We start from the raw sequence: 57,040 nt of genomic DNA on the forward strand, positions 1-57,040 counted from the left end.
GGTCGGTTCCCGTCAAATCGGGGTAACCTGTCACCCAGGTGACCCCGTCCGCCGTTTCGACCCCTGCGCCGAACCGGCGCAGCAGGGTCAGCGCGGGTTCCAGTTCCGGCAGCGCATCCACGCCGGTGCGCCCGGGGCTGTTCAGTCCCGCCAGCAGGATCGGCAGGGCCGCAGCACCGTCCAGACCCGCATGGTGGGCCGGCAAGGGCCAGGCGGCACCGGTGATCGAACCGGGCAGTTGGTCACCCCGCCCCAGCACCAGCCGCGCCCCCACCCGCTCCAGCGGGGCACGCAATGCCGCCAGCGACAGGGGAGCTTGGCCCGAGTCGGCGGCCAGGACGCAAGGAAAGGGCAGGGTGGCCAGCATTCCCGCCAGCAATGCCGCCGCCCCTGGCACCAGACCCAGTTCCAGCACCCGCCCCGGTTCCCGCCAGCCGCCGGTGCCCGTGCCCCGCACGGTCCAGCAGCCCTGGCCATCATCGTCCAGGCGGGCCCCCAGGGCCGTCAGCGCCGTGGCCAGTTGCCTTGCGCCATCCCCCTTGCCACCGGAAAGCCGCGTTGTGCCACGGGCGGCGGCGGCCAGGATCAGGGCCAGGGAAGAGAGGTCCGTTTGCGCCATCGGTCTGCCTTGCGTGACATCGGGTGCCCGCCGGGCATAGCATGGAAGCCGGGGGCCGGGAAGCCGGCCGCCGGTGCCCGCATGGCCGTAACACGCACGAACCGTCACACTTCCGTTTGACAGGGGGCGCCAGCCATGGCAGATGCGGCCACAACCGCGGCGCATTTCCAGGCGCGCGTGATTTACGGAGGTATTGCCGTGGCCAAACCCGAGTGGGGTATCAAGCGTATCTGCCCGAATTGCGGCGGACGTTACTACGACATGAAGAAGGACCCGCCGACATGCCCGTCGTGCGGCACCGTCTTCGATCCCGAGGCGCTGCTGAAGTCGCGCCGCGCCCGTCCCCTGCCGGTGGAGGACACCAAGAAGGTGGTCGCCCCGCGTGACGAGGAGGCGCTGGATACGGAGGTCGAGGAAGGACTGGACGAGGTCGCAGAGGACATTGTCGATGACGATGTCGACGTCGCCGACGAGTTGGAGGCCGACGAGGTCGATGACGGCGTGGGCGAGGACGAGGACGTCCTGCTGGAGGATGCCGACGAGCTGGATGACGGCGACGACATGGGTGAAGTCGTCGATGTCGAAGGCGAGGAAGAGGTCTGATCGGACCGTCGGGCCTGCGGCAGGAGAAATCCACCGCCGGCCCGAATTTTCCACTTGCATCCGCGGGCGAGTTTCTAGATAAACCCGCGCACGGCGCTGACGACCCAGACGGCGCCAAAAGGTTTCGGGGCCATAGCTCAGCTGGGAGAGCGCTACAATGGCATTGTAGAGGTCAGCGGTTCGATCCCGCTTGGCTCCACCAAAACAAAGGCTCCGCCGGCAACGGCGGGGCCTTTTGTCTTTTCCGCCGTTGCCGGTGGTGCCACTGGCATCCCGGCCGGGGGAGCCACCCGACCGCCCTCGCGCCTTTTTCGGCCCCCGGCGACACCGCAAACTGTGCGCCCTGCCCGGTTTCGTTACAGTTTTGCAATAAAATGGCACTTCTTAAGCGTGATTGGCTCCATGCCCGTGGGTCTTCCTGGCATTTGCGCTTTTCATGGGGGAAATTTATAAGAAAAGAAGGGGCGTTTACTTGGTTGTGTTTCAACTGTTTCATATTTTCTCGTCATGGGTGGCGTTATTTCATGGATCGGCCTTCGGCTGGACATGGATCGGCCATGATCGGCGACAGAATGAACCAGCAGGGGCGGCAACCATCCTTTGCGGATTGAAAAGAACATGTCTGGCACCTTGCGGGCGGGAACGCCCAATGACGACACCCTGCTTTCCCAGTCCCCGCGCGACACGCTGTCGGGCGGGGCCGGCGACGACATCTATGACATCGCCCATTATGGCGTGGTGATCCGGGAAGAAGCGGGCGGCGGCCACGATGTGGTCGTCACCCATATCGACTATGTCCTGCCCGACTTCGTGGAGGATATGAGCCTGGACTATGCCTGGCGCGGCCATGTGCCCAACCCGGCCAATGCCGGCGCCCTGATCGGCATCGGCAACCGCCTGGACAATGCCATTGCCGGCAACGGCCTGGACAATATCATCAAGGGTATGGCCGGCAACGACACGCTGCTGGGCAATGCCGGGGATGACAGCCTGGATGGCGGCGACGGTAACGACCTGCTGACCGGCGGTTCGGGCAATGACACGCTGATCGGCGGGGCCGGCAATGACGATCTGGCCGGCGGGCCGGGCGACGATCTCTTCATCGGTGGCGCCGGTGACGACCGCATCTTCGGCAATGACGGGCTGGATATCGTCCGGTACGACGGGCGACTGGGCTTTGTCGGCGGCGATCATACGCTGGTCCGCGATCCCGACGGCACCATGACCATCACCAACCTGAACGGCGACGGCACCGACATCCTGAAAGGGATCGAGATCGTCACGTTCGGACTGGAGGTCGTGCTGAACAGCCGGCCGGCGGCGGACGCGGCGCGCAACGGCTTTGACGAGGCGCTGTACCTGTCCCGCAACAGCGATGTGGCCAACGCCGTGCGCAACGGCACGCTGACCAGCGGTTGGGACCATTTCCGGTTCTATGGGGAGAAGGAGGGGCGCGACGCCAACGCCCTGTTCGACACGGATTATTACCTGGCCCATAACCGCGACGTGGCCACCGCCGTGGCGCGGGGCGAGGTCACGGCGTGGGGCCATTATAACAGCTTCGGCTGGAAGGAGGGGCGGGACCCGTCCGCCTACTTCAATACCCGCGCCTATATGGACACCAATGCCGACGTCGCGGGGAGCGGCCTGAACCCGCTGCTGCATTTCCTGCATATCGGTGCCTCCGACGGACGGACGGCCCAATTGTCGAACACGACCCTGGACTGGATCGGGTGACGAGCGATGCACCGTCCGCGTCCATTTGTCCGATGACAAGGGACGCGGACGGGCGTAGCTGTGGGGAACGGTCGCGCCGCTGGATGGGCGTCCGTTTCCCCTTTTGCGCAGCCGCTTCTATCGAAGGTGCGTCATGTATGTTGTCTATATGCTGCTGGGCATGCTGATCGGGCTGCCCTTTGCCGGTGTCTTCTATTTCGCCTTCTGGACCTTCCTGACGGGCGGCGACCCCGGCGGTGGCGACGGCAGCCCCTTCTGATCCGGCCGCCATGCGCCGGCTGATCCCCGCCATCCTGGCCCTGTCATTGTCGGCCGCGCCTGCGTCCGCACAGGCGGTGCGCGCGCCCGGTGTGTCGCAAGAAGACAGCCGTCAGATCGTCGATATCTCGACGCCACCCTGGAACAGCGTGGCGCGGGTGCAGACCAATATCGGCGGCAAATGCACCGGGACCGTCATCGGCCCCCGGCTGGTGCTGACCGCCGCCCATTGCCTGTACAATCCCCGGACCCGCCGCCTGCTGGAGGCCGGTTCCCTGCATGTGCTGCTGGGTTATGAGCGGGGGGAGTACAAGACCCACCTGACGGTCGAGCGGATGCATGTGCCTTCCAGCTATGACGGCACGCGGCCGGGTTTCAGCGGGCGTTTCGACTGGGCCCTGCTGCGCCTGTCGGATGTCGCCCCCGTCCCCGCCCTGGCGCCCGCCCCCCGGGCCGCCGCGCAAGGGGATGTCGTGGCCCTGGCCGGGTTCAGCCAGGATCGTGTCCATCTGCTGATGGCCGACCGGGACTGTGCCGTCGTCGGCCAGGCGACGCATCCCGATGCCGGGATGGTGCTGGTCTATCACAATTGCTCCGCCAGCCGGGGCACCAGCGGTGGGCCGCTGCTGGTGCGCATGGGCACTGAATGGCGGGTGGGCGGCGTGAACATCGCCATCGTCCAGCAATCCGTCAACCTGGCCCTGTGGCCCGACGGTCTGGACGCTGCCATCCGGACGCTTTCAAGCCCCTGACGGCGGGGACTCTTTTCCTGCGCCGCGGAAATCCCTATAGTCGCGGCAGTCACATTTCCCCCTGGCGCGGAAAGAACCGATCCCTATGCCCGACCCGATGTCCGGCGACGATATCGACCGTTCCTCCATCCTGTCCGTGCCGGTGCAGGTTTCGGTGCGCCTGGGCCGGCGGCGCCTGCGCATCAGCCAGCTTCTGCGCATGGGGCCGGGCGACATCGTGGATCTGGAACGGGTGGTGGGCGATCCCGTCGACGTCTATGTCAATGACCGCATGGTGGCGCGCGGCGAGCTGGTGGTGGTCGATGGCCGCCTGGGCCTGACCATCGTGGAACTGATGCCGCAGGCCACGCGCGGCCGTGAGCCCCTGGGCCCCGGCCCCGGCGAGTGACCGGGGGCGTCATGGACACCGCGCCCAAGCGCATCCTGCTGATCGAACCGGACGAAACCCTGCGCCAGACGCTGGCCGAGCAATTGGCGGCGCAGCAAAGCCTGTGCCCGTTTCCCGCCGCCACGGGGGAAGAGGCCCTTGCCAATCTGGCGCTGCACGGGGCGGATGGCGCCCTGCTGGATGCCACGCTGGCCGTGGACGGGCTGATCCCGGCCTTGCGCGCGGGCGGTCTGGCGGGACCGCTGCTGCTGCTGCTGCCAGCGGGCATGGGCCTGCCGGCCGGGGCCGACGACCATCTGGCAAAACCGATCCGCCTGGGCACGCTGCTGGCCCGGCTGAAGGCGCTGCTGCGCCGGGCCGACGCCCTGTCGGCCGCGACGGCGGGGGAGGTCCTGTCCATCGGACCCTACCGCTTCCTGCCGGCGGCCAAGCGGCTTGAGGCGGCCGACGGCACACGCATCCGCCTGACGGAGAAGGAGACGCAGATCCTGGACCATCTCTGCCGCCGGGGGGGAACCGCCCCGCGTGAGGATCTTCTGGGTGCGGTCTGGGGCTATGGCGCCGGGATCGACACCCATACGCTGGAAACCCACATCTATCGTCTGCGCCGCAAGCTGGCGGTGGGCCAGCCGCTGCTGATGCGGGTCGATGGCGGCTACCGGCTGGCGATGGAACCGGTGCTTGCATGATCCCGACGCCTCGCCGTGCCCTTCTGGCGGCCCTGCTGCTGTTCCCCCTGGCTGCCTGTTCCACCCGCCCGCCCGTGGCCGAGGAGGAGGAGGGGCCGCCCCCCGACCTGCCACCGCTGCCCGCCGTCCGCCGCATCGTGCTGGCCCATGTGAAAAGCGGGGAGATGGTGGATGTCATCTATTTCCACAATGATACCTATGATCCTCGCGCCATGCAGCAGATCGATCATCTGCTGCGCGACCGGCGCACGGGGCAGGTGGGGCGCATCGACCCGCTGCTGATGGATTTCATGTTCGACCTGTTGCAACGCACGGGCCTGCCGCCCACGACCGTGGTGCAGGTGACGGACGGGTTCCGTTCCCCCGGCACCAACACGGATCTGATGCGCAACAATCCCAATGCCGCCCGCGAAAGCTACCACCTGCAGGGCCGGGCCATGGATTTCAAGGTACCGCTGCTGCCCGGCGCCGCCCTGGGCGAGATCGCCAAAACCATGCAGCGGGGCGGTGCCGCCTTTTATCCCACCACCGGCCATACCCATATTGATACGGGACCCAACCGCACCTGGAAAACACGATGAGGCGCCGGACCCTTCCCCTGCTGCTGCTGCTGGCCCTGGCGCTGGCCGGGTGCAAGCCCGTGCTGACATCACGGGTGCCCGTGCTGCCCACGGGGGAGGAGGTGCCGGCGGGCGCCATGCCGCGCGACCTGCCCACCGGCACGGGCGACACGCTGACCGTGATGGAGGAGAAGATGCGCGTCGGCGTGCGCTATGTGGTCAGCGCGCCCGGCGGCCGTGTCGGTTCCATTGCGTTCCTGCCCATGCCCGGCGTGCCGCTGTCGGCCATCCAGGTGCCGGGCGGGGAGGCGCGGGCCCTGTATCTGGCCCAGGGCCGGGTGACGCAGACGGGGCTGGAGCGCCTGCTGCACGGCACCCGCCATGCCAAGGATCTGGCCCGCACCCTGACCGATGACGGGGGCAATGCCGAGGAACGCTATCTGTTCGGCTTTTTTGCGCTGATGCGCCAGGGAACGGATGCGCCGCGTCTGGCGCTGGTTCAGTGCGGACCCAGCCATGCCGGCCAGGAACCCATCGCCGCCGCCCTGCGCGCCCAGGCGGCGCGGCAGGGGCTGAAACTGGATGCCGACGGAGACCTTGCCCGCCTGCCCAACCGCGACCTGGCCCTGTCCGTCCTGGCGGCCGCCCTGCGGGATGCGGTGGCCAAGGGGGATTGCCGCGCAGACCTGCCGCTGCAACTGCCGGACCTGTAGAATTATACCGTGCCGGCCCCGTCCGCATGGCAATGAATCGCGCTCACGCTTGCGCTTGCCATGAGCTTGCCCCATATCCAGCAGCGGCTTCAACGCCACCCTCATTGGATGTAAATCGCAGAGCAAGGTGAGAGAGATGAGCGAGGAACGGCTCAGTTTCCAGGCCGAGGTCAGCCGCCTGCTGGATATCGTGGCGCACAGCCTCTACTCGGAGAAGGAAGTCTTCCTGCGGGAACTGATCTCCAACGCGTCGGACGCGTGCGACCGGCTGCGTTACGCGGCGCTGACCGACGGGTCGCTGCTGGGGGACGACCGCGACTTCAAGATCCGGCTGATCGCCGACAAGGACGCCAAGACCCTGACCCTGGTCGATAATGGCATCGGCATGAACCGCCAGGATCTGGTGGATAATCTGGGCACCATCGCCCGGTCGGGCACGTCGGCCTTCGTCAAGAACCTGTCAGGCGACAGCAAGAAGGATGTCAGCCTGATCGGCCAGTTCGGCGTCGGCTTCTATTCCGCCTTCATGGTGGCGGAAAAGGTCGAAGTGTTCAGCCGCAAGGCGGGCGAAGCCGCCGGCTGGCGCTGGGTCAGCGACGGGCAGGGCAGCTTCACGGTGGCCGAGGATGACAATGCCCCGGCGCGCGGCACCCGCATCGTCATGCATATCCGCGAGGCCGAGACGGAGTTCCTGGAGGAACACCGCCTGCGCCATGTCATCAAGACCTATTCCGACCATATCGCGGTGCCCATCCTGCTGGGGGCCGACACCACCGACAGCGTGAACGCCGCTAACGCCCTGTGGAGCCGGTCCAAGTCGGAGATCACGGAAGAGCAGTACAAGGAATTCTATCACCATGTCGGCCACGCCTATGACGAGCCGTGGCTGACCCTGCATTGGCGGGCCGAAGGGGTGATCGAATATACGGGCCTGCTGTTCGTGCCGCAGCAGCGGCCCTTCGACCTGTTCGATCCGCGCCGCGCGCATCATGTGAAGCTCTATGTCCGCCGCGTCTTCATCACGGACGAGGCGGAAGGGCTGGTCCCGCCCTATCTGCGCTTCCTGAAGGGCGTGGTGGACAGCGAAGACCTGCCGCTGAATGTCAGCCGCGAGATGCTGCAGAACAATCCGGTTCTGGCCAAGCTGAAGGCCGGGATCGTGAAGCGTGTCCTGGGTGATCTGAACAAGAAGGCCGCCGATCCGGAGCAGGCCGCTGATTATGCCCGTTTCTGGGACGCGTTCGGCGCCGTGCTGAAGGAAGGGCTGTATGAGGATTATACCCACCGCGACGACCTGTTGAAGCTGCTGCGTTTCCGGACCACGGAGAGCAAGGGCGAGCTGGTCAGCCTGGCCACCTACATTTCCCGCATGAAGGAAGGCCAGGACGCCATCTACTACATCACGGGCGATGAGAAATCGGCCGTGGATCGCAGCCCGCAGGTCGAAGGTTTCCGCGCCAAGGGCGTGGAGGTGCTGCTGCTGACCGATCCGGTGGATGAATTCTGGGTCGGGTCGGTGCGCGAAACCGACGGCAAACAGTTCAAGTCGGTCACGCGCGGCGGCGCCGATCTGTCCAAGATCAAGGGCGAGGAGAAGCCGGAAGAGGCACAGAAGGAAAAGGCGTCCGACGGCGACCTGTCCTCCCTGACGGCCCTGCTGAAGCTGACCCTGGGCGAAGAGGTGAAGGACGTCCGGCGTTCAGAGCGGCTGACCGACAGCGCCGTCTGTCTGGTGGCCGATGATGGCGACATGGACATCCATCTGCAGCGCCTGTTGAAGCAGCATGGGCAATTGGGGGCCGATGCCGCGTCCAAGCGTGTGCTGGAGATCAATCCCGGCCACCCGCTGATCCGCCGTCTGGCGGAAAAGGCCACGCAGGACGGGGCGGCCACCTCGCTGGAGGATGCGGCCTGGCTGCTGCTGGACCAGGCGCGCATCCTGGAGGGCGAGACGCTGCCCGACCCGCTGTCCTTCGCGCGGCGCATGGCGGCGTTTGTGGAGAAGGGTCTGGGCTGACGGCAGCCCGGTAACGGACCCGCGTGAAAACCCCGTGGACCGGTCGCTGCCGGTCCACGGGTCTGGGCTCCATGGGTCGGGGCCTGGATTCAGGCTGTGGCGGCGATTTCCATCAGGAACTCCCGCTCGAACCGCTCGGCGGGCATCGGTTTCGCCAGGAGGAAGCCCTGGGCCAGGGTGCAACCTTCGGCCCGCAGCCATTCAAGCTGACTGACGGTTTCCACTCCTTCGGCGATGGTGGTCAGCCCCAGGCGTTTGCCCAACGCCACCACCGTCGCGGCAATGGCCGGATCACCGGGCAGGTCGTTCACGAAGCTGCGATCGATCTTCAGCATGGTGACAGGAAGCTGACGCAGGTAGGAGAGCGACGAATAGCCTGTGCCGAAATCATCGACGGCAACGCCGAACCCGAACCCGCGCAGCGCTTGCAGGACCGCCAGTTGCCGGGTCACGTCACGCATGACCACCGTCTCGGTGATTTCCAGGACGAATTGCCGGGGAAGCAGCCCCGCTTCGGAGACAAGGCGGACAGCCCGTTCCGGGAAATCGGGCTCGGCCAATTGCCGGGCGGATACATTGACCGCCACGGTCACCGACCCGCGCAGATGGCGCCAGCGCGCGGCATCCCGGCTCGCCCGGCGCAGGACCCATTCGCCAAGCTCCACGATCAGGCCGGTTTCCTCCGCCACGGGAATGAACTCTGCCGGGGATATCATGCGGTCGCCATGGGGCCAGCGCACCAGCGCCTCCACCCCCGCCAGACGGCCGGTGGCCAGATCGATCTTTGGCTGGTAGTAGAGCTGAAGCTGATCGCCGGCCAGAGCGTCGCGCAGACTCGCCTCCGTGCGCAGCATCACCAGCGCCCGTTCGGTCATGGCCTTGTCGAAAAATTTGAAGGCGCCGCCGCCCGTTGCCTTGGCTGCATACATGGCGACATCCGCATGGCGCATCAGCGTGACCGCATCATCGCCGTCCTGCGGATGCATGGCGATGCCGATGCTGGCCCCCGCATGCACAACCTGCCCGGCCACCCCGAACGGCCGTGACAGCGCGGTGAGCAGCCGGGAGGCGGCCTGGGCCACTTCCTCCACCGTGCCCGTATTTTCCAGCAGCACCAGAAACTCGTCGCCCCCCAGACGGCCGATGACATTGCTCTGCCTCAGGACACCGCGCAGGCGTCCGCCGATTTCCCGCAGCAGTTCGTCGCCGGCGCCATGGCCCAGACTGTCATTGACATGCTTGAAACGGTCCAGGTCCAGGAACAGCACGGCCAGATGCGTCGCCTCCCGCCCCGCCCGCTCCAGCGCCACATTCAACGTTTCCGTCATCAGGACGCGGTTGGGAAGATCGGTCAGCGGGTCCCGTGTTGCCAGCCGCCGCAGTTCCACCTGGGACCGGTGCAACTGGGCCAGCAGTTCGTTGATGCGGGAGGCCACATAGCCCAGTTCGTCGCTGCGATGGCCGCTGGGCACGCGGATCGGATTGGCCAGGGGTTCGGTCGGCCGCACCCTGATCAGGTCTCGTCCCAGGGCGATGAGGGGACGTGTCAGGAACAGGTGGAAAATAACCGACAGCAACGCCCCCAGCAGCAGGTTGCGCAACAGGCCGCCGACCAGCGTGCTGATGATGTAGGTTCTCAGATCCTCGCCCAGCGCCACGGGATCGATATGCAGGATCAGGGTGCCGATCTCCTGACCCGCACCATCATTGCCGATGATGGAAAGCGGCCGGCTGACCCGCAGCAGATCCCCGAAGATCAGCCGCGACCAGGCGTCGGCGCCACCCACCCTTCCATCCGCGGCAAATTCCGTGCCCGTCAGGTCACGTATTTCGATCCGGTCGACGATGTCCAGCGCAAGGACCGGCGCGAAAAGATTGCGGGCCAGGCCATCGTCGAAATTCCAGAGCGCAGTGGCGGCCGATCCGGCGATCAGATTCATGATCTGGTCGATGCGCCGCGCGGCCTTTTCCCGCTCCCGCGCCACGGCGAAACCGCCTTCCGCCAGGGTGATCAACAGGCCGATGACCAGCGCACCGGTGATGGTCACCAACACCTGCCGCCAGGTCAGACTTCTGAGCGTGCCGCGCGCCACGTATCACCCGCATCGTCACAGGGGGCCGGTGCATCGTATGCCGATGATGCCGGGCCGCCGACTATGGCATTGCAACCATGACCGGCTGATGACGGTCCGGCGCATGCGGGTGACAGTATGGTGTCAGGCGCGCTTCAATTCTCCGTCGGCAGCCAGGGAATGCTGGCCACGGGCACGCCCTCCTCGCGCAGGGCTTCGGCCTGCTCCACCGAGGTTTCGCCATAGATGGCGCGGCCTTCCGCCTCGCCATAATGGATTTTGCGGGCTTCGTCGGCGAAGCGCTCACCCACATAATCAGCATTCTTTTCCACATGGCTGCGCAGTTCGCGCAGGTGGCGCAGGATTTCCGCCTGGGCTGCCTTTTCCGTGTCGGACGCGGGGGGCGGTGGGGACGGCGGGGCCGCCACATCCTTTTCCCGGACACGGGCCCCCTTGGTGATGGCAGGCGCCATGGGCGCCTTGTCGACATGGACATCGCCGCACAGGGGGCAGGTGATGGCGCGCGCGGCGGCTTGCGCCTCATAGGCGGCGCCGTTGCGGAACCAGCCTTCGAACCGGTGGCCCTGGCTGCATTTAAGGTCGAAGAGGATCATGTGACGGATAAAGGTTCCTGTGATGACAGATAGATGGACTTTCGCGGCGCCGCGGGCAAGCCCCATGCGAATCCGGCACGTCCCGACGGGATGGCGCTTGCGTCCGCCGGGACCCTGAACGATCATGGAACATCCTGAACCCGTGCCGCCCGTGACGCCATTTTGCCCCGCCGCCTGAACCCGCCCGCCGCGACGAAGCCGGCCCCGACCGACGCCCCCGAACCGGGGGCGTTGCTGTTGGCCGCTGTCGCATCGCTGTCGGCCCAGCAGCGCCGGCACGGGGCCGCGCTGGTGCAGCAGGTGGTGCGAAGCTGGTGGCAGGCGCTGGACACCGGGCTGGATCTGGCGCTGCCGCCCGCCGCGCTGCGTGGGCAGTCGGGACTGGAAACCGATGTGGCCGCCGTGGCGCGGGCCTATGGTGAAAGCTTGGCCCCCCTGCCCGTGGCACAGGTGGCCGACCGGATCGGCGCCCTGCGTGCCGGACTGATGCCGGGGGAGGAGCGGGCCCGCCACGGTGTCTATTACACGCCGCCGGCCCTGGCCGCCCGGCTGGTCGATCTGGCCGAACAGGGCCGGGTCGACTGGGCCACGGCCCGGGTGCTGGACCCCGCCGCCGGCTGCGGCGCCTTCCTGGTGCCCGTGGCGCTGCGCATGGCCAAGGCGCTGAAGGGCACGGAACCGGCCCTGGCGCTGCGCTCCATCGCCAACCGCCTGCGCGGGCTGGAACTGGACCCCGTCGCCGCCTGGATATCGGGCGTGATGGTGGAAGCGGCCCTGCTGCCCCTGGTCCGCGCCGGGGGGCAGCGCCTGTCCCCCTGCCGAGCCGGCGATGCGCTGTCGGCCCCTGTGGCGTCGGACTATGATCTGGTGATCGGCAACCCGCCCTATGGCCGCCTGACCCTGGCGCCCGAAATACGGGCGCGGTTCGCGCGCAGCCTCTATGGCCATGCCAATCTTTATGCGCTGTTCATGGATCTGGCCGTGCGCTGGGCCGTGCCGGGCGGGCTGGTGGCGTTTCTCACCCCGTCCTCCTTCCTGGCCGGTGATTATTTCAAGCATCTGCGCCGCACCCTGTCGGACCTGGCCCCGCCGCTGACCCTGGATTTTGTCGATGAACGCAAGGGCGTGTTCGACAATGTGCTGCAGGAAACCGTGCTGGCCACCTATCGCCGCACCGGCCCGCGCAAGAAGCGGCCGGAACGGGCCCTGGTCAACATGATCCGCGCGGCCGGGGAGGGGGCGGGCCTGACCATCCTGGGTTCCGGTTATTTCACCCTGCCCGACGAACCCACGGCCCCCTGGATCCTGCCCCGCCATGCCAGCGAGACGGGGCTGGCCGCCCGGCTGCGGACCCTGGACAGCCGTCTGGCCGACTGGGGCTATCGCGTCGCCACCGGCCCCCTGGTCTGGAACCGCTACAAGCCGCAGATCGCGGACAAGGCGGGACGGGGGGCCGTGCCCCTGGTCTGGGCCGAAAGCGTGACGCCCGATGGCCGCTTCGCCTATCGGTGCGAGAAGACCAACCACAAGCCCTGGTTCCACCCGGCCGCGAAGGGCGATGAATGGCTGCTGACGCGCCGGCCCTGTGTGCTACTGCAGCGGACGACGGCCAAGGAACAGGCGCGCCGCCTGATCGCCGCCGAAATGCCCCTGTCGTTCCTGGCCCGGCATCCGCGCGGCGTGACGGTGGAAAACCATCTGAACATGCTGCTGCCGCTGGATGACGGCCCGCCGCCGGTGCCGCCCGCCGTGCTGGCCGCCTTCCTGAACAGCCGGGCCGCCGACCGCGCCTTTCGCTGCATTTCCGGCTCTGTCGCCGTATCGGCCTATGAGCTGGAGGCCATGCCCCTGCCCAACCCGGCGGCGCTGAAGGAACTGACGGCGCTGGTGGTGGCGGGCGCCGCGCGCGACCGGCTGGATCAGGCGGCTGACCGGCTGTACGGGATCGCCTGATGCCCGTCCTTCCCCCGCTGCTGGACCGGGCGGAGGTGGCCCGCCGCCTGCGCCTGATCTTTCCCGAAGGCACACCGGAGCGGGACAAATGCGTGCGCGACGCCGCCGCCGCGACCGTGGCCGCCTTTCTTTACATCGGGGCGGTGGAGGGGGCGGATATCTGGCTGAACCCGGTGCATGTGGTGCGGCTGGGCGATACACGCATGCTGTTCAGCGCGGATGAGGCCGCGCGTGCCGACTATGCCAAGGCGCCGCGCGCCACCGGCGAACGCTGGTATCAGGATAACAGCCGCGAGCAGGTGCGCGACGAGGTGATCCGCCAGGGATTGATCCCCAACGGCGCCGTTATCGAGCGCACGGGCGTGCCCACCACATCGTCGAAGCCGCGCTATGCCCTGGCCGCCCCCTTCGCCGCCCTGTTCGATCCGGCCTTGCAGGGCGCGGCCCTGTTGACGGCGGCGAAGACCTGGGCCGATGTGACGCTGAACCCCATGGCGCTGGCCCGCATCGTCAGCTTGCGCGGGTCCACCGACCGTGACGGGGCCGATATCCTGGTTCGTTTTCCCAATGGGGAGACGCGGCTGCTGGCGCCCGGTCCCAGCAGCCGCATAGCCCAGGCCGTGGTCGAACTGTTCGCGCCGCGCTTCCTGACCGATCCCGTGGTCCTGTGGCTGTCGGAAAGCGCGGCCAAGGTGGCGGCCCGGGATGAGGGCTGGATCAAGCGCCTGCGCCTGCGCATCACGCCCGACCGCACCCTGCCCGACATCATCCTGCTGGACCGGGGACGCAGCGCCGCCGATTTGAAGCTGGTCTTCGTGGAGGTGGTGGCGACCGATGGCCCCGTGACCGAACAGCGGGCCAGGGCCTTTCTGGACATCGCGGCCGAGGGCGGGTTCGACGCCAGCCGCGTGGCCTGTGTCACCGCCTTCCTGGACCGCGACCGGGCCGAGGTGAAAAAGGCCCTGCCATCGCTGGCCTGGGGCGGCCATGTCTGGTTCGCGTCGGAGCCGGACCGGCTGATCCGCCTGCTGCCCGAACCGGGGCCGTTGCAGGGAATGGGGTGATCAGTCCCGCGCCACCAGTTCGACGCCCAGCGAGCGTAAGGCATCCCAGTAGCCGGGATAGGTCTTGGCCACACAGCCCGGATCCAGGATGGTGATACCGCCGATCTTCAGCCCCGCCAGCGCAAAGCACATGGCGATGCGGTGGTCGGCATAGGTGTGGATATCGGTGGGCAGGGTCTGGCCCGCCAGCGACGGGTCGGCCGCCACGATCAGATCGTCACCTTCCTCCCACGCCAGACCGGGCCGGATCTTCGCCAGTTCGGTGGACAGCGCGCGGGTGCGGTCGCATTCCTTGACCCGCAGGTTGGAAATGCCCACGAAGCGGACGGGATGATTGTTGAACGCGGCCAGCACGGCCAGCGTCGGCACCGCGTCCTGCATCTGCGATCCGTCGATGACGGAAGGCATGTTCGGGAACTGCGCAATGACGGCCTGGGCACAGGCGTCGGGCTGTGTGAAGGCATCCGACGGCACACCCAGATCGATATGCCCGCCCGTCAGCACCTCCGCCGCCCAGAGATATGTGGCGGCCGAGGCATCGGGTTCGATCACATAGTCGGCGGCCCGGTAGCCGGTGGGCAGGACCCGCCAGGTGGCGGCATCCTTCTGCTCCACATCGGCCCCGAAGGCGCGCATGGCGGCGACCGTCAGGTCGATATAGCCCCGCGCGCCGATATCGCTGCCGGTCAGGGCGATATCGATGGGGCCGGTGGAACAGGCGGCGGCCATCAGGATGGCGCTGACATACTGGCTGGACAGGCCGGCATCAATCTCCGCACGGCCCCCCGCCAGGGCACCCTGGCCGCGCACCGTGACGGGGGGGCAGCCGGTCGGCGCCTCCAGATCCACGCCCAGCGCCGTCAGCGCCGTGACCAGCGGGCCGATGGGCCGCTTGCGCATATGCTCGTCCCCATCGACGACCACGGTGCCATCGACGGTCGCAACGGCGGCGGTCAGGAACCGCGTGGCCGTGCCGGCATTGCCCAGGAACAGCGACCCGGCCGGTGCCGTCAGCTTGCCGCTGCTGGTCACGATGAAGCTGGTGGCGTCAGGTTCATCGACCGTCACACCCATCTGACGCAGGGCGTTGGCCATGTGGCGCGTATCGTCGCTTTTCAGCGCACCGGTCAGGCGGCTGGTCCCGGCGGCCAGCGCGGCCAGCAGCAGGGCGCGGTTGGTAATGGATTTCGATCCCGGCGGGATGACCCGGCCCGTCAGGGCATGGGTCGGCGGGATGATCGTCAAAGCCGCCTTGCCCGTTGCCGTCACCATCACCCGCACCCCTTTGCTGTCGCCTGCAAAACAGGCCGCGACCCTAGCAAGCGGGCGGGCAGGCGGAAAACCCTTTTGCCATGCCGTTTGCAACAGGGGCGCGTTGCATCAGAAGCCGGCGGCCGATGCGGGCGCGAATCCCTGCGGTGCCGGTTGCCGGGACAGGGTGACCCGCACCCCATCCTTCCACAGGGCCAGATGGCGGGCCGCATCCGCCGCCGCCCCGATATCCGCCACGGGATCGCCCGGCACCAGCAGCAGGTCGGCCGCCGCCCCCTTCACCACCCGGCCCCGGTCGGGAAAGTCCAGCAGGTCGGCGGCGACAGAGGTGCCGGCCTTCAACGCCGCCAGCGGGTCCATGCCCAGCGCCACCATGTGCCGCAATTCCTGGGCATTTTCCCCATGGCGGTTGCCGGGGGTGCCGGCATCGGTGCCCATGGCCACGGTGCCGCCCGCCGCGATGAAGCGGCGGAAACTGTCGAAATGCATGGAACCGAACCGTTCCGCCTTGGCCCGGACAAAGGCGGGCAGCCGGTCCTTCATCTCCAGCAGGGCCATCATGGCGGCCAGCGTCGGCACCAGCCGCACGCCCCTGTCGATCATGATGGCGATCTGGTCGTCGGTCAGTTCGAACCCGTGTTCGACCGAGTCGACCCCCGCCGCCACGGCCCGCGCGATGCCGCGCGCCCCCTGGGCATGGGCCGTGATCTTCAGCCCGAAATCATGGGCCATGCCGACGGCGGCAGCCAGTTCCGCCTCGGCCGGGTGCGGGGCCAACGGGTCCACCCCACCCGTCAGCACCCCGCCCGTGGCGATCAGCTTGATGCAGTCGGCCCCGTGTTTGACATTGGTGCGCACGCCGCGCAGCCAGTCGCTGGGCCCGTCACATTCGATGCCGATCCAGGCCCCGTGCCCGCCCGTGATGGTCAGGGCCTTGCCGGCACAGCGCATGGACGGCCCCACATGGCGGCCATTGCGGATGGCGTCGCGCACGGAGATTTCCAGCCATTCGACGCCACCCAGGTCGCGCATCGATGTGATGCCGCCGGCCAGCGTCGCCTGGGCATTTTCCAGCAGGCGCAGGGTCAGGTCGCCCATCGGGCGCTGGCGCAGGGTGGTGACGACATCGCCCGTCGCCTCCAGCGCCAGATGCACATGGGCGTCGACCAGACCCGGCATCAGGGTGCCGCCGGTCGTGTCGTGGCGCGGCCCGGCATAGCCCGTGAAATCCCCCACCGGCGCCACGGCGGCGACACGCCCGTCGCTGACCAGCACACCCAGACCGGCCTGCGGGGCCGACAGCCCGTCAAAGACCAGGCCGCCGGACAGAAGCAATTGATCGGACATGGGGGAACCTTCACCGCCGATGGGAACCGGCCTCCATTCTAACCCGGATCGTGTCCAAAATGAAAAGAGGGTGGATCGGCCGCACCGATCCACCCTCCTGCCGGCCACAGATGATCAATCGGCCGACAGCACGCCGCGTTCCACCTGATCGCGTTCGATGCTTTCGAACAGGGCGCGGAAATTGCCCTCGCCGAAGCCGTCATCGCCCTTGCGCTGGATGATCTCAAAGAAGATCGGGCCGATCACCGTGCTGGTGAAGATCTGCAACAGCAGACCGCCACCGGGCGCGCCGTCCAGCAGGATGCCGCGCTTGCGCAGCTCTTCCGTCGGCTGGCCATGGCCGGGCAGGCGTTCTTCCAGCATGTCGTAATAGGTGGCGGGCGGCGGGGTCATGAAGACCACGCCATTTTCCTTCAGCGCATCGAAGGTCTTGACGATGTCATTGGTCGACAGGGCGATGTGCTGGATGCCTTCGCCCTTGTATTCGCGCAGATATTCCTCGATCTGGTCGACGCGGCCCTCGACGCCGGCACTCTCGTTGATCGGGATGCGGATCTTGCCGCAGGGCGCGGTCAGCGCCCGGCTCTTCAGGCCCGTCAGCTTGCCTTCGATGTCGAAATAGCGGATCTGCCGGAAATTGAAGAGCTTGGAATAGAAATCGTACCAGACATCCATGCGGCCGCGATGGACATTATGGGTCAGGTGATCGACCTCCACCAGACCACAGCCGGCGGGGTTCTGCTCGGCCCCCTCCACCGGCACGAAGTCGATGTCATAGATGGAGGCGGGGGACTTGTAGCGGTCCACCAGATAGATCAGGCTGCCGCCGATGCCTTCGATGGCGGGGATGTTCAGTTCCATCGGGCCGACGGTGCCCTTCACATCCTTGGCACCCAGTTCCAGGGCGCGGGCGTAGGCAAAGGCGGCATCCTTGACACGGAAGGCCATGGCGCAGGCGCTGGGCCCATGGTCGCGGGCGAATTGCTGCGCCATGCTGTCCGGCTCGCCATTGACGATGAAATTGATATGGCCCTGGCGATAGAGCGAGACATTCTTCGACCGGTGGCGGGCCACCCTGGTGAAGCCCAGGGTGGTGAACAGCGTATCCAGCGCCGCCGTGTCGGCCGCCGTATATTCCACGAATTCGAAACCGTCGGTGCCCATGGGATTGTCCCACAGGTTGCCCACGATCTGACCATTCTCAACGCGCGCCGTGCCGCCGTCCGCCATCATGCTCTCCTGTGAAAACCGGTATTTGGGGGAATTGTTGGCATGATAGGGCCGAAGGCCGGGGCATGTCCTTGCGAACTGCATCCCTTTTCTGGCAGTGTCCGGTGAGAAATTGCGCTGATCCGTTAATCAGGGGCAGAATATGAGCAGTGCTGGTTTGGACGCAGCAGATCTTCGCATACTTGCTGCGTTGCAGCGCAATGGGCGCCTGTCGAATGTGGATCTGGCCGATCAGGTGGGATTGTCGCCCAGCCCCTGCCTGCGCCGGGTGCGCGACCTGGAGGAAAAGGGCTTCATCCAGGGCTATACGGCCATCCTGGACCGGCGAAAGCTGGGCATGGGCGTCGTCGCCTTCGTCGAGGTGAAGATCGACCAGAATGCCGAGGGTGACGCCGATTTCCGGCGCGGCATCCTGCTGCTGCCCGAGGTCGTGTCCTGTTTCGTGATGACGGGCACGATGGATTATCTTCTGCAGGTGGTGGTGGAGGATCTGGACAGTTTCGCCGACCTGTCCATGCGCAAGCTGCTGTCCATCAAGGGCGTGAAGGAGGTGCGGTCCAGCTTCGTGCTGGACGTGGTGAAGCATTCCACGGCGCTGCCATTGCCGAAACCGACCTGATCGGCACAGGATATAGCGTAAAACCCGGTTATACCGGGGTATGAATTGCGCAAATCACCCCTTGCCGGGGCATGTCCGCAAGGAAATGCCCGGCCACCGGCGCTATCATGGCTCTAACGATTCCCGCATTGTTTGGGGAGGAAGCCATGAACAAGACCAACGCCCCCGCCGGCGATTTCGCCGCCCGCGTCACCGATAGCGGCAAGACCGATACGGCCCTGCGCGGCGATTACAGCCATGTGCAGCCGGATTTCACCATCGACCAGGGCTGGGATGCCTATACCAGCGCCGATCACGCCCTGTGGCGCACGCTTTACGACCGGCAGTCGGCCCTGCTGCCGCGCTATGCGGCCCCGGAATTTATCGACGGGCTGACCCGGCTGGATGTGGGCGGCGGCATCCCCGATTTCCGCCGCGCGTCCGATGTGCTGGACAAGGCGACGGGCTGGACGCTGGTGGCGGTGCCGGGCCTGATCCCGGAGCGGGAATTCTTCGAACATCTGGCGGCCCGGCGTTTTCCCGTCACCAACTGGATCCGCAAGCCCGAAGAGATGGATTATCTGGTGGAACCGGACGTGTTCCATGATTTCTTCGGCCATGTGCCGCTACTGACCCATCCGGTCTTCGCCGATTACCTGCAGGCCTATGGCGTGGGCGGGGCCAAGGCCATTGCCCTGAACAGTCAGGAACAGTTGGCCCGGCTTTACTGGTACATGGTGGAATTCGGCCTGATCAATACCGCGGACGGGCTGCGCGCCTACGGCGCCGGCATGTTGTCGTCGCGCGGGGAGACGCAGTTCTGCATCGACAGCCCAGCCCCCCACCGCGTCGGTTTCGATCTGGAACGTGTGATGCGGACCCGGTACCGCATCGACGATTATCAGCAGACCTATTTCGTGCTGGACAGTTATGAGCAGTTGATGAACGCCACGGCCGTGGATTTCACCCCGCTCTATGCCCGCCTGCGCGACCTACCGGAGATCGATCCCACGATGCTGCTGCCCGGCGACCATGTCTTCACACGGGGCAGCCAGGCCGGCGGGGTGAAGGCGGCGTGAGATAGGGAACTCACCGTAACTGCAACAGGTCCCACTTGTTGCCGTACAGGTCCTGGAACACGGCCACGCTGCCATAGGCCTCGTGCCTTGGTTGCTCCAGGAATTGCACGCCGGCCGCAACCATCGCCGCATGGTCGCGGGCAAAATCATCGGTATGCAGGAACAGGAAGACGCGGCCGCCGGCCTGCCGGCCGATCTGCGCCTCCTGTTCCGGCCCCGACGCCCTGGCCAGCAGCAGCCGGGTCTCCGTGGCCCCCCTGGGCGCCATCAACACCCAGCGTTTGTCCCCACCCAGATCGGTATCGGACACCAGGGTGAAGCCCGCCCGGTCGCGATACCAGGCGATGGCCTCGTCATAATCCCGCACCAGCAGGGTCAGGGCGCCGATGGCAGGCATGGGATCAGTCGCGCAGCAGATCGTTGATCGACGTCTTGGACCGGGTCTGTGCATCCACGCGCTTCACGATCACGGCGCAGGACAGGGACGGGCCGGGCGTGCCATCGGGCAGCGGCTTGCCCGGCAGGCTGCCGGGAACCACGACGGAATAGGCCGGAACGCGGCCCACAAACACCTCACCCGTGGTGCGGTCGATGATCTTGGTGGTGGCGCTGATGAACACACCCATGGACAGGACGGCGCCCTGTTCCACGATCACGCCTTCCACCACTTCCGACCGGGCGCCGATGAAGCAATCATCCTCGATGATGACGGGGCCGGCCTGCAGCGGCTCCAGTACGCCGCCGATACCGACACCACCCGACAGATGCACATTCTTGCCGATCTGGGCACAGGAACCGACCGTGGCCCAGGTATCGACCATCGTGCCCTTGTCCACGAAGGCACCGACATTGACGAAGCTGGGCATCAGCACGACGCCCGGCGCCACATAGGCGCTGCGGCGAACGACAGAACCCGGCACGGCGCGGAAACCGGCCTGGCGCCAGGCATTCTCGTCCCAGCCCTCGAACTTCGACGGCACCTTGTCCCACCAATAGGCGGCACCCGGCGCACCGGAGATCATGGCATTGTCGTTCAGCCGGAAGGACAGCAGCACGGCCTTCTTCAGCCACTGGTTCACCACCCAGGACCCGTCCCGTTTTTCCGCCACACGGGCATCGCCCGCATCCAGCAGCGACAGCGCACGGTTGACGGCGTCGCGCACGTCGCCGGTGGTGGAAAAGCCCAGATTGGCGCGGTCTTCCCAGGCCTGATCGATGGTGCGGGCGAGATCGGCGAAGCTGCTCATCGCGGGGTGGTCCTGATGTCGGAGAGGAAGGATCGGCGGCGACTTTGGCGGTGGCCCGCCGGACCTGTCAACGAAGCCGCCCGCAGACCGCCCATGCCCGCACGGTCGTTCGCAAACCGGGCCTCAGCGCAGACGGGCCGTCAGGTCGGCCAGCCAGGTCTCCACATCCTCGATCACATGATGCACATGGTCACCGGGATGCACCGGTTGCGGCGCGACCTCCCCCACCTTCAGGTCGGGGCGGGAAAATTCGCTGTCGGTGCGGACCCAGACGGTGGTCATGCCGGCCCCGGCGGCGGGCAGGAGGTTGCGGTGCAGATCCTCCACCATGGCGGCGCGGGTCGGATTGATCCCGAAACGGCGGATCATGGTGGCATAGGGGGCGGGATCGGGCTTGGGCACATAATCGGCGGCCACGATATCGAAGATGCCGTCGAAATGGTCCGCCACGCCCAGCCGTTCCAGCACATTTTGCGCATGGCGCACCGACCCGTTGGTGAAGATCACCTTGCGCCCCGGCAAGGCCTTCAGCGATGCCGCCAGCAAGGGCGAGGGCGCCACCGGCGTCACGTCGATATCATGCACATAGGCCAGGAAAGCGGCCGGGTCCATGCCATGGTCGATCATCATCCCGCGAAGGGAGGTGCCGTGCAGCCGGTAATAATCTTTCTGCTTGATGCGCGCTGCTTCCCGCTCCATCCCCAGCGCCTGGGCGATATAGTCGGTGATCCGCACATCCACCTGGGCGAACAGGTTGCACCGGGCCGGGTACAGCGTGTTGTCGAGGTCGAAGACCCAATGATCGACATGGTCGAAGGTCCCGGCAAGCGGAGCGGCGGACTCAAGCCCAAGCGGAGCGGCGGACCCAACCCCGAGCGGAGCGGCGGACCCAACCCCGAGCGGAGCGGCGGAGGGCGCCCCAAGCGGAGCGGCGGTGGTCTGATAAGTGCTAGTCATGACCATAAAATGATCAACCGGGGATGTAACCGCAAGGGCAATGGACCGCAACGCTCCGGTGCGTTACCACTGCATCAGAAATGGTTACCACGGGAGCGCACCGGCCTTGTCATCCCCCTCCGGCTCCATACCGGCCAGCGACGCCGTCGATATCGTGGCCCTGCCGGCGCTGCTGGATGGCTGGCCGGGTCCCGGCCTGACACTGGACGCGCAAGGACGGCCGCTGGTCCTGAATGCGGGCGCGCGGCTGCTGGCCGAGCGGCATGAAGGCTGGCTGCTTGAACTGGGGCGCTGGGCCGCCACCGGTGGGCCGCTGACGGAGCCGCACCGGTCGGTGCCGGTGGAAACCGGCAGCGGGCCGGGGGTGGTAGAGTTCACCACGGTGCTGCTGACCGAAGGCGGGGTCCTGTGCCTGGGGCGGGAGGTGACGCTGGAACGGCGTCTGCGCCACGCCCTGACCGAAAGCCGGCAGCGGTACAAGGATCTGGTCGATGTATCGTCCGACTTCGCCTGGGAGGTGGGGCCGGACGGGCGTTTCGTCTTTGTCTCCGCCGCGGGGGCCATCGGCTATCATCCCGACGATCTGATCGGGCGGCACCCGTCGGAATTCGTGCTGTCGGATTTCGCCGATCAGCCGCTGCCCTTCGATACCGGTGTCGGGATCGAACGGACGGAGGTCTGGCTGCGCGCCAAGGATGGGGCGGCGGCCTGCCTGATATCCTCGGCCGTACCCCTGATCGGACCGCAGGGTGACTGGATCGGCGCGCGCGGCGCCTGCCGCGACATTACCGAGGCACGGGTCAAGGGCATGGAACTGGCCCAGGTCCGCCTGCGCGAGAAATATCTGGGCTATATCGTCTCCTCCACCCGCGACGATGTCGATCCCGGCAAGACGCTGGAGATCGCCGTAGGCGTGGCGGTGAATGCCACCGGTGCCGGGGGCGCGCGCCTCTATGCCCGGACCGGTGACGTGTTCAGCGAGGCGGCGGCGCAATTGCCCATGCCGGTGGAGATCAGGGGCGCCATCGCCGCCTTCCTGGAACGGGTGGCCGAGGATGGGGAGCCCACCACCCTGGCGGTCGCCGGCCATGTGCTGCTGGCCAGCCGGACCCTGTTCCGGCACGAGGTGAACGGCGCCATCCTGGTCTGGCGCGGCGATGAACAGGATTGGAGCGATGAGGACCTGTCCATGGTCCAGGCCATCGCCGATCAGGTGGGCGTGGCCGTGGCCCAGGCAAGGTACCAGGAACGGTTGAAGACCCTGTCGGAACGCGACGGCCTGACTGGTCTTTACAATCGCCGTACCTTCATGGAGATGCTGGAGACGCGACTGGACAAGCAGACGGGCGGCGGTTCTGCCCTGCTTTATTTCGACCTCGACAATTTCAAGGCGGTCAATGACAAGCTGGGCCACGGCGCCGGCGACGATGTTCTGCGTGCCGTGGGCGAGTTGCTGGGCCGTCTGGCCCGGCCCAGCGACCTGGCCGGCCGTCTGGGGGGTGACGAGTTCGTGCTGTGGATCGACCGCGTGGACGAGGAACAGGCCGTGGCCGTGGCCGACCGGTTGCTGCGCGAAGCGGCGGAGTTCCTGCGGCCGCTGTCGGCATCACCGGAAAAACCGCTGGGCGTGTCGGTGGGCGTGGCCTGCTATCGCGGCGGATCGGGAGAACTGGCACAGGGGCTTGTCGACCGGGGTGATCAGGGAATGTATGCTGCCAAGCGCATGGGCAAGGGCCATCGGGCCCTGGCCCCGCTCTTGGCGGTCGGTTGAGAACAGGTACGGGTCCTAAATGAAAGGTTCCACTCCCACCCCCTTGGATTACGAGATGTCCAAGAAGCTGGCGGCCAGCGACGACGCGGGCCAGCGGCGGATGGTGGCCGCCCGTGCCGACACGCAGCCGGAAATCCTGTTCTATCTGGCCAACGACGCCAGCGCGGAGGTGCGTCGCGAGATCGCGCGTAACAACGCCACCCCGCGCCAGGCCGATCTGCTGCTTTGCGGCGATCCGGACGAGGAGGTGCGGTCCGGCCTGGCGCGCAAGATCGCGCTGCTGGTCCCGTCCCTGCCCGCCGACCGGATCGGGCAGTTGGAACGCATGACCATGGATATCGTGGAGTCGCTCGCCCGTGACCAGGCGACCGCGGTGCGCCGGGTGGTGGCCGAAACCCTGAAGGACCAGCCGGGCGCCCCGCCGCACCTGATCCAGCAACTGGCCCGCGATCTGGAACTGTCGGTCTCCGGCCCCGTCCTGCGCCATTCACCGCTGCTGACCGATGATGATCTTCTGTCGATCATCGGCAGCCAGCCGATGGATGGCAAGCTGGTAGCCATCGCCCAGCGCGCCGGCATTTCCGGCGCGGTATCCGAAGCGGTGGCCCGCACGCAGAGCGAGGCGGCGGTGGCGGCCCTGCTGGGCAATTCGTCGGCCCAGATCCGCGAGGAGACGCTGGACCGCATCATCGACATGGCCCCCAAATTCGAGCCGTGGCATGGCCCCCTGGTGCGCCGCCCCGCCCTGCCGCCCAAGGCCGCCGCCCGCATCGCCGGCTTTGTCAGCGAACAGTTGATGCGTGTGCTGGAAAACCGCACCGACCTGCCGCCCGATGTGCGTGCCGCCGTGCGCACCGCCGTTCTGGACCGTGCCCGCACCAACCGCGGCGGCGGGGCCGAACCGCTGGGCATCGATGACGAGGCGGCGGAAGAGGCGCCCAAGGAACGGCCGATGGAGCGGGCCAAAAAGGCCCATGCCGCCGGCAAGCTGGACGAGGACATGGTGGGTGCCGCCCTGACCCAGGGCGACCGCGGCTTCGTGCTGGCCGCCCTGTCGGTCAGGGCCAATGTGCCCCTGGATGCGGTCGACAAGATCATCGGCGGGCAGAGTGCGCGCGGCGTCACGGCCCTGTGCTGGCGTGCCAAGCTGTCCATGCGCCTGTGCCGGCAGATCCAGTTGCGTATCGCCAACATCCCGCCCACATCGGTGCTGAACGCGCGTGACGGCACCCATTACCCGATGTCGGACAGCGAGATGACCTGGCAGCTTGAATTTTTCGGCCTGAAGGCATGACGCCATGACCGGCGGCGCCGATCGGGAAAGCACCACGCTGCACCCTGGTCCGACCGGCCTGATGGCGGGCACCGCAGCGCGCCGGGTCATGCAGTCCCTGATGCGCACCGGTCAGGAGGCCCGCTTCATCGGCGGCTGCGTGCGCGATGCGATGCTGGGCATCCAGGCCGCCGATATCGACATCGCCACGCCCCTGCCGCCGGACGAGGTGATGCGCCGGTTGCGCCAGGACGGCATCCGCGTCATCCCCACCGGCATCGACCATGGCACGGTGACGGCCCTGACCGAAGGCGCGTCGTTCGAGATCACGACCCTGAGGCGGGATGTGGAGACGGACGGCCGCCATGCCGTCGTGGCCTTCACCGACAGTTGGCTGGAAGATGCCAGCCGCCGCGACTTCACCTTCAACGCCATGTCGCTGACGCCGGAAGGGGAATTGTACGACCCGTTCGGCGGGGTGCGCGACCTGAAGGGCGGGCGGGTGCGCTTTATCGGCCAGGCGCGCGAACGCATCGCGGAGGATGTGCTGCGCATCCTCCGCTTCTTCCGCTTCCATGCCCGTTTCGGCCAGGGGCGGCCCGATCCGGATGCCCTTGCCGCCTGCGCCACCATGGCGCCGCTGCTGCCATCCCTGTCGGGGGAACGGGTACAGCAGGAGGTGATGAAGATCCTGGCCCAGGACCGGATGGTGGAAGTCTGGCGCCTGATGATGGATTGCGGGGTGGTGGCGCAAACCCTGCCCCCGGCGACCAACATCACCCGTCTGGCGGCGCTGGACCGCTTGGAATGGCTGGTGGGGGAAGCGCATCCGATGGCGCATCTGGCGGCGCTGCTGCCGTCGGGCCTGTCGGCGGCGGCGGACACGGCGGAACGGCTGCGCCTGTCGAATGCCAACCGCGACTATCTTCTGAGCCTGTGCGCACCGCCGGTGGATGTGCATCCCGACCTGACCGTGACCAGTCGCCGGCACGCGCTGCAGAAACTGGGTCCGGAAACCTATCGCGACCTGCTGCTGCTGTCCGCCGCCACCCGCGCCACCCCGGCGGTGGAACTGCTGGAAGCGCTGGCCGAGGCCGCCACCTGGGTTGTCGTGCCCTTCCCCCTGAAGGGCCGGGACGTGCTGGAACTGGGCATGGCGCCGGGACCGGAGGTCGGGGTCGTGCTGGCGGCGATGGAGGGCTGGTGGGCGGCGCGCGACTATCGGCCCACGCGGGAGGATTGCCTGATCGAGCTGGCACGACGCATCCAGGAGCGCAAGGCACGGGAGCAGGGAACGCCTTGACCCTGGTGAAATGATTCCATCGGTCAAAATTCTTGACCGATGGTACGGCGGGACTGCCGCCGCGCGGCCCATGCCGCGTAGCCAAGGGCGCGGATGCGCCCGCCGGCGGTTGAGGCGCACGAAATCTTGACCAGCGGTCATGATTTCGTGCCGCTGGTATGATAGCTGAATTTTCCGCCGAACCACTGGACATGCGGCCCGGTCGGCGGCATCACTTTAACGTCAACGGCAACAGGTGGTGACGGGCCGCCCGGCCCTGGGAGACGGGAAATGCGGGCCAGTGACATTGATGGCGTGCTGGCCTTCTGGTTCCAGGAGGCGGGACCGGCCCAATGGTTCGGCGGCGGGCCGGACTTCGACGTGCTGGTCACCCAGCGCCTGCTGCCGGCCTATCTGGCCGCCGGCAATGGCGATCTGGCCGACTGGGCCGAAACGCCGGAAGGGGTGCTGGCGCTGTGCATCCTGCTGGATCAGGCGCCGCGCAACATGTTCCGGGGCACGCCCCGTGCCTTTGCCACCGACGCGCTGGCCCTGGCCATCGCCACCGACGCGATTGCCCGCGAACAGGATCTGATGCTGCCCGACGACCAGCGCCTGTTCATCTATCTGCCGTTCGAACATTCCGAACAGATCGAGGATCAGCGCCTGGCCGTCCGCCTGTTCGCCAACCGCACCCGCGATCCGCAGCTTCTGGATTATGCCTGCCGCCATCTGGCCGTCATCGCCCAGTATGGCCGTTTCCCCCACCGCAACGCCATCCTGGGCCGCGACAGCACAGAGGCTGAACTGGCCTATCTGGCCATGCCGGGATCGGGGTTCTGACCCCGGTCATTGATCACGTTGCGGGGTGACAAGGGACGGGTAACCCTCCCTCCCTCAGCCCACGACAAAATCCAGGCCGATATCGAAATTCTTCACCGAATGGGTCAGCCAGCCCAGGCTGATCAGCGTGACACCCGTTTCCGCGATGGCGCGGATCGTGTCGGGTGTCACCCCGCCCGATGCTTCCGTCACCATGCGGCCGGCCACCATTTCCACGGCCCGGCGCAGGGTCGTCGGGTCCATATTGTCCAGCAGAACGGCATCGACCTTCAACTCGATCAGGTCTGCAAGCTGGTCCAGGTCATCCACCTCGACCTCGATCTTCACCATATGGCCAGCGCGTGACCGGGCACGCTGTACGGCGGCGCGCAGGCCGCCGGCGGCCACCAGATGATTGTCCTTGATCAGGACGGCGTCATCCAGCGCGAACCGGTGGTTACCGCCGCCGCCCACGCGCACGGCATATTTTTCCAGCGCGCGCAGGCCCGGCGTGGTCTTGCGGGTGCAGACGATCTGCGCGCCCGTGCCCTCGATCCGGTCGACCAGACGCCGGGTCTCGCTGGCGATGCCGCACAGCCTTCCCAACAGGTTCAGCGCCGTGCGCTCCCCCGACAGGATGGGCCGCGCCGCGCCCTCCACCGTGGCCAGGGTGGTGCCCTTGGCCAACCGGTCGCCATCACGCACATGGCGGGTGATCGTCAGGCTGGGGTCGAGCAGGGTGAAGGCGTGAAGCGCTGCGTCCAGGCCGGCACAGACGCCGTCATGGCGGGCATTGAACTGTGCCGTGGCGGTGGCGTCGGGCGGCACGCAGGCATCGGTGGTCAGGTCCCCCGCCATGCCCAGATCCTCCGCCAGCGCGGTCCGGATCAGGCTTTCATACTGGATCGGGTATAAAGGCAGGGTCATCACATCACCGGCAGGGGGGAACGGGGCGGGGCCACGCGGATACGGGGGGCGGGACCGGTCAGGGTCACGCGCTGGCGATGGCGCCATTCGGCGCGGGCGTCCGGCCAGTCGGACCGCTGATGCGCGCCACGGCTTTCCTGCCGCGCCAGGGCGGCCTGCGCGATCAGGGCGGAGGTCAGTAGACGGTTGCGCAGTTCACCCGACAGGCGGATTGCGGCGTGATCATCGCCGGCCGCTTCCCGGTCCAGCCCGGCGTCCAGCGCCTCCAGCTCCGCGATGGCGCAGGACAGGCCGATACCGTCGCGCAGCAGGCCGACGCTTTCGGCCATGATGTCGGCCGCCTGCATCGCCACGGCCGCCGCCTGCGGCATCGGGGTCAGCGTGGCGGGCAGCAGCGGCAGGGCCACGGGGCCGGGGCGGGCAGGAGCCGACGCCAGGATGGCATCGGCCGCCCGCTCGGCAAAGACCAGCGCTTCCAGCAGGGAATTGCTGGCCAGACGGTTGGCCCCATGCACGCCGGTACAGGCCACCTCCCCCGCCGCGTAAAGGCCAGGGATGCTGGTGCGGCCATCGGCATCGGTGACCACGCCGCCCATGTGATAATGGGCCGCCGGCGCCACGGGGATGGGCAGGCGGGCGGGGTCCAGCTTCGCGGCGGCACAGATGCCGGCCACGGTTGGGAACCGGGCGGCCCCGTCGTCGGCCCACAGCGCCCGCAGGTCCAGATAGACGGGCAGGCCGCCCGCGATGCGGCCACCGATGGCCTTGGCCACCACGTCGCGCGGCGCCAGTTCGGCAAGGGGGTGGGCCTTCTGCATGAAGCGCCCGCCATGTTCGTCCAGCAGATGGGCACCGGCCCCGCGCAGCGCCTCCGTCAGCAGCGGTACCTGACCCGTCCGCGTGCCGGCCAGCGCCGTGGGGTGGAACTGCACAAATTCCAGATCAGCCAGATCGGCCCCGGCGCGGGCCGCCAGCGCGATGCCGTCACCCGTCGCTTCCACGGGATTGGTGGTGTGGCGGTAGAGCTGTCCCACCCCGCCACAGGCCAGCAGCACGGCACCGGCACGGTGGAACACCCAGCCATCGGCGGCATGATGGGCCAGAACCCCGACCACGCCCTGACGCCCCGTGACCAGATCCCAGGCGAAGGCGCTGGTTTCGACCGTCACATGACCGGCGGCGCGCACACGGGCCGACAGGTCGGCCATCAGTGTACGGCCCGTGGCATCCCCGCCGGCATGCAGGACACGGGCCGCCCCATGCGCCGCCTCCCGCCCCAGGCACAGGCGGCCATCCTCGTTCCGGTCGAAGGGCAGGCCACGGTTGATCCAGCGGGTCAGGCGCCGGGCCCCCTCATCGGTCAGCAGGGTGGCCATTTCCGGATCGGTCAGGCCGGCCCCGGCCGCCACGGTATCGGCGGCATGTTCCACCGGGTCGTCAGCGGGATCGATGGCCGCGGCGATACCGCCCTGCGCCCAATTCGACGATCCGCCGGGCAGATCATCCGTCTTGGTCAGCAAGCTTACGCGCAGCGGCGCCAGAGACAGGGCCGCCACCATGCCGGCCATGCCGGACCCGATGACAATGACGTCACTGTGCCGCATCTGCATTTTAACGCTCCCTCAGGCGCCGGGCGCCGTCATCCGGCGGCTTGGCTTACGGCGCACGGGCGCCGGGCCGGCGGGCGCCGGCCTTGGGTGCATAGGACGAGTGATGGTCGCCATCACTTCTTGCCCACGGCCAGCATGCGCTCCACGGCCAGCTTGGCGCGGGCACCCACTTCCGGATCGACATGCACCTGCGGCTGCATGGTCTGGAGGCTTTCCAGGATGTTGGACAGGGTGATGCGCCGCATATGCGGGCACAGGTTGCAGGGGCGGACAAATTCCACGGCCGGGTTGGTCGCGGCCAGATTGTCGGCCATGGAGCATTCGGTGATCAGCAGCACGCGCTTGGGCTGCTGACCTTCCACGTAATCCTGCATCTTGGCGGTGGAGCCGACAAAATCCGCCTCCGCCAGCACGTCGGGCGGGCATTCGGGATGGGCGATGATGGTGATGTCGCCCTTGAACTGTGTCCGGTAGGCCTTCAACTGCTCACCCGTGAAGCGCTCATGCACCTCACAATGGCCCTTCCAGGCGATGACCTTCTTGGTGGTCTGCGTCGCCACCCACTTGGCCAGATATTCATCGGGGATGCACAGCACCTCGTCGCCGGGCAGGGAGTTGATCACCTCCACGGCGTTGCCGGAGGTGATGCAGACATCGCTTTCCGCCTTCACGGCGGCCGAGGTGTTGACATAGGTGGCGATGGGCACGCCCGGATAACGTTCGCGCAGCAGGCGCACATCGGCGGCCGTGATGCTGTCGGCCAGCGAGCAGCCGGCATCCATGGCCGGCATCAGCACGGTCTTTTCCGGCGACAGGATCTTCGCCGTCTCTGCCATGAAATGCACACCGGCCAGCACGATGACATCGGCGTCGGTTTCCGCGGCCTTGCGGGCCAGCAGCAGACTGTCGCCCACAATGTCCGCCACGGTGTGGAAAATCTCCGGCGCCTGATAGTTATGGGCCAGGATGACGGCGTTGCGTTCCTTTTTCAGCCGGTTGATGGCAGCCACCAGCGGCGCATGGAACGGCCACTCCACCTCCGGGATCACCCCCTTCACCTTGTCATAGATGGGCTTGGTGGCCTCGGCCACGTCGGGACTGTAGGTGAGGTCGAGCGGGGCGGACATGACGAACACTCCGGCGGCCCGGCAAGCGGGCATGGGACAAGGACTTATGCTCGATTTGAGCATTACTCCCCCTTATGCTCGCTCAGAGTATAAGGGGTGTCAAGCCCTGGTCACCAGACGGTCACGCGTGTGTCACAGTTCGGACAGGCAGGATTCGCATGTGTGCAGCGCAACATCGTTGCGTAGGGAAAGCCGGCACCCGCTCAATTCACCGCCATCAACCCCTTGAAAAGGCTGGTCGCATCGGTGCCGTTCAGGGTCACCTGTCCCTGCGGCGTGATGGTCAGGTCATATTGGTGGGTGGTGCCCTGGCGGCCCGGTTCCACCCGGCCAAGGCCCTGCAAGGCGTAGAGACCGATGGCCAGAGCCGCCCCGCGCGCGCCCATGGCCTGGTTGACCCCGGCGATGATCTTGTCCACCCCGCGCAGGGACAATTCTGCCTGCCCCGCGACGCCGCTGGCATTGCCGGGGCCGTAGCGGAAATCACCTTGACCCAGGATGGTGGATTGCGGGTTGGTCAGGAACAGGCGGGAAATTTTCACCGCGCTGCCCGATGCCGCCAGCAGGGGTGTCCAGCCCTCGGCCGGCTTTGCTCCGGTCAACAGCGCCTTGGGCAAGGCTGCGCCATTCACTGTCACCTGCGCCTGCACCGGCAACAGGCCGGGCGCGATGCCGGGGCCGGTATGATCCAGCCCGTCATGGGTCCAGTCCAGGGCCAGCGCCGCCTTGGCAGCGGTCAGGCCGGACAGGGTCAGCTTGCCCTTACCCATGCGCAGGGCGCTGCGCGTGCCATCATCGCGCACCTGCCGGAAGCCTTCGATATCGGCGGACAGGTCGGCTGTGCGGGCCATGCGGTCCAACTGGCCACGGTCACCACTGGCCAGGAAATCGCCCATACGCCGCATGTCCAGCCCATCAGCCCCGCCATCCAGGCGCAGGCGCTTCACGGCCAGCCGGTCCACCCCCATCGGGTCCTTCAGCGACAGGGCGTCGATGGCCAGCGACACGCGCCCGCTCCACAAACCGTCCTTCATGGATTTGGGCGTCAGGACAAGGCGCAGGGCCGACAGGCTGCCGGTGCCCGCCCCCATGGCGGGGGTGAATTTGCCGTCGCCCACATCCAGGTCGGCGGACAGTAGTGACCGCCCATCGGCACTGATCGTCATGGAAAGGTTTTGACGGGCCAGCGACAGGTCGCCCAGCCGGAAGCCATTGCCGCCATACAGTGTCACCCCCTGCGGCAGGCGCAGTTTCAGGCGCCAGGACCCGTCGGGCTGTGGCGTGCCGTCGCCTTCCACCAGCGGCGCCTCCGCCATCCAGCCATCGGCGGCGGCCAGGCGCAGCTTGGGAATGCGGATCTGGTATTGGCCGGCCTTTTCCGTCACGGCCACATCGGGCACGCGCTCAATATGTAACCGGTCACGGCTGGCGGCGGATTCCGACAGGCGTTGGGTCAGCATCTCCTTCAGGGATGCGGCCTGTTCGGGGCTGGCCATCGCGGGCGCGGCCAGCGACAGCAGCAGGGGGAAGAGGAGGAGCGCCTTTTTCATGCCCCATGATCTGTCCCTGACAGATGGCTTTTCCATGGCCGGGCTTGCATTATCACAGCCATCCGCCCATGGATAAGCACCATGTGTGCGCAATCATCCTCGGCTTCGGGGCTGGCGACGGTCGGCACCGGCCGGGTGCTGGCGGTCCTGGGCCCCACCAACACCGGCAAGACCTATCTGGCCATGGAACGGTTGGCGGCCCATGCCACGGGCATGATCGGCTTTCCGCTGCGCCTGCTGGCACGGGAAAATTACGACAAGCTGGTGCGGATGAAGGGGGCCAATAGCGTGGCCCTGGTCACGGGGGAGGAAAAGATCATCCCCCCGGCGCCCCGCTACTGGGTCTGTACCGTCGAAAGCATGCCGCTGGACCGGCCCGTGGCCTTCCTGTGCGTGGACGAGATCCAGCTTTGCGCCGATGACGAGCGCGGGCACATCTTCACCGACCGGTTGCTGCATGCGCGCGGCGGGGAGGAGACGATGTTCCTCGGGTCCGACATGATCCGGCCGCTGATCCAGAAGCTGATCCCCAAGGTGGAGATCATCACCCGCCCGCGCTTTTCCAAACTGTCCTATGGCGGGCACAAGAAGCTGACCAAGCTGCCGCCACGCAGCGCCATCACGGCCTTTTCCGTGACGGAGGTCTATCAACTGGCCGAGATGGTGCGCCGGTCGCGCGGCGGCACGGCGGTGGTGATGGGCGCGCTCAGCCCGCGGACCCGCAATGCCCAGGTGGCCCTGTATCAGGCGGGCGACGTGGATTATCTGGTGGCCACCGACGCCATCGGCATGGGCCTGAACATGGATGTGGACCATGTCTGGTTCGCCCGCATGACCAAGTTCGACGGACAGCGCCCCCGCCGCCTGACAGCGCCGGAAGTGGCGCAGATCGGTGGGCGGGCCGGGCGGCACCAGACGGACGGCACCTTCGGCACCACCTGGGACTGTTCGCCCCTGGATGACGATATCGTCCACGCCGTGGAGAACCACGAATTCCCGCCCCTGCAGCAGCTTGTCTGGCGCAACAGCGATCTGGACACGCGAAGCGTCGAGGGGCTGCTGCGCACGCTGGAGGCACGGCCCCCCTCCCCCTTGCTGATCCGCGCCCGGCCTGCCGATGATGTGGAGGCGCTGAAGGCCCTGTCCGGCGATGCGGAGGTGATGGGCCTGACCCGCCGGCCGCGCGGGGTGAAGATGCTGTGGGAGGTCTGTCAGGTCCCCGATTTCCGCAAAACCATGACCGACGCCCATACCCGCCTGCTGGGCCAGTTGTACCGCCAGCTGATGGCGCCGGGCGGGCGGCTGCCCACCGATTTCATCGCGGGGCAGGTGCAGCGGCTGGACAATCTGAATGGTGATATCGACACGCTGGTGTCGCGCATCGCCCATATCCGCACCTGGACCTATATCAGCCACCGGCCCGACTGGGTCACCGATCCCAAGCATTGGCAGGGGCTGACCCGCGGGATCGAGGATCGGCTGTCCGACGCCCTGCATGAACGGCTGACCCAGCGGTTCGTGGATAAACGGTCAGCCGGGCTGGTGAAATCGCTGCGTGACGGGCGCGACCTGACGGGTTTCGTCACGGCCGACGGCACCGTCCTGGTCGAAGGCCACCCGGTCGGTGCCCTGAAGGGGCTGGCCTTCGACCTGCAGGCCGATGTGGGGGAGGATGACACCCCCACCCTGATGACTGCCGCCCGCCGCGCCCTGCGTGAGGAGATCGCCCGCCGCGTCGCGGCGGTGGAAGCGGCTGGCGACGATCATTTCACGCTGGAGGCCGATGGCATCATCCGCTGGGACGGGGTGGATCTGGCCCGCCTGCTGCCGGGGGAACGGCTGCTGTCCCCCTCTGTCCGCCTGCTGCGGGATGAACTTCTGGAAGGCGCCCAGCGTGACCGGATACGCGTAAGGCTGCTGCCCTTCGTGCAGAAGCGGGTTCAGGCCGATCTGGCGCCCCTGGTCCGCCTGTCGGCGGCCGACCTGACCGGCCCGGCGCGCGGCGTGGCCTTCCAACTGGCCGAAGCGGCAGGCATCCTGCCGCGGGCCGGTGTGGCCGGCCTGTTGTCGGGGATCGACAGGAAGATGATGGCCGCCCTGGAACGGCTGGGCGTGCGGTTCGGGACGGCCCAGCTCTATCTGCCTGGCCTGATCAAGCCAAAGGCAGCCGCCATGCTGGGCCTGCTCTGGTCCGTGCGCCAGGGCCTGCCCCTGCCCGCGCCCCTGCCGCCACCGGGACGGATTTCGGTGCTGCGCGACGGGGCGGATGACGGTCTGCTGCGCGCCGCCGGCTATCTGCCGCTGGGGCCGCGTGCCGTGCGGGTCGACATGGTGGACCGGTTGATGCAGGCCATTGCCGAACGGTCGGGCGACGGGCGGCTGACCGACCTGTCGGGTCTGGCCTCCCTGGTGGCGGGCAGCAATGCCGACATGCCATCCATCCTGGCCGCCCTGGGCTGGCGCCTGCGCCGGAAACCGCCGCCGGCGGAGGGACAGGAACCGCTGCCCGACATCTGGGTCCGCCGCCGGCCCGAAGAGGCGTCAACGCCAAGGGCCGCGCCGGTCCCGGTGCCCCGGCCTGTGGATGCCGACAATCCCTTTGCCGCCCTGGCCGGTCTGGCGGACAAACTGGCGGCACAAGCCGCCCCGGCCGAGCCGACGCGGCGGAGGCGGAGGAAAAGATGAGTGGCTTGATCGCGCTTTCCCCCCTGCTGCGTGCGGCGGAGGAACGGCTGACGGCATTGGGCGTGGAGGACGCCCGCCTGGACCTGCTCTATCTGGCCGAACGCGCCTTCGCCATCCCGGTCGGCCGCCTGCGCCGGGCGGACGGGGTGCAGGTGCCCGTGGATACCGTCGCCAGCTTTCAGGCCCTGGTCGACCGGCGGGCCGCGCGGGAACCGGTGCAGCGCATCCTGGGCGACTGGGAATTCTGGGGCCTGACCCTGGCCCTGGGTCCGGAAACCCTGATCCCCCGGCCCGACACGGAAACGCTGGTGGAAGCGGTGCTGAAGGCACGGCCCGACCGGGCGCGGCCCTGGCGTATCCTGGATCTGGGCACGGGCACGGGCGCCATCCTGCTGGCCCTGCTGTCGGAATACCGGCAGGCCTTTGGCGTCGGTGTGGACCTGTCGCCCGATGCGGCGGCCGTGGCGGCCGGCAATGCCCGGTCCCTGAGGCTGGCCGACCGGGCTTCGTTCCTGGCGGGGTCCTGGGTGGACGCGGTGGCCGGCCGGTTCGACATCATCGTTTCCAACCCGCCCTACATCCCCGATGCGGATATCGCGGGCCTGGCGCCGGAGGTGGCACGGTTCGAACCCTGGCGCGCGCTGGCAGGCGGGGCGGATGGCCTTGACCCCTATCGCCATCTGGTGCGGGTACTGCCGGCCTTGCTGTGCGATGGCGGCCTGATCGGGTTCGAACATGGGGCGGACCAGGGGCTGGCCGTCGCCGGCCTTCTGCGCGACACCGGCCTTGCAGGCGTTTCGACCATCCGCGACCTGGGCGGGCGCGACCGGGTGGCCCTGGGCCAGCGGCCGGCGGGGTTGCGTGCCGGTTGACGGGACCGACGACCGCTCCCTATCCTCCGCCCGCCCAGAAAGGCCGGCGGATGCACGCCGTGCCGTTGTAAGGAGAGGAAATTGTTCAGCCACGTCATTCTCGGTGCCAATGATATCGAGGCATCGAAGGCCTTTTACGATACGGTCCTGGCAACCCTGGGCATCAAGCCCGGCACCATAGACCCCAAGGGCCGGGTCTTCTATCGTACCCAGACGGGCATCCTGGGCATCACCAAGCCGATCAACGGCGAACCGGCGACGGGGGCCAATGGCGGCACCATCGGTTTCGCGGCGTCATCGCCCGAACTGGTGGATGCCTGGCATGCGGCCGGCATCGCCGCCGGGGGCACGACATGCGAGGATCCGCCCGGCGTGCGCAGCATGGGGGAGATGAAGCTCTACCTCGCCTATCTGCGCGATCCGGCCGGCAACAAGCTCTGCGCCCTGCACCGTCTGTCGGCCTGATCGGCACCGATAATCGTCGCAGGCGGGGGAATTTGCCTCCTGCCTGTTACGGGGCCGCAAAAAAACCTTGGAATGCAAGGCGACTATCGCTAGGGTCCGCAGCGGACGGCAGCAGCGCGTGGGGCGCCTGCCGTGGCAAAGCCCTCGGACCGGGGCTTATGCGTCCCAGGGCAGGGCGATGTTTCGCCGCCCGAAAGGTCAAGGCCGATAAAAACGGATAAGACGGGACGACAGGATGTCCGGGGGCTCGAAAAACCAGGGGCCGAGCATATAGCGAATGAGACAGGGACCCAATCAGCGGCGTGGTCGCGGTCGTGGCGGTAATGGCGGCGGCGGCGGCAACGGTGGCGGTAACAATGGCGGTGGCAACAATGGCGGCAATCGCCGTCAGAATGTCCCGCTGCGTCACCAGAATTTCGACAGCAGCGGCCCGGATGTCCGTATCCGTGGCAACGCCTTCCAGGTCTATGAGAAGTATCAGGCCCTGGCGCGTGATGCCCATACGTCCGGTGACAGGGTGGCTGCGGAAAACTATCTGCAGCATGCGGAACATTATTACCGCATCATCTGCCAGATCAATGAACAGGAAGGCCGCGCGCGTCAGCCCGTGCCCCGCCATGATGGCGGGTATGAAGGCGACGAGGCCGATGGCAATGACGATGGTGGCATCGACGGTTCGGACGCCGAAAGCGACCAGCCGGCCGCCTGAACAGGCAACCGGCCGCTATGCCGGCCGGTCCGGTTCTGTCATCCTGACCCGTCTTTGAACGGGCATTGGTGTCATGGCGGAAACGGTGTCCAGGTGGGACCGGGCGGTTGACGACTGGTCCTCTTCCCTGCTGGGGATGCTGACGGCACCGGAATCGGTCCTGTGGTGGCCGGGACTGGCCATCGCCCTGGCGGCGGCCCTCTGTTTTGGGCGCGAGCGTGACCTATGGGGTCGCGCCCGTGACTATTGGCGGGAACTGCCCATCGACGCGGGCTGTTTCCTGGCCAATTCCGCCCTGCCCTTCCTGCTGGCCCCCTGGCTCTACACCCTGTCCCTGATCGGCAACCGGCTGGGCACCGCCTTTGCGGCGGCCCTCAGCGGGGCCACCCCGGCCGGGGAGCCGGGCTGGCCCCTGTTGCTGGTCGCAGCCCTGGCGGCCTTCGTGGCGGGCGATTTCGCGCTTTACTGGACCCACCGGCTGTTCCATGCGGTCCCCCTGCTCTGGCGCAGCCACCGGCTGCACCATGCCCCACCCGTCCTGACACCGCTGACTGCCTTTCGCTTCTGGCCGTGGGAGCAGGTGGTGCATCTGTCGGGCAACATGCTGGGGCAGGGGCTGGGTCTGGGGTTTGTTGCAGGAATGGCGGGTACGCAGGTGCCGCCGCTGACCGTGCTGGGTGTCAATGCCTTCATGCTGATCTGGGGGCTGGCCTTTGCCCACCTGCGCCACAGCCCCGTGCCGATGCCCTTCCCCCGCCTTCTGTCGGGCTGGCTGATCTCTCCCCACATGCATCAGCTTCACCATTCCCTGGCCGATGAACACCGGGACCGGAATTTCGGCACGGCGCTGGCCATCTGGGACCGGATGTTCGGCACCTATGCGCTGCCGGCGAAGGGGGAGCGTTTCCGGTTCGGCGTGGGTGCGGCCGAACCGTCATCCCGGTCGGTCGCCGGGCCAGGCGGCCAGGGTTGAGGCCGTGGCCTCGGCCATGCGCCCCAATATCCAGAACAGCAGCAGCGGCAGCAGCACGATCTTGGCCACATAGGCGATGGTCAGGTCGATGACGATGTCGGCCAGATCGCCCATGGCCGCCACCATGCGCGATACCGCCCCCGTGGCATCCCCCAGCGACCGCAACCGGTCCATCATCCCGCCCCCGTCCCCATCCGCCGGGACCGGCGCCGCCGCCATCGACAGCGCGTCCAGCCGCGCCTGTGCGTCCATGATGGTCGGGTCCAGCAGATGCGCCGACAGGGCCACCGATCCCACCACCACCAGCGGCACCCCGACCTTCAGCACCAGGGCCGCAAACAGCAGGAACGTGCCCAGCCGCCGCGTGAAGAAGGACGCCATGCCCGGCAGGGCCCAGGACAGGGCCGCCAGCAGCAATCCCGCCGGCAGCAGCAGGGCCAGCCCCAGCATGTCGCCGGCCTTAACCAGCAGCACGGCCCCGCCCAGCACGATGGTTGCCCCCAGCATCATGGCGGAAAACCGTTCCACCAGATCGTTGACGGGGTCCAGCACCTGTCCGGGCTGTATACCCAGCCCCGCCGACACCTCCACCGTCTGCGCCACCGACACCGCCGCGTCGATCACCCGCGCCGTGGCAAACACGGCCGTGGCCTGGGCCAGATTGTCCTGCAGCGCCTGCTGGCTGGCCGCCGCCAGCGTCTGCGGCAGCAGCGCCCGTTCGGCCCGGTCCAGCAGGCCCAGGGCCGCGATGATGGCGATGACGGACAGGATCAGGCTGTAGCGCAGGCGGGATCGGGTCTCGGGCTGCATGGGTACTCCTTTTCGGGCCGGGCGCGCAAACTGTCCGCATGCCCGTCCCAACGGGGCTGTGCGTTGACCGTTCCCGGCCTTGGGCCTAGTTTTGCGGCGTTGTTTTTCTCTATCTGGTGATAACGCGATGAGCAGTGAACAGGAACTGGCGCTTGGGGCGAAGGCTTGGCCGTTTGAGGAGGCGCGCAAGCTGGTCGCGCGCCTTGGCGGCAAAGCCCCGCCCAAAGGCTATGTCCTGTTCGAGACGGGGTACGGCCCGTCGGGCCTGCCGCATATCGGCACCTTTGGAGAGGTGGCGCGCACCACCATGGTGCGCCGCGCGTTCGAGATGATGATGCCGGGCGTGCCCACGCGCCTGTTCGCCTTTTCCGACGATATGGATGGCTTGCGCAAGGTGCCGGACAATGTGCCGAACCGCGACCTGCTGACCGCCAACCTGCAGAAGCCGCTGACCCAGGTGCCGGACCCGTTCGGCAAGTTCGAAAGCTTCGGCCACCACAACAACGCCATGCTGCGCGACTTCCTGGACCGGTTCGGTTTCCAGTACGAGTTCCAGTCGGCGTCGGACTGGTACAAGTCGGGCCGCTTCGATGCAGCCCTGCTGGCCGTGCTGCGCCATTATGATGAGATCATGGCCGTGATGCTGCCCACCCTGGGTGCAGAGCGGCAGGCGACCTACAGCCCGTTCCTGCCGATCAGCCCGACCTCCGGCCGCGTGCTGCAGGTGCCGCTGCTGGAGCGCAATGTCGATGCCGGCACCATCGTTTACGAGGATGAGGACGGGAAGAAGGTCGAGACCCCCGTCACCGGCGGTGCGGTGAAGCTGCAATGGAAGCCCGACTGGGCCATGCGCTGGTTCGCGCTGGGCGTGGATTATGAAATGGCCGGCAAGGACCTGATCCCGTCGGTGGAACTGGCGGCCAAGATCGTGAAGATCCTGGGCGGCACCCCGCCCGACGGCTTCAATTACGAACTGTTCCTGGATGAAAAGGGCCAGAAGATCTCCAAGTCGAAGGGCAATGGCCTGACGATGGAGGAATGGCTGCGCTATGCCCCGCCGGAAAGCCTGGCGCTGTACATGTTCAACAAGCCGCGTGCGGCCAAGAAGCTCTATTTCGACGTGATCCCGCGCGCCGTGGACGAATATCTGTCCTTTGTGGACAAGTTCGATGCGCTGGAACCCGCGCAGAAGCTGGAAACCCCCGTCCATCATATCCATGGCGGCACCATCCCGGCCGATGTGAAGGGTACGGCGGGCCTGTCCTTCGGGTTGCTGCTGAACCTTGCCGGCGCGGCCAATGCCGAAAGTGCCGATGTGATGTGGGGCTTCATCCGCCGCTACGCGCCGGGTGCGTCGCCGGAGACGGCGCCATTCCTGGACAAGCTGGTCGGTTACGCCGTCACCTATTACCAGGACTTCGTGAAGCCCACGAAACAGTACCGCAGCCCGTCTGAGCAGGAACGCGCGGCCATCACCGACCTGCGCGCCGTGCTGGCCGATATCGCCGTCGATACACCGGCCGACCAGTTGCAGAATCAGGTCTTCGAAGTGGGCAAGAAGCACGGCTTCACCGAGCTGCGCGCCTGGTTCCAGGCCCTGTACGAGGTGTTGCTGGGCCAGACCACCGGCCCGCGCATGGGCAGCTTCATCGCGCTGTACGGCGTGAAGGAGACGGTGGCGATGATCGACGCGGCCCTGTCACGCTGAGCATTGTTCAATATTGAGGGATGAAGACGGGCGGGTCGGCAACGGCCCGCCCGATTTTTATGCCGACCCTGCCCCCAAATGGCCCCAATCCCGACCAAACGCCGCCTTGCGCGGTTGGTGTTCTGGGTCTGTCGCCCGCTGGCTTCCCGCCCCGAACCAGTACGGCGACTTCCTGTCGGAGGATGACCGCCATGACCAGCCGCACCTTGGAACGCACCCTTTCCCGCATCGACCGTCAGAAGCTGTCGGCCATGGGTCTGGTGTTGACCACCGCCCTGCTGCTGGTCATGGCGGGCGTCGCCGCCAGCAATGCCAAGCCCGACCGCGCCCGGATCGCCACAGCCAGCATCGATGCCGCCACCGTGAAGGCGGAAATGCTGGAACGCAGCCTGGGCCGCTGACCCCTACCGCCGCCGGCGGGGGGGCTTGGGCGCGTCGATGCCCGATGGTTCGGCCTCAGCCCGTTCCCGCCGCCGTTCGGGCCGTCCGCGACGGCTGGCGCCTGTGCCCGCGCTGCGCCCGCCCGGCATCTCCGTCCCATCCGCGTTCAGCAACCGGAACACCATGGAGCCGGTGATGGCATCAGCCTCGATCAGGCGGATCTTCACCCGCTCGCCCAGCTTGAACACACGACGGTGACGACGGCCCAGCAGGCAGTGATGCACCGCGTCATGGTCATAGAAATCGTCGGGCAGGGTGGAAACGGGCACGATGCCGTCCGCCCCCGTTTCATCCAGGGTCACGAACAGGCCGAAATTCGACACGCCGCTGATCTTGCCGCTGAAGGTGGCACCCACCCGGTCGGCCAAGTATGATGCGACATAGCGGTCCAGCGCGTCACGTTCCGCATCCGCCGCCCGGCGCTCGGTCCCGGAAATCTGCTCCCCGATCTTGTCCAGCTTGCCCATCTCCTCGTCGCTGAGGCCGCCATCCCCCAGATGATAGGCGCGGACCAGCGCACGATGAACGATCAGGTCGGCATAGCGGCGGATGGGGCTGGTGAAATGGGCATAGCGTTCCAGCGCCAGACCGAAATGGCCGATATTGTCGGGCTGATACACGGCCTGCGCCTGGGAGCGCAGGATGACGGTGCTGATCAGTTCCGACTCGGGCGTGTCCCTGGCCTTGTCCAGGATATTGGTGAAGGCGGTGGGCCGCATCACGGTACCCTTGGCCAGATTATAGCCCATGGTTTTCAGGAACTCGCGCAGCGGTTCCAGCTTGTCCAGCGCCGGCTCGGCATGGACACGGTAGAGCAGGGGCGTGTCGCGCGCCTCCAGCGCCTCTGCCGCCGCGACATTGGCGGCGATCATGAATTCCTCGATCAGGCGGTGGCTGTCGAAGCGGGCGCGCACGCCGATCTCCGCCACCTTGCCATCCTCCCCGATCCGCACCTTGCGTTCCGGCAGGTCCAGTTCCAGGGTCCCGCGCCGTGACCTTGCATGGGCCAGCACGGCATAAGCGCCATAGAGCGGGCGGATGACCGGGTCCAGCAGCGGGCCGGTCAGATCATCGGCCGCACCGTCGAACGCCTCCTGTACCTGTTCATAGGTCAGGCGGGCGGCCGACCGCATCAGGCCGCGCACGAACCGGTGCCGCTTGATCCGGCCGCCCGCGTCGATCCAGATATGGACGGCCAGACAAGCACGGTTGACACCGGGCTTCAGGCTGCACAGCTCGTTCGACAGCGCTTCGGGCAGCATGGGCACGACGCGGTCGGGGAAATAGCAGCTATTGCCGCGTTCCAGCGCCGCCTTGTCCAGCGGGCTGCCCGGCGTGACATAGGCCGACACGTCGGCAATGGCGACCAGCAGGTGCCAGCCACCCGGATTGTTCGGGTCCGTATCGGGTTCGGCAAAGACGGCATCGTCGAAATCGCGCGCATCGGCCCCGTCGATGGTGACCAGCGGGATATCACGCAGGTCGGTGCGGCCCGACAAGGTCGGTTCCGTCGCGGTCTCGGCCTGCTCGATCGCGGCGGGCGGGAAATGTACCGGGATGCCATGCTGGTGGATGGCAATCAGGCTGATGGCCCTGGGCTGGTCGATGCCGCCCAGCACCTCCACCACGCGGGCCTGTTTCAGGCCGTGGCGGGAGGAGGGCAGGACCTCCGCCACCACCAGATCGCCGGGGGCGGCATCCATGGCGTTCTGTGGCAGAATGACGAACTCCGCCTTGGCGCGGCGGTCGGCGGGGCGCAGGCGGCCGCCATCGGGACCCAGTTCATACACGCCCACCATCTGCGCCGTCTGATCGCCGCCCAGCTTCTTGATGGTGCGGCCTTCATACAGGTCGTCGCGGACGCGGGCCAGCCGGGCCAGCGCGCGGTCGCCCTCGCCCAGGGCCGGGGTGCCACGCCGTTCCGGCTTCATCAGGATGCGCGGCGGCTCCCGGTCCGGGTCGGACCAGTTCAACGGCCGGGCAATCACCTCCCCGTCGATGTCGACGCCCGTCACGATCACCACGCCCACGGGTGGCAGGCTGGCCGGCGGGGCCAGACGGCGGCGCCCGCCCTTCTCGATCGCGCCATCCCCTTCCAGATCACGCAGCAATTCCTTCAGCGCGACACGGTCATCGCCGCTGATATGAAAGGCGCGCGCAATCTCCCGCTTGCCCACCGGGTACGGACTTTCCCGGATGAATTCCAGGACCTGATCCTTGGTGGGGAAGGGGGCTTCTTTCTTGGGATTTTTCAAGGGGATGATGTCCACATGCACAAGGTGATCTGAAGGCAAAAAAATAGGCGAGACGCCGATAGGTTCCTTCAAGAGGAATCAGCGTTCGCCTATTCTATTCCTCGTGGTGTAACAGGGGGCGGATTGGCCACCCCCCGCCACACAGGAGCGAGAAGGATGCTTACCGAAACTAAGCAACCCCGTTCCATAGAACTGGTGTTCAAAGGCTTCGGCATCAGCCTGCGCCTTGTGATCCGGTTCTAAGGGGGAGCCGGGGCAGTTGGCGCTGCCCCGGCAACCTTCTCAAATATAAGCCCGACGCCGCCATCTGGCAACGGACCGAATCGGTTACCCCGGCTCAGCTATAGCGCTGTTCGGTCCAGGGATCGCCCTCGTTATGGTAACCGCGTTCTTCCCAGAAGCCGGGCCGATCCTCGGCCACGAATTCGATACGGTTCACCCATTTGGCGGATTTCCAGAAATAGAATTTCGGGATGATCACCCGCACCGGCCCGCCATGTTCGGTCGTGATCGGCTTGCCTTCCCAGCCATGGGCCAGCAGCACATCGGCATCATCGAAAACCGACAGGGCCACATTGGTCGTGTAGCCATCATAGGAATGGAAAACGACGTGCCGGGCCTCCGGCAGTGGCTTCACCACCTCCAGGATATGCCTGGCCGACACGCCTTCCCAATGATTGTCGTAGCGTGACCAGGCCGTGACGCAGTGGATGTCCGACACGTCGGTAAAGGGGGGCTGGCTCTTGAACTGCGCCCAGCCCCAAATGGTGGGGTTTTCCACCAGCCCGTCGATGGTCAGTTCCCACTGATCCAACCCGATCTCCGGCTGGATTCCCAGGTCCAGCACAGGCCAGTTCTTCACCTCCCGTTGGCCAGGGGGCAGGCGGTCGGCGCGCGGGGCGGGATTGCCCGTCATCAGGCGGCCTTCCTCGGCCCATTTCTGCTTGGATTCCACCAGCTTGGCGTTGGGCGGGTTTTCAGGCGTGTCGGCGGGGAGCATGGGTCATCCATAGGTTTGTTGGATTGCTTAGCCCCTTACATAGCGTGCGCCTTGCCCCACCTCAATCCAGGTTACTGATGAAGGTTCGCTTGCCCCGTTTGCCGAAATCCAACGTGAAGAAGACATCCGGCTGTTGCCCGCCATCAACAACCTGCGCCAGCATCTGCATGATGCCCATGAATGCCACAGGCAGTGATTTCAGTTTTTTGCCCACCGGCGCCCCCACGCCCGTCCATGGCACCAGCGCAGCAAGCGCCTGCTTCTGACATTGGTCCATCTCCTCTCGCAGCGACTCGATCGCAGCCTGGGAACGATTAGGATTTGCCTGGAAGCTTTCAGCGATATCCAGGGCCGCGTTGGCCTTTTCGAAGAAAATCCTCAGTTTTCGTAGCCCATCATAGGCATTAAACATCGTGCTTTGGAAATTTTTCAACGGAATATATTTCAGCTTTTCGCTGGATTTTTGAGCGTCATCATATAATTTTTTCAAAACTTTGGGCCAAACGCCATCATCCGGCTGTAACAGTTTCTCATAATCGATGATCAGCTTTCCATCCTTGCGACTAATCGCGGGCGACATATCCGGCAGGTCTTGAAGAAACGGCCACAAGACCGTTCGCATGGCGCCGGGGGTGGCAACGAACCAGTGGTGAATTTCGGCCCGCATGCCGCTGGCTTCGAACATCGATCGGGCGGCCAGCGCGTGTAGCTGATCGGCCAAGGGTGCCTGGGCCGCCGCACGGATGAGGCGCGTGGCGGCGGCGTCATCGATATTCAAAAGCGCGCTGAATACGGGATTGAACTTGCCACCTATATTTGGTTCCTGGCGCTTCATTTCATAGTAACGCATGATTTCATCACGGGCCACATCATCAACATCGACGCCATTCTGGGCAAAACCATTGATGAAGCCGACGGCTTCACCAAGGTTCCAATTCTCCTCCGTCTGGCTGAAATTGATTTGGAAGCGGGATTTGCTTTCGGTGCCGATGCTGGTGAAGTTGCTGATGACAATGCTTCTGCTTTCATCGCCGAATGTTTGGGTCTTCTCCAGCGTACCTTTCGCGTCGATGGTAACAACACCACCGATCACGGTGACTTCCAGTTCCGTCAACAGTTTTGTACGGGCGGATATCCCGAACGAAAGGATGTTCAGTCCGAACACCTCTTCGGTGAGATCGCTGAACTTGCCGGTGAACTGATCGCTGATCAGGGTGACGCCGGCCGGCGTGGCGGACAGCAGCAGCGGCAATGTGCGATCGGGCAACAGGACCAGATCGCGATAATAAGCGCCTGCGGTCGCATCGAACCTGAAATGCGCGCCATAGGACAGGTTGGCGGTCCGCCGGCGGGAGCGGCTCCAGTTGATGGCAATCAGTTCCTGATTGGCCTGCTCCACCGCTTTGACCACCTTGTCCAGCAGGGACCGCATCTGGTTCAGCAGTTCGCCGATGGCCTTCTTGATATTGCTGACACTGCTGCCCAGCGCCTTGGACAGGATATTCTGGTCCAGACGCAATGCCAGTTCGTCGATGGCGCTATCAATCCTGCCTGAAACCATGGCCAGCGCCTGCTCGATGAAGGCACGTACCTTCGCCTGCAGCGGATCGCTTATCCCTTTCAGTATTTCATCGCGCGCCGTGTTAAGCACCCCCGGCAGCGGCAGCTTGGACAGGTCATCGATCACATTGGCCAGCCAGTCGGTGGCACGCTTTGCCGCACTATCGCCGGTTCCGGCACCCAGCACCTCCTTCAAGAGGTCGTCAAGAATGCCCGGCCCATCGGCGGTGTCTGCAAAGGCCGCCACCTTGTCGGCGATTTCCTGTTTCAGCCAGTCGCCGGGCTTCAGCAGATGCGCCAGCTTCTTTTCCGCTTTGTCCAGATCATTGTCGATCTTGTCCAGCACCCCCTTGACCTTGTCCAGTTTGCCCAGCAGCCGCGGCGCCAAACCTGGTGCCAGCGAGGACAGGCCCAAACTGTATCGCAAGGACAGGTCGTACCCTCGTTCCTCGCTCTTGTTCAGTTCGACCTGCACGTCCAGGGCAACGGCGGGGGCGGCGGGCACGGCCGGCGGTACGACCGCGATCGTCACCTTGAAATCATGCTCCAGGTTGGCGAAGGCCTTGAATGCGGCCTCCACCGTGCCGCCAACTGATCCCACGTCCAGCTTGGCGTTCGACGCCCCTTTGAAACCCGTCGTACCGGCATAAGTCAGGCTTTTCATACTGGCCTGGGTGGCCAGGACGTCGCCGACAGGCCCTACAGCCAAGGGCGGTCCATTGAACGCGTCCAGAACATCGTCGAAATTGTGGAATGGCTGGGCAACACGGGTCAGGGCATTGCCCAGGGCCTGGAACGTGTATGAATTCTGATCATAGCCGAACAGCCACGAGAGGCTTCGCTGCACATCCATGCTCAACGAGGTGCCGAGCGCACCGGCCGATGCCGCGAAAGAGCCTGACAGCCTTCCCGCCACTTTAAACCGGATCAGCGCTTCGTCCAGCGCCTCGGGCGTGACGTCATCATCGGCCAGAATTTCGAAACCGATCGCCGCGTCGCCCTTGATGCCCAGCGTCAGCGACGAACCGCCGGCCACGGCCGCGTCGAATGTCAGATCGCCCCAGCCGAACCACCGCTCTTCCGCCGTGCCGCCTTCCAGCAATTTCAGGGGCACGATGAACCGCCGGTAGGGGCCGGCGTCCACCTGCTCTCCCAGAAGATAGCGCGCGAGGGTCTCAACATCCGTCGATGGAGGATTCGCGACAAGGGTTTTGAGGCGATCCAAGACACCCGCGCCATTGCCCACCCGCTGCGTCACGAGATCGAACAGGTCCGCAACATTGGACCCCACCATCAACGCCTTGGAACGATTGATAAGCCAGGCCATTTTCACCACCTCATGCGATATCTCGGCGGGGTGGCGTCCCTGTTTTCTCGCCACATGATCACATCATACAACCATTCGTGACTTCGTTAACCATAATTTTGGTTAAAATATCGCTTCAATACTTAACAGGCATAGACCTTATGATCGCCTTGGTGAGGACATGGGCGGAGCGTTGATCCTGCCCCTGGAGGGCCCTAGAGTGCAGCCGCCCCAATACAGGGATGATGGAAATGGAGCGGACGTTGAGCAGGCTGTTGGCCCGCGGGCTGCTGGTGATCATGCTGACAATGATCATGTCGACAAATGCCCCCGCCCAGGATGCCCCGGCAGCCGACCAGCCCAGCGCGGCCGAGGTCGACGGGCTGATCACCACGCTGGAGGACCCGGCCAAGCGCGATGCGCTGCTGGCGCAGTTGAAGGCGCTGAAAGCCGTGGAGAAGCCGGCAGCGGAGCCGGAGACGATTAGCAGCCGGGCGTTGGATACATTGTCCGACCGGATCGACCTGTTCAGCCAGCAGGTGGCCGCGGCCAGCCGCGCCGTCATCGACGCGCCCCACGCCATCCGCTGGCTGAACCAGCAAGTGTCCGACCCGGTCCGGCGCGATGCCTGGGGCCTGCTGGCCCTGCATCTGGCGGGCATCATCGGCGGCGGCTATGCGGCACGGTTCGCCATGATCTGGCTGCTGTCCCGGCCACGGGCGGCACTGGGCGCGCGGGCGCCGGGCGGGTTGCCGGCCAAGCTGCTGCTGCTGCTGGCGCGGCTGGTGATCGACCTGCTGCCCATGGCGTCCTTCGCGCTGGCCGGGTTCGGCCTCTTGTCGGCGACGGAGGCGCCGCGCGCGGTGCGGCTGGCATCCCTGACCATTCTGAATGCCAGCCTGATCGTGCAGGGTGTGCTGGTGGTCAGCCGTGTGCTGCTGTCACCGAGTACGGCCAATCTCCGGCTGGCCCGTGTCACGGATGAGACGGCGCAGTATCTGCTGATCTGGACCCGCCGCATCACCATCATCGGCGTCTACGGTTATTTCGCGGGCGAGGCGATGCGGGTGCTGGGCCTGCCGCCCGTGCCGCATGCGGCCTGGCTGAAACTGGTGGGCCTGCTGGTGACCGCCATGCTGATCGTCCTGATCCTGCAGAACCGTGACGCGGTGGCCCAGACCCTGCGCGGCCGGCCCGCCCCCGGCCCCGACGGGCGCGACGATGCGCTGCGCGCCCTGCTGGCCGGCGAGGCGGCGGGGGACGAGCCCTTGCCCGCCCCCAGTGCAGCCCAGATCCGCCGCCATGCCGCCCTGTCCCTGGTGCGGCAGCGGCTGGCCGATGTCTGGCACATCCTGACCATCTTGTATCTGGGGGCCGTCTATCTGATCTGGGCGCTGGAGATCGCGGGCGGGTTTGATTTCGTGCTGCGTGCCACCCTGGTCACGGGCGCCATCCTGGTCGTGTCCCGTCTGCTGTCGGAGGCGCTGGACCGGCTGGTGGTCCACGGCCTGAAGGTTCCCGACGATGTACGCGCGGCCTATCCGGGGCTGGAGGAACGGGCCAACCGGTACCTGCCCTTCCTGCGCCGGGTGGCACAGGTGGTACTGGGCCTGTTCACCGTGCTGCTGCTGTTGCAGGCCTGGGGCGCCGACGCCCTGTCCTGGCTGGGGTCCGATCTGGGCCAGCGGGTGGCGTCCAGCGCCGTCACCATCCTGGTGGTGCTGAGCCTGGCGCTGGTCGTCTGGGAAATGGTCAATGGCGCCATCCTGCGCTATCTTAACGCCACGGACGACCAGGGCGTGCGGCTGGTACGCAGCGCGCGGATGCGCACCTTGCTGCCGCTGCTGCGCAATGCGCTGACCATCTTCCTGGTCACCATGGCCGGGCTGATCGTGCTGTCGGAAATGGGGGTGAATATCGCGCCCCTGCTGGCCGGTGCCGGCGTCATCGGTCTGGCCGTCGGTTTCGGGGCGCAGACCCTGGTCAAGGATGTCATCACCGGCCTGTTCATCCTGATCGAGGATACGATCGCGGTGGGCGACAGCGTCACGGTCGGTGGCCTGTCGGGCGGGGTGGAGGCCATGTCGATCCGGTCCATACGCCTGCGCGGCTATGACGGGGCCGTGCACACGATCCCGTTCAGTTCCGTGACCACTGTGACCAACAGCACCAAGGATTTCAGCTTCTATGTCCTGAACGTCACCGTGGATTACGCGGTGGATACGGACAAGGTGGTGGATGTGCTGAAGGAACTGGGGGCGGAGATGCAGGCCGAACCCGCCTATGCCGCCGCCATCCTGGGTCCGGTGGAAATCGCCGGTGTCGATGCGTTCCAGGACAGCGCCGTGCTGATCAAGGGCCGCATCAAGACCCGCGCGGGCCAGCAATGGGGTGTGGGCCGCGAATTCAACCGTCGCATGAAAAAGCGGTTCGATGCCCAGGGCATCACCATTCCCTTCCCGCAGCAGGTGCTGCATATCAGTTCCGGCGCCGCGGCAAGCCCGTTCGTGGCCGGCATGGATGGCGCCTCGCGCACGGATGCATGATGATTTCCACCCAGACCCTGGTCATTTTCCTGACGACCTGTTTTTTCCTGTCGGCGACGCCCGGTCCCAACATGCTGTCGGCCCTGTCGATGGGCATGCGGCACGGGCTGGCGGGGGCCGCCTGGGGCGGGATCGGCATGTGCCTGTCGCTGGGCCTGCTGGCCGGCCTGTCGGCGCTGGGGGTCGGCGTGCTGCTGAAGACCTCGCCGCTGGCCTTCACCATCTTCAAATGGGCCGGCGTGGCCTATCTCACCTGGCTGGGCGTCCAGGCCTGGCGCGCGCCGATCCGGGATGAGGCGGCGGATGTGGATGCCGCCGTGAAGGCGGGACCGGACCGGCGCGGACAGATGGGGCTGCTGGGCCAGGGGCTGCTGATCACGCTGTCCAATCCCAAGGCACTGGTCTTCATGGCGGCCTTTTTCCCGCAATTCATCGACCCGCAGCGGCCGATGGCGCCGCAATTGACCATCCTGGTGGTCACCATGCTGATCATCGAATTCGGCTGGATCATGACCTATGCCGTGGGCGGCAAGGGTCTGGCCGTGCGCCTGACGGGACCCGTGGCGCAACGCTGGCTGAACCGGATGACGGGGGCCCTGCTGGTAGGGGCCGGCCTGCTGCTGGCCATGGCGTCGCTTTGACCTAAGCCTTTTGGTCAGGTGGCGGGCCTTTCCCGCCTGATCCTGGCCGGGCATAGTGGCCCGGTTTTCGCGGTTTCGAACCTGTCTCATGTCCCCACCCTTGCCGTCGCGCGCCGGGCTGTCTTTCCTGGTTCGCCTTTTTGTTCTGCTTTTCATGCTTCCGGCGCCTGCGATGGCAACCGGGGCCGAGGCGGAGCCATGGGGCGATTTCCCCGTCCTGAACTTCCGTGATCTCACCACGGATGACGGGCTGCCCAACGACACGATCAGCGCCGTGGCCCAGGACAAGGCGGGGCTGATCTGGATCGGCACCTTTGCCGGCCTGGCCCGGTATGACGGCTATCGCCTGCATCAATGGCAAAGCGACCCGGACGATCCCGACCGGTTGCCGGAGATCTATGTGCGGGCGCTGCTGCCCCTGTCGGACGGCGGCATGCTGATCGGCATGGGGGCGGCGGGGCTGGTCCGCTATGATGCACAGACGGACAGGTTCCGGCGGCTGACGGCCGCCAACGGGCCGGGTGCGCGCACCTATGCCATATCCTCGGCCCGCGACGTGCAGGGCGATGCTGCCTGGGTGGCGGCCGATGACGGGCTGTTCCTGTGGCGGGCGCCCGATAATGCGGTGCATCCCGTGCCCCTGCTGGACGCCCAGGGCCACCCCCTCAACCCCCGTCTGTTCGCGGTGATGGAAGAGGCCAATGGCGACCTGTGGATCGGTGGCATGGGCGGGCTGATGCTGCGCCGCGCGGGGCAGGATTTTTTCACACCGGTCCGGGTGGATGGCCCCGCCGCCGGTACGATCAATGGAGAGGTCTGGGTCATCCACCGCGATCCGGAGGGGCGGCTGTGGATCGGGTCGGGCGACGCCGGCGTGGCCTATCTGATGCCCGATGGCAGCGCCCATGCCGTGGCCGGCCTCACCGGCGGCACGGGCCTGGCGGGGCGCCGCACCATCCGGTCCATGGTGGATGTGCCGGGGCAGGGGCTGTGGATCGCCACGGACGGGGCCGGCCTGATCATCCTGGACCCGGCCACCGGCCGCCTGCGTCAGGTGCGGCATGACCCGGTTCTGCCGGGAAGCCCGAACGGCGACCGGCTGCGCAACATCATGCGGGATCGCACCGGCAATGTCTGGCTGTCCACCGACCAGGGCGTGGAACGGTATGATCCCTATGCCGACCGGTTGCGTGTGGTGCCGGCCACCCCCTTGTCGCCGCTGGGCCTGAGCAACCCGGAGATTTATGTCGCCCACACCGATACCCGGTCGCGCGTCTGGCTGGGTCTGGCCAATGGCGATGTCGATGTGCTGGACCTGCCCGCAGGCCGGGTGGAACGGCTGCGCATGCCCCCGCCCAACAATGGCCGCGACGTGCGGGCGCTGGTCCCGATGGGGGACGGAAGGCTGCTGGCCGCGACGCGCGGCGTGGCCGCCATCGACATGGCGACGATGACCACCACCCCGTCGGTCATCCCCTGTCTGGAAGGGCAGGTCATCAATGTGATGATCGCCAACGGGACGGAGGTGATCGCCGGCAGCTTCGAAGGGCTGACCCGGTTCGACAGCACCACGGGCGAATGCCGGCGATTCAGGCACAACCCGGCCGACCCGTCCAGCCTGCCCAATGACAATGTCCGATCGCTGCTGGTGCTGAGCAATGGCCGGCTGGTGGTGGGTACGGCGGCGGGGCTGGCCGTTTCCGACGGCCGCAGCGGGTTCCGCAGTCACCGGCCCGACATGTCCGACCCCGACAGCCTGTCGCATGCCTATATTACCGGCCTTGCCGAGGATCAGCACGGCCGGCTGTGGCTGTCCACCGCCGGCGGCGGGCTGGTTGTCACCGATGTGGAAGAACTGGGCGGCAAGCCGCACTTTCGATCCATCCGCCGCCGCAACGGCCTGCCGCACGACAATGTCGGCGGCATCGGCGTGGACGAGAAGGGGCGCGTCTGGTTCACCACCCCGTCCCGCGTCGGCATGCTGGACCCGCAAAACAGCCGCTTCACCCTGTTCGGGGAACGGGAAGGCGCCAACCTGAAATTCTATGTCCTGAACAGGCTGGTCAAAGGCCCGGGCAACCACATTCTGCTGGGCGGGCTGGGGGGGCTGGCCATCCTGGACATGGCCAGTGACAGGCCGCCACCGCCGCCGCCCGTCCTGCGCATCACGGGCATGGAGATCAATCACCAGCCCGTGGCGCCGGGGCAGCTTCCGGGACCGAACGGCAGGCTGTTGCTGGCCAGCGAACAACGCACCTTGTCTCTGGCCTTTTCCCTGCTGGATTTCCGGGCGGGGGGCGACCTGCGTTACCGCCACCGTCTGGAAGGGTTCGACCAGGACTGGCTGGACAGTTCCAACCGCGCACCGGGCGCCCTCTATACCAATCTGCCCGCCGGTTATTACGTGCTGCGGACAGAGGTCTATCAGATGGGACAGGAGGTGCCGCTGGCCACCCTGTCGCTGCCCATCCGGATCGATCCTTTCTGGTACGAGACGCTGTGGGCGCGGCTGGGCGGATTGGTTCTGGCCGTCCTGGCCGTGGCCGGCATCGTGCAGGCCCGCACGGCGGCGCTGCGCCGGCAGCGCCGCCGTCTGGCGGCCGAGGTGGCCGACCGCACCCGCGACCTGCTGGCCGCCAATGCCAGGCTGGACATGCTGGCCAGTACCGATCCGCTGACCGGCCTGCTGAACCGCCGCCGCTTCCTGGAACTGGCGGCGGCCGAACAGACGCGCGCCGGCCGGCACAACCGCCCCCTGTCGGTCCTGCTGATCGACCTGGACCATTTCAAGCGCGTGAATGATGCGCATGGGCATCGCATGGGCGATGCCGTGCTGCGGACGGCGGCAGCCGTGCTGTCCGGCGCCGTCCGCACCTCTGATCTGGCCGCGCGCTTCGGCGGGGAGGAACTGGTGCTGCTGCTGCCGGAAACGGATCTGGCCGGTGCCGCGGGCATGGCCGAACGGCTGCGCCAGGCCTTCGCCTCCGCGCCGACCCTGCTGGACGGGGTGGAGGTCCGCGTCACCGCCAGCCTGGGCGTGGCCGCGTGGCGGGGGCCTGCGGAAAGCCTGGACGGATTGCTGCACCGCGCCGATCAGGCCCTGTATGCCGCCAAGAATGCCGGGCGCGACCGGGTGATGGTTGCCACCGGCATGGCCTGACCGCCACTGGTACCGGCATCATCGCAAACCCCCCATGACATGGATTTGTCACGCCGGTCTGGACAGCGACCTTCCGTACCGTCATGTTGCGAGCGCACATTCCGGTCTGCCGACCTTCCGTTCATGCGGGGCGCATCATGCTGAAGGATCTGATCGAAGGGTTCCGGGAATTCCGGCGCACGAATTTCAAGCAGCAGCGGGGCCTGTTCCGCACGCTGGCCTGGGCAGGCCAGAAGCCGAAGGCGGCCCTGATCACCTGCTGCGACAGTCGCGTCGACCCGACCCTGATTTTTGCGGCCCAGCCGGGCGACATTTTCGTTGTTCGAAACGTCGCCAATCTGGTTCCGCCCTATACACCAAACAAGGATTACCACGGCACCTCGGCAGCGCTTGAATTCGCCGTGCGCGAGCTGGGCGTGCAGTTGCTGGTCGTCATGGGCCATACACAGTGCGGCGGCGTCGCGGCCCTGCCCAAGGACCGCAGCGACCAGAACTCGGACTTCGTCGATCACTGGATGTCGATCGCCGAGCCGGCCCTGGCCAAGCTGCGCGCCGGGTTGCCGGCGGGGACGGACCCCGACCTGCCGGAACTGGAACGCGCCGTGGTCCGCCTGTCGCTGGACAATCTGCGCACCTTCCCCTGGATCGCGGAGGCGGAGAAGGCGGGCAAGCTGTTGCTGTGCGGCATGCTGTTCGACGTGGCCGATGCGGAACTGCATGTGCTGGACAATGCCACGGGGCAGTTCCAGCCCGTGTCCCCGCCGCGCCCGCGTTTCCATTCCGCCCTGTCGGCCACGACGACGGCCGCGGTCAGCGGCCGTCCCGAAGATGGCGCCGCCCATACATAATCCGGCCATGATCGGCGGCTAGAAAGCCATTATGCGCAAGATCATCCTGGCCTTTCTGGCCGCCGCCGCCCTGACCCTTCCCGCCGCCGCCCAGAACCGGGGCAAGGCCCCGCCGCCGCCCGCCCTGTCGGCGGAGGAACAGGCACGCCTGCCGGCGGTCGAAGCCTATCTGAACGATATCCGCAGCCTGAAATCGCAGTTCGTGCAGTCCAGCGATGATGGCGCGCCGCTGTCCACAGGAACGTTTCAGTTGCTGCGGCCCGGCCGCATGCGCATCGATTATGACGGCAACGGCAATTACATCGTCGCCGATGGCCGTTTTGTTTATTTCTGGGACGCGGAGGTCAAGGAGCAGCAGAACGCCCCCATCGGCAGCACGCTGGCCGATTTCCTGCTGCGCGAGAAGATTACCCTGTCAGGCGATGTCACCGTGACCCGCCTGGGCAATGATGATGGTCTGCTGGAAGTGACCCTGGTTCAGACCAAGGAACCCGGTCAGGGCAGCCTGACCCTGGTGTTCGAAGAGAAGCCCTTCGGCCTTCGCAAATGGCGGGTGCTGGATGCGCAGGGGCGGACCACCGAAGTGGCCTTGCAGAACCCGCAATTCGGCGTCAGCCTGGACAAGGATCAGTTCTATTTCCGCGAACCCGGCCGCCGTCGGGGCCGCGACTGACCTTCCGGAGCATCCCGATCATGACCAAGCCCGCCCCCACCGTCCGCAAACCGCTGGTCGGGCTGCCCTGCGATGCGCGTGAACTGGGCCCGCACCCGTTTCATGTGGTGGGCGACAAATATATCCGCGCCGTCAGCCATGGGGCCGATTGCCAGCCGCTGCTGATCCCGGCGCTGGGTGATTGGTGGGACGTGGATGCGCTGCTGGACCGGCTGGACGGGCTGTTCTTCACGGGCAGCCCCAGCAACCTGCATCCCGGCCATTACGGCCTGCCCGACGATGTAATCACCCCGCCGCTGGACCCCGCCCGCGATGCCACCACCCTGCCGCTGCTGAAGGCGGCGCTGCTGCGCGGCATCCCGGTCTTCGCCGTCTGCCGGGGTTTTCAGGAACTGAACGTGGCGCTGGGCGGCACACTTTTTCCCCGCATCCAGGAGGTGCCGGGCCGCATGGACCATCGGGAGCCGAAAGAGGCGCCAGTGGATGTGCAATATGCCCCCGTCCATCCCGTCGCCCTGACACCGGGCGGCATCTTCGCCCGCGTCACAGGCGTGGCGGAGATGATGGTCAATTCCCTGCACCAGCAGGGGATCGACCGTCTGGCCGACAGCCTGGCGGTGGAAGCCGTGGCGCCCGACGGACAGATCGAGGGTGTCAGCTTCACGGGCGGACTTGGCTTCGCGCTGGGGGTGCAATGGCATCCCGAATGGCGCTTCTGGGAGAACCCGCCCTACGCCGCCCTGCTGCGCACGTTCGGCGACGCGGTCCGCGATCACGCCGCCGCACGCGGCTGATATTGCCCGTCTCCCCTGACCGTGAGCGACGGGGGCGGGTCAGGCCGACAGGGCGTCCGCTTCCATGACGCGGTGGCGTTCCGACGTCAGCACCTGACGCACCAGCGGCTGGGCCCGCAGGCAACGGGCGATATAGTCGCTTTCATCGCGGGTCAGGGTACGGACCTGCACATCCACATGCAGGCATTCCTCCGCCTCGAAATGCCGGGCCTGGACAGAGGCCGGGACCAGTCCGCGCTTGGCGAAGAATTCCAGCACACGCGGCAGGCTGCCGGGATCGGGGTCGGCCAGGACCGCGAAACAGGCGGTGCGGTTGGGATCGGTGGGGCGGGCCTCGGCCGGCGGCGGGGCCAGGACGGGCATGACGGTGGCGGTCGCTGCATTCATGATCGTCACTCCGCCGCGACGGCCGGATGGGCCGGCTTGCTGGCGCCACGCATTTCCGGCCCGACCGACAGCCGGTCCAGATCGGCGCGCTGGAAACAACGGGACAGCACACCCACCGGGTCGGTCATGCTGCCATCCTGCTCGGCCGGTACCAGCATGGCGAAGGCGCGGGTGGAACGGGCGGCGCGCATCGCCGCTTCCACCGCCTCATCCAGGCCCACACCGGGTAGCCTCTGCCAGGGCACCGGGGTAATCACACCGCCCGCCGCACGATGCACGGCCAGCGCAATCTGTGCGCCGGTGGCGTGGTCGCGATAAACGGTCAGGCTGGCGGGGTGTTCCTGGGTGCTCATCTCCGGCTCCAAATCTCGGGTCTGCCGCTTGTGCGGTGCGATAACCATAGGGCAAGCACCGGGGCATTTCTTTGCAAGTTTTGTCCACCTGACATAATCTGCGCATATGTAATGCTTAAAATGTCAAACAAGGGGATAAATTATGCAGAAGCCGTTGGATGGGTTGGATTGGCGCATCCTGGATTGCCTGCAGAAGGACGGGTCCGCGACGGCGGCGGAAGTGGCCGAGCAGGTGGGGTTGAGCCAGAGCCCCTGCTGGCGCCGTATCCAGCGGCTGGAGGAGGATGGCATCATCAAGCGGCGCGTGGCCCTGCTGGACCGCAAGGCGGTCGGGCTGAATGTACTGATCTTCAGCCATGTGAAGCTGGAGGCGCATAGCGGTGACCTGCTGACCGATTTCCGCGAGGCCATCCGCCGCATCGCGGAGGTTCAGGAATGTTTCGTGCTGATGGGGCAGGTGGATTTTATGCTGCGCATCGTCACCAAGGATATCGAGGCCTATGAGGCGCTGTTTTTCGAAAAACTGTCGAAGCTGCCGGGCGTGCGCGAAATCAACAGTATGATCGCCGTTTCCACGGTCAAGGAGACGACGGAGCTGCCCCTGCCGGGATTGTGATACCCTGTCCCGGTGATCGTAACCGATCACCTTGCCTCCATCACCGGCGGCCCCATCCGTGGCCTGGCTACGCGCAACGTGGTCTACCTCACGCCTCCGGTTCGGGC

General features: G+C 66.6%; 50 protein-coding genes, 1 tRNA gene and 1 pseudogene (1 of these 52 cut by a window edge). 32 read left to right on the forward strand and 20 right to left on the reverse strand.

All coding sequences use genetic code 11. The features are described 5' to 3' along the window. Positions 1 to 619: pseudogene (locus tag KBA48_RS01730) on the reverse strand (3-phosphoshikimate 1-carboxyvinyltransferase); the annotation flags it as partial. Positions 620 to 754: 135 nt separating this feature from the next. On the opposite strand from KBA48_RS01730, the gene KBA48_RS01735 reads away from it, so the two are divergent. From KBA48_RS01735 to htpG, 10 genes are all read left to right on the forward strand, one after another. After that, positions 755 to 1,222, forward strand: a complete 468-nt coding sequence (locus KBA48_RS01735; protein WP_292903150.1) for a TIGR02300 family protein — start codon at positions 755 to 757, stop codon at positions 1,220 to 1,222. A 126-nt stretch (positions 1,223 to 1,348) separates the two neighbouring features. Next, positions 1,349 to 1,424, forward strand: a tRNA-Ala gene (locus KBA48_RS01740). 416 nt (positions 1,425 to 1,840) lie between these two features. Next, entirely contained in the window at positions 1,841 to 2,959 is a 1,119-nt protein-coding gene (locus KBA48_RS01745) for a hypothetical protein (protein WP_292903152.1), read from the forward strand. A 133-nt stretch (positions 2,960 to 3,092) separates the two neighbouring features. Then, entirely contained in the window at positions 3,093 to 3,218 is a 126-nt protein-coding gene (locus KBA48_RS01750) for a hypothetical protein (RefSeq protein WP_292903154.1), read from the forward strand. A 10-nt stretch (positions 3,219 to 3,228) separates the two neighbouring features. Next, entirely contained in the window at positions 3,229 to 3,969 is a 741-nt protein-coding gene (locus tag KBA48_RS01755) for a trypsin-like peptidase domain-containing protein (RefSeq protein WP_292903156.1), read from the forward strand. Positions 3,970 to 4,054: 85 nt separating this feature from the next. After that, positions 4,055 to 4,357, forward strand: a complete 303-nt coding sequence (fliN, locus tag KBA48_RS01760; protein ID WP_292903158.1) for a flagellar motor switch protein FliN — start codon at positions 4,055 to 4,057, stop codon at positions 4,355 to 4,357. 11 nt (positions 4,358 to 4,368) lie between these two features. Continuing rightward, the gene (locus KBA48_RS01765; protein ID WP_292903160.1) at positions 4,369 to 5,046 is read left to right on the forward strand and encodes a winged helix-turn-helix domain-containing protein; all 678 of its coding nucleotides are present in this window, start codon (positions 4,369 to 4,371) and stop codon (positions 5,044 to 5,046) included. Further along, positions 5,043 to 5,627, forward strand: coding sequence for a DUF882 domain-containing protein (locus KBA48_RS01770; RefSeq protein ID WP_292903162.1), 585 nt, complete (start codon positions 5,043 to 5,045; stop codon positions 5,625 to 5,627). The genes KBA48_RS01765 and KBA48_RS01770 overlap by 4 nt, the downstream gene beginning before the upstream one ends. After that, a complete protein-coding gene (locus KBA48_RS01775; RefSeq protein WP_292903164.1) occupies positions 5,624 to 6,319 on the forward strand; it encodes a hypothetical protein in 696 nt (231 codons plus the stop codon). The genes KBA48_RS01770 and KBA48_RS01775 overlap by 4 nt, the downstream gene beginning before the upstream one ends. 136 nt (positions 6,320 to 6,455) lie before the next feature. Next, on the forward strand, positions 6,456 to 8,336 hold the full coding sequence (gene htpG, locus KBA48_RS01780) for a molecular chaperone HtpG (protein ID WP_292903166.1): 1,881 nt from the start codon (positions 6,456 to 6,458) through the stop codon (positions 8,334 to 8,336). An 89-nt stretch (positions 8,337 to 8,425) separates the two neighbouring features. Here htpG and KBA48_RS01785 read toward each other — a convergent pair whose 3' ends face one another. Together KBA48_RS01785 and KBA48_RS01790 are read right to left on the reverse strand one after the other, a co-directional pair. Beyond that, positions 8,426 to 10,384, reverse strand: coding sequence for an EAL domain-containing protein (locus KBA48_RS01785; RefSeq protein ID WP_292903168.1), 1,959 nt, complete (start codon positions 10,382 to 10,384; stop codon positions 8,426 to 8,428). A 179-nt stretch (positions 10,385 to 10,563) separates the two neighbouring features. After that, entirely contained in the window at positions 10,564 to 11,022 is a 459-nt protein-coding gene (locus KBA48_RS01790; RefSeq protein ID WP_292903170.1) for a DUF1178 family protein, read from the reverse strand. A 162-nt stretch (positions 11,023 to 11,184) separates the two neighbouring features. On the opposite strand from KBA48_RS01790, the gene KBA48_RS01795 reads away from it, so the two are divergent. Then, on the forward strand, positions 11,185 to 12,975 hold the full coding sequence (locus KBA48_RS01795; RefSeq protein ID WP_292903172.1) for an Eco57I restriction-modification methylase domain-containing protein: 1,791 nt from the start codon (positions 11,185 to 11,187) through the stop codon (positions 12,973 to 12,975). Beyond that, positions 12,975 to 14,039, forward strand: coding sequence for a BsuBI/PstI family type II restriction endonuclease (locus KBA48_RS01800; protein WP_292903174.1), 1,065 nt, complete (start codon positions 12,975 to 12,977; stop codon positions 14,037 to 14,039). Before KBA48_RS01795 ends, KBA48_RS01800 begins: the two co-directional genes overlap by 1 nt. On the opposite strand, the gene KBA48_RS01805 is transcribed toward KBA48_RS01800, so the two are convergent. From KBA48_RS01805 to hppD, 3 genes are all read right to left on the reverse strand, one after another. Continuing rightward, positions 14,040 to 15,311, reverse strand: a complete 1,272-nt coding sequence (locus KBA48_RS01805; RefSeq protein ID WP_292903176.1) for a 3-phosphoshikimate 1-carboxyvinyltransferase — start codon at positions 15,309 to 15,311, stop codon at positions 14,040 to 14,042. It lies immediately after the preceding gene. Positions 15,312 to 15,419: 108 nt separating this feature from the next. Beyond that, complete coding sequence (locus KBA48_RS01810) at positions 15,420 to 16,658, reverse strand: amidohydrolase family protein (protein WP_292903177.1); 1,239 nt, start codon at positions 16,656 to 16,658, stop codon at positions 15,420 to 15,422. A gap of 114 nt (positions 16,659 to 16,772) precedes the next feature. Further along, positions 16,773 to 17,888 (reverse strand): 4-hydroxyphenylpyruvate dioxygenase, encoded by a 1,116-nt coding sequence (gene hppD / locus KBA48_RS01815; protein ID WP_292903431.1) that lies wholly within the window; start codon positions 17,886 to 17,888, stop codon positions 16,773 to 16,775. Positions 17,889 to 18,030: 142 nt separating this feature from the next. On the opposite strand from hppD, the gene KBA48_RS01820 reads away from it, so the two are divergent. Both KBA48_RS01820 and phhA read left to right on the forward strand, forming a co-directional pair. Continuing rightward, positions 18,031 to 18,507, forward strand: coding sequence for an Lrp/AsnC family transcriptional regulator (locus KBA48_RS01820; RefSeq protein WP_292903178.1), 477 nt, complete (start codon positions 18,031 to 18,033; stop codon positions 18,505 to 18,507). A gap of 146 nt (positions 18,508 to 18,653) precedes the next feature. Next, positions 18,654 to 19,565, forward strand: a complete 912-nt coding sequence (phhA, locus tag KBA48_RS01825; RefSeq protein WP_292903179.1) for a phenylalanine 4-monooxygenase — start codon at positions 18,654 to 18,656, stop codon at positions 19,563 to 19,565. A 10-nt stretch (positions 19,566 to 19,575) separates the two neighbouring features. Here the strand turns inward: phhA and KBA48_RS01830 are convergent, their stop codons facing one another. The 3 genes from KBA48_RS01830 to KBA48_RS01840 form a co-directional block, all read right to left on the reverse strand. Beyond that, a complete protein-coding gene (locus KBA48_RS01830) occupies positions 19,576 to 19,962 on the reverse strand; it encodes a VOC family protein (RefSeq protein WP_292903181.1) in 387 nt (128 codons plus the stop codon). 4 nt (positions 19,963 to 19,966) lie between these two features. Then, the gene (gene dapD / locus KBA48_RS01835) at positions 19,967 to 20,812 is read right to left on the reverse strand and encodes a 2,3,4,5-tetrahydropyridine-2,6-dicarboxylate N-succinyltransferase (RefSeq protein WP_292903183.1); all 846 of its coding nucleotides are present in this window, start codon (positions 20,810 to 20,812) and stop codon (positions 19,967 to 19,969) included. A 123-nt stretch (positions 20,813 to 20,935) separates the two neighbouring features. Then, positions 20,936 to 21,769, reverse strand: coding sequence for a pyrimidine 5'-nucleotidase (locus KBA48_RS01840; protein ID WP_292903185.1), 834 nt, complete (start codon positions 21,767 to 21,769; stop codon positions 20,936 to 20,938). Between the two features lie 106 nt (positions 21,770 to 21,875). On the opposite strand from KBA48_RS01840, the gene KBA48_RS01845 reads away from it, so the two are divergent. The 4 genes from KBA48_RS01845 to KBA48_RS01860 all read left to right on the forward strand — a co-directional run bounded on the left by KBA48_RS01845 (position 21,876) and on the right by KBA48_RS01860 (position 26,938). Continuing rightward, complete coding sequence (locus KBA48_RS01845) at positions 21,876 to 23,540, forward strand: diguanylate cyclase (RefSeq protein WP_292903187.1); 1,665 nt, start codon at positions 21,876 to 21,878, stop codon at positions 23,538 to 23,540. Between the two features lie 55 nt (positions 23,541 to 23,595). Next, positions 23,596 to 24,834: a DUF2336 domain-containing protein gene (locus tag KBA48_RS01850; protein ID WP_292903189.1), complete on the forward strand. Its 1,239-nt coding sequence runs from the start codon at positions 23,596 to 23,598 to the stop codon at positions 24,832 to 24,834. A 4-nt stretch (positions 24,835 to 24,838) separates the two neighbouring features. Beyond that, positions 24,839 to 26,116 carry a CCA tRNA nucleotidyltransferase gene (locus KBA48_RS01855; RefSeq protein WP_292903191.1) on the forward strand — a complete coding sequence of 426 codons (1,278 nt, stop codon included), beginning with the start codon at positions 24,839 to 24,841 and terminating at the stop codon, positions 26,114 to 26,116. Positions 26,117 to 26,386: 270 nt separating this feature from the next. Continuing rightward, positions 26,387 to 26,938, forward strand: coding sequence for a DUF924 family protein (locus tag KBA48_RS01860; RefSeq protein ID WP_292903192.1), 552 nt, complete (start codon positions 26,387 to 26,389; stop codon positions 26,936 to 26,938). Between the two features lie 54 nt (positions 26,939 to 26,992). Here KBA48_RS01860 and nadC read toward each other — a convergent pair whose 3' ends face one another. From nadC to KBA48_RS01880, 4 genes are all read right to left on the reverse strand, one after another. Then, the gene (gene nadC / locus KBA48_RS01865) at positions 26,993 to 27,844 is read right to left on the reverse strand and encodes a carboxylating nicotinate-nucleotide diphosphorylase (RefSeq protein ID WP_292903194.1); all 852 of its coding nucleotides are present in this window, start codon (positions 27,842 to 27,844) and stop codon (positions 26,993 to 26,995) included. Beyond that, the gene (locus KBA48_RS01870; protein ID WP_292903195.1) at positions 27,844 to 29,454 is read right to left on the reverse strand and encodes an L-aspartate oxidase; all 1,611 of its coding nucleotides are present in this window, start codon (positions 29,452 to 29,454) and stop codon (positions 27,844 to 27,846) included. The genes nadC and KBA48_RS01870 overlap by 1 nt, the downstream gene beginning before the upstream one ends. Positions 29,455 to 29,567: 113 nt before the next feature. Continuing rightward, positions 29,568 to 30,581, reverse strand: coding sequence for a quinolinate synthase NadA (gene nadA / locus KBA48_RS01875; RefSeq protein WP_292903197.1), 1,014 nt, complete (start codon positions 30,579 to 30,581; stop codon positions 29,568 to 29,570). 203 nt (positions 30,582 to 30,784) lie between these two features. Next, on the reverse strand, positions 30,785 to 32,131 hold the full coding sequence (locus tag KBA48_RS01880) for a hypothetical protein (RefSeq protein ID WP_292903199.1): 1,347 nt from the start codon (positions 32,129 to 32,131) through the stop codon (positions 30,785 to 30,787). An 81-nt stretch (positions 32,132 to 32,212) separates the two neighbouring features. On the opposite strand from KBA48_RS01880, the gene KBA48_RS01885 reads away from it, so the two are divergent. From KBA48_RS01885 to KBA48_RS01905, 5 genes are all read left to right on the forward strand, one after another. Beyond that, positions 32,213 to 34,816: a helicase-related protein gene (locus KBA48_RS01885; protein WP_292903200.1), complete on the forward strand. Its 2,604-nt coding sequence runs from the start codon at positions 32,213 to 32,215 to the stop codon at positions 34,814 to 34,816. Continuing rightward, a complete protein-coding gene (gene prmC, locus KBA48_RS01890; protein WP_292903202.1) occupies positions 34,813 to 35,688 on the forward strand; it encodes a peptide chain release factor N(5)-glutamine methyltransferase in 876 nt (291 codons plus the stop codon). Before KBA48_RS01885 ends, prmC begins: the two co-directional genes overlap by 4 nt. Positions 35,689 to 35,769: 81 nt before the next feature. Next, positions 35,770 to 36,153 carry a VOC family protein gene (locus KBA48_RS01895; protein ID WP_292903203.1) on the forward strand — a complete coding sequence of 128 codons (384 nt, stop codon included), beginning with the start codon at positions 35,770 to 35,772 and terminating at the stop codon, positions 36,151 to 36,153. Positions 36,154 to 36,430: 277 nt separating this feature from the next. Continuing rightward, a complete protein-coding gene (locus KBA48_RS01900; RefSeq protein WP_292903205.1) occupies positions 36,431 to 36,862 on the forward strand; it encodes a DUF4167 domain-containing protein in 432 nt (143 codons plus the stop codon). Between the two features lie 85 nt (positions 36,863 to 36,947). Further along, complete coding sequence (locus KBA48_RS01905) at positions 36,948 to 37,835, forward strand: sterol desaturase family protein (RefSeq protein WP_292903207.1); 888 nt, start codon at positions 36,948 to 36,950, stop codon at positions 37,833 to 37,835. Here the strand turns inward: KBA48_RS01905 and KBA48_RS01910 are convergent. Beyond that, complete coding sequence (locus KBA48_RS01910; RefSeq protein WP_292903209.1) at positions 37,797 to 38,645, reverse strand: hypothetical protein; 849 nt, start codon at positions 38,643 to 38,645, stop codon at positions 37,797 to 37,799. The genes KBA48_RS01905 and KBA48_RS01910 overlap by 39 nt on opposite strands. Before the next feature lie 127 nt (positions 38,646 to 38,772). Here KBA48_RS01910 and KBA48_RS01915 point away from each other — a divergent pair, with 127 nt between their 5' ends. Beyond that, the gene (locus tag KBA48_RS01915; protein ID WP_292903210.1) at positions 38,773 to 40,353 is read left to right on the forward strand and encodes a lysine--tRNA ligase; all 1,581 of its coding nucleotides are present in this window, start codon (positions 38,773 to 38,775) and stop codon (positions 40,351 to 40,353) included. A 191-nt stretch (positions 40,354 to 40,544) separates the two neighbouring features. Further along, entirely contained in the window at positions 40,545 to 40,754 is a 210-nt protein-coding gene (locus tag KBA48_RS01920) for a hypothetical protein (protein ID WP_292903211.1), read from the forward strand. A 3-nt stretch (positions 40,755 to 40,757) separates the two neighbouring features. Here KBA48_RS01920 and rnr read toward each other — a convergent pair whose 3' ends face one another. From rnr to KBA48_RS01935, 3 genes are all read right to left on the reverse strand, one after another. Then, positions 40,758 to 43,049, reverse strand: a complete 2,292-nt coding sequence (gene rnr / locus KBA48_RS01925; RefSeq protein WP_292903212.1) for a ribonuclease R — start codon at positions 43,047 to 43,049, stop codon at positions 40,758 to 40,760. A 337-nt stretch (positions 43,050 to 43,386) separates the two neighbouring features. Further along, positions 43,387 to 44,049, reverse strand: a complete 663-nt coding sequence (locus KBA48_RS01930; RefSeq protein WP_292903213.1) for a sulfite oxidase-like oxidoreductase — start codon at positions 44,047 to 44,049, stop codon at positions 43,387 to 43,389. A 61-nt stretch (positions 44,050 to 44,110) separates the two neighbouring features. Beyond that, on the reverse strand, positions 44,111 to 46,936 hold the full coding sequence (locus KBA48_RS01935) for a hypothetical protein (RefSeq protein WP_292903214.1): 2,826 nt from the start codon (positions 46,934 to 46,936) through the stop codon (positions 44,111 to 44,113). 242 nt (positions 46,937 to 47,178) lie between these two features. On the opposite strand from KBA48_RS01935, the gene KBA48_RS01940 reads away from it, so the two are divergent. The 6 genes from KBA48_RS01940 to KBA48_RS01965 all read left to right on the forward strand — a co-directional run bounded on the left by KBA48_RS01940 (position 47,179) and on the right by KBA48_RS01965 (position 55,577). Next, positions 47,179 to 49,461: a mechanosensitive ion channel domain-containing protein gene (locus KBA48_RS01940; RefSeq protein ID WP_292903215.1), complete on the forward strand. Its 2,283-nt coding sequence runs from the start codon at positions 47,179 to 47,181 to the stop codon at positions 49,459 to 49,461. Further along, positions 49,458 to 50,102 (forward strand): LysE family translocator, encoded by a 645-nt coding sequence (locus KBA48_RS01945; RefSeq protein WP_292903216.1) that lies wholly within the window; start codon positions 49,458 to 49,460, stop codon positions 50,100 to 50,102. Before KBA48_RS01940 ends, KBA48_RS01945 begins: the two co-directional genes overlap by 4 nt. 172 nt (positions 50,103 to 50,274) lie before the next feature. Beyond that, positions 50,275 to 53,262 carry a ligand-binding sensor domain-containing diguanylate cyclase gene (locus KBA48_RS01950; protein WP_292903217.1) on the forward strand — a complete coding sequence of 996 codons (2,988 nt, stop codon included), beginning with the start codon at positions 50,275 to 50,277 and terminating at the stop codon, positions 53,260 to 53,262. A 137-nt stretch (positions 53,263 to 53,399) separates the two neighbouring features. Further along, positions 53,400 to 54,110 carry a carbonic anhydrase gene (locus KBA48_RS01955; protein WP_292903218.1) on the forward strand — a complete coding sequence of 237 codons (711 nt, stop codon included), beginning with the start codon at positions 53,400 to 53,402 and terminating at the stop codon, positions 54,108 to 54,110. Between the two features lie 31 nt (positions 54,111 to 54,141). Next, entirely contained in the window at positions 54,142 to 54,783 is a 642-nt protein-coding gene (locus KBA48_RS01960) for an outer membrane lipoprotein carrier protein LolA (RefSeq protein ID WP_292903219.1), read from the forward strand. A gap of 20 nt (positions 54,784 to 54,803) precedes the next feature. Further along, positions 54,804 to 55,577, forward strand: coding sequence for a gamma-glutamyl-gamma-aminobutyrate hydrolase family protein (locus KBA48_RS01965; RefSeq protein WP_292903220.1), 774 nt, complete (start codon positions 54,804 to 54,806; stop codon positions 55,575 to 55,577). A 39-nt stretch (positions 55,578 to 55,616) separates the two neighbouring features. Here KBA48_RS01965 and KBA48_RS01970 read toward each other — a convergent pair whose 3' ends face one another. After that, positions 55,617 to 55,964 carry a hypothetical protein gene (locus tag KBA48_RS01970; RefSeq protein ID WP_292903221.1) on the reverse strand — a complete coding sequence of 116 codons (348 nt, stop codon included), beginning with the start codon at positions 55,962 to 55,964 and terminating at the stop codon, positions 55,617 to 55,619. 5 nt (positions 55,965 to 55,969) lie between these two features. Then, a complete protein-coding gene (locus KBA48_RS01975) occupies positions 55,970 to 56,317 on the reverse strand; it encodes a hypothetical protein (RefSeq protein WP_292903222.1) in 348 nt (115 codons plus the stop codon). A gap of 142 nt (positions 56,318 to 56,459) precedes the next feature. On the opposite strand from KBA48_RS01975, the gene KBA48_RS01980 reads away from it, so the two are divergent. Then, positions 56,460 to 56,933 carry an Lrp/AsnC family transcriptional regulator gene (locus tag KBA48_RS01980; RefSeq protein ID WP_292903224.1) on the forward strand — a complete coding sequence of 158 codons (474 nt, stop codon included), beginning with the start codon at positions 56,460 to 56,462 and terminating at the stop codon, positions 56,931 to 56,933. Between the two features lie 88 nt (positions 56,934 to 57,021). On the opposite strand, the gene KBA48_RS01985 is transcribed toward KBA48_RS01980, so the two are convergent. Then, on the reverse strand, positions 57,022 to 57,040 hold the final stretch of the coding sequence (locus tag KBA48_RS01985) for a helix-turn-helix transcriptional regulator (protein WP_292903226.1). 800 nt of this gene lie beyond the right edge of the window; only the last 19 of its 819 coding nucleotides appear in the window; its start codon lies off the right edge, out of view; the stop codon is at positions 57,022 to 57,024.

This window comes from Niveispirillum sp. (genome assembly GCF_017996735.1).
Classification (GTDB): domain Bacteria; phylum Pseudomonadota; class Alphaproteobacteria; order Azospirillales; family Azospirillaceae; genus Niveispirillum.

What these genes read in the sequence shown, in the direction of transcription:
- KBA48_RS01735 (WP_292903150.1), top strand. Translation starts at nt 755, where the DNA reads ATGGCAGATGCGGCCACAACCGCGGCGCATTTCCAGGCGCGCGTGATT.
- KBA48_RS01745 (WP_292903152.1), top strand. Translation starts at nt 1,841, where the DNA reads ATGTCTGGCACCTTGCGGGCGGGAACGCCCAATGACGACACCCTGCTT.
- KBA48_RS01750 (WP_292903154.1), top strand. Translation starts at nt 3,093, where the DNA reads ATGTATGTTGTCTATATGCTGCTGGGCATGCTGATCGGGCTGCCCTTT.
- KBA48_RS01755 (WP_292903156.1), top strand. Translation starts at nt 3,229, where the DNA reads ATGCGCCGGCTGATCCCCGCCATCCTGGCCCTGTCATTGTCGGCCGCG.
- fliN (WP_292903158.1), top strand. Translation starts at nt 4,055, where the DNA reads ATGCCCGACCCGATGTCCGGCGACGATATCGACCGTTCCTCCATCCTG.
- KBA48_RS01765 (WP_292903160.1), top strand. Translation starts at nt 4,369, where the DNA reads ATGGACACCGCGCCCAAGCGCATCCTGCTGATCGAACCGGACGAAACC.
- KBA48_RS01770 (WP_292903162.1), top strand. Translation starts at nt 5,043, where the DNA reads ATGATCCCGACGCCTCGCCGTGCCCTTCTGGCGGCCCTGCTGCTGTTC.
- KBA48_RS01775 (WP_292903164.1), top strand. Translation starts at nt 5,624, where the DNA reads ATGAGGCGCCGGACCCTTCCCCTGCTGCTGCTGCTGGCCCTGGCGCTG.
- htpG (WP_292903166.1), top strand. Translation starts at nt 6,456, where the DNA reads ATGAGCGAGGAACGGCTCAGTTTCCAGGCCGAGGTCAGCCGCCTGCTG.
- KBA48_RS01790 (WP_292903170.1), bottom strand. Translation starts at nt 11,022, where the DNA reads ATGATCCTCTTCGACCTTAAATGCAGCCAGGGCCACCGGTTCGAAGGC.
- KBA48_RS01800 (WP_292903174.1), top strand. Translation starts at nt 12,975, where the DNA reads ATGCCCGTCCTTCCCCCGCTGCTGGACCGGGCGGAGGTGGCCCGCCGC.
- KBA48_RS01805 (WP_292903176.1), bottom strand. Translation starts at nt 15,311, where the DNA reads ATGGTGACGGCAACGGGCAAGGCGGCTTTGACGATCATCCCGCCGACC.
- KBA48_RS01810 (WP_292903177.1), bottom strand. Translation starts at nt 16,658, where the DNA reads ATGTCCGATCAATTGCTTCTGTCCGGCGGCCTGGTCTTTGACGGGCTG.
- hppD (WP_292903431.1), bottom strand. Translation starts at nt 17,888, where the DNA reads ATGGCGGACGGCGGCACGGCGCGCGTTGAGAATGGTCAGATCGTGGGC.
- KBA48_RS01820 (WP_292903178.1), top strand. Translation starts at nt 18,031, where the DNA reads ATGAGCAGTGCTGGTTTGGACGCAGCAGATCTTCGCATACTTGCTGCG.
- phhA (WP_292903179.1), top strand. Translation starts at nt 18,654, where the DNA reads ATGAACAAGACCAACGCCCCCGCCGGCGATTTCGCCGCCCGCGTCACC.
- KBA48_RS01830 (WP_292903181.1), bottom strand. Translation starts at nt 19,962, where the DNA reads ATGCCTGCCATCGGCGCCCTGACCCTGCTGGTGCGGGATTATGACGAG.
- dapD (WP_292903183.1), bottom strand. Translation starts at nt 20,812, where the DNA reads ATGAGCAGCTTCGCCGATCTCGCCCGCACCATCGATCAGGCCTGGGAA.
- KBA48_RS01840 (WP_292903185.1), bottom strand. Translation starts at nt 21,769, where the DNA reads ATGACTAGCACTTATCAGACCACCGCCGCTCCGCTTGGGGCGCCCTCC.
- KBA48_RS01850 (WP_292903189.1), top strand. Translation starts at nt 23,596, where the DNA reads ATGTCCAAGAAGCTGGCGGCCAGCGACGACGCGGGCCAGCGGCGGATG.
- KBA48_RS01855 (WP_292903191.1), top strand. Translation starts at nt 24,839, where the DNA reads ATGACCGGCGGCGCCGATCGGGAAAGCACCACGCTGCACCCTGGTCCG.
- KBA48_RS01860 (WP_292903192.1), top strand. Translation starts at nt 26,387, where the DNA reads ATGCGGGCCAGTGACATTGATGGCGTGCTGGCCTTCTGGTTCCAGGAG.
- nadC (WP_292903194.1), bottom strand. Translation starts at nt 27,844, where the DNA reads ATGACCCTGCCTTTATACCCGATCCAGTATGAAAGCCTGATCCGGACC.
- KBA48_RS01870 (WP_292903195.1), bottom strand. Translation starts at nt 29,454, where the DNA reads ATGCAGATGCGGCACAGTGACGTCATTGTCATCGGGTCCGGCATGGCC.
- nadA (WP_292903197.1), bottom strand. Translation starts at nt 30,581, where the DNA reads ATGTCCGCCCCGCTCGACCTCACCTACAGTCCCGACGTGGCCGAGGCC.
- KBA48_RS01880 (WP_292903199.1), bottom strand. Translation starts at nt 32,131, where the DNA reads ATGAAAAAGGCGCTCCTCCTCTTCCCCCTGCTGCTGTCGCTGGCCGCG.
- KBA48_RS01885 (WP_292903200.1), top strand. Translation starts at nt 32,213, where the DNA reads ATGTGTGCGCAATCATCCTCGGCTTCGGGGCTGGCGACGGTCGGCACC.
- prmC (WP_292903202.1), top strand. Translation starts at nt 34,813, where the DNA reads ATGAGTGGCTTGATCGCGCTTTCCCCCCTGCTGCGTGCGGCGGAGGAA.
- KBA48_RS01900 (WP_292903205.1), top strand. Translation starts at nt 36,431, where the DNA reads ATGAGACAGGGACCCAATCAGCGGCGTGGTCGCGGTCGTGGCGGTAAT.
- KBA48_RS01910 (WP_292903209.1), bottom strand. Translation starts at nt 38,645, where the DNA reads ATGCAGCCCGAGACCCGATCCCGCCTGCGCTACAGCCTGATCCTGTCC.
- KBA48_RS01915 (WP_292903210.1), top strand. Translation starts at nt 38,773, where the DNA reads ATGAGCAGTGAACAGGAACTGGCGCTTGGGGCGAAGGCTTGGCCGTTT.
- KBA48_RS01920 (WP_292903211.1), top strand. Translation starts at nt 40,545, where the DNA reads ATGACCAGCCGCACCTTGGAACGCACCCTTTCCCGCATCGACCGTCAG.
- KBA48_RS01930 (WP_292903213.1), bottom strand. Translation starts at nt 44,049, where the DNA reads ATGCTCCCCGCCGACACGCCTGAAAACCCGCCCAACGCCAAGCTGGTG.
- KBA48_RS01935 (WP_292903214.1), bottom strand. Translation starts at nt 46,936, where the DNA reads ATGGCCTGGCTTATCAATCGTTCCAAGGCGTTGATGGTGGGGTCCAAT.
- KBA48_RS01945 (WP_292903216.1), top strand. Translation starts at nt 49,458, where the DNA reads ATGATGATTTCCACCCAGACCCTGGTCATTTTCCTGACGACCTGTTTT.
- KBA48_RS01950 (WP_292903217.1), top strand. Translation starts at nt 50,275, where the DNA reads ATGGCAACCGGGGCCGAGGCGGAGCCATGGGGCGATTTCCCCGTCCTG.
- KBA48_RS01955 (WP_292903218.1), top strand. Translation starts at nt 53,400, where the DNA reads ATGCTGAAGGATCTGATCGAAGGGTTCCGGGAATTCCGGCGCACGAAT.
- KBA48_RS01960 (WP_292903219.1), top strand. Translation starts at nt 54,142, where the DNA reads ATGCGCAAGATCATCCTGGCCTTTCTGGCCGCCGCCGCCCTGACCCTT.
- KBA48_RS01965 (WP_292903220.1), top strand. Translation starts at nt 54,804, where the DNA reads ATGACCAAGCCCGCCCCCACCGTCCGCAAACCGCTGGTCGGGCTGCCC.
- KBA48_RS01970 (WP_292903221.1), bottom strand. Translation starts at nt 55,964, where the DNA reads ATGAATGCAGCGACCGCCACCGTCATGCCCGTCCTGGCCCCGCCGCCG.
- KBA48_RS01975 (WP_292903222.1), bottom strand. Translation starts at nt 56,317, where the DNA reads ATGAGCACCCAGGAACACCCCGCCAGCCTGACCGTTTATCGCGACCAC.
- KBA48_RS01980 (WP_292903224.1), top strand. Translation starts at nt 56,460, where the DNA reads ATGCAGAAGCCGTTGGATGGGTTGGATTGGCGCATCCTGGATTGCCTG.